Raw genomic sequence first — 57671 nt, forward strand, 5'->3', positions numbered from 1 at the left:
TTATACAGCCAATGAAAACGATCTTATCGACGGTAAGTTTTTACTTCTTCAGAAAGGGAAGAAAAGTTATTTTATCGTAAAGGTTATCTAACGTGAACTCGAAATAAAAACCTGATTAACAGGTCGGAAGAGGTAAGCTGGATGCTGGGAGTTTATTTTGGTCAACTTTAATTCCAAAGGTATTCATTATCAAATGAGATCATTTGTTATTATATAAAAAGGAAATCTACTTGAACCCCTGATTTATCAATCTGAGTTCCAATTGCAATCTCTCACTTCAACAATCGACCGGAAACAAATAAATATATCCAGATTCACGTTAAATCTGATTTAGGCTTTCTGTAACATATAATACGGGCGCGACATTTTACTGTTGCGCCCGTAATTTTTTTAGTCAAAACAAAAAAGCCATCCGTGAAGATGGCCCTGATATAATTTAATAAATGATCTTATAATTCTAAGAAACTGTAGAAAACAGCTGCGCTTTTGTCACCTGTTCCGATTACTTTCTGAGTCTTAGCCACTTCACCGTCTACATAGATGGTAACGATTAATTCTGAATCAGAATAAGGAAGTGTAGCATTTGCTGCTAAATTAAGCTGAGACTGGCTAGAGCTTACATACATATCACCGCTCGACCATGTTGTTCCGGTAGGATTGAATGTAGTACTCTGTCCTGTTCCGATCTGCGTTACTACCGTTTTAAAAGTTCCCAGTACAGCAGGGCTTGGAGCAGGACTCGGGCCGTTGGTATTTATTTTTGCTTCAAACTTGATAATATGGTCCGTGTATCCGTTGTCATCATCTTTTTTACAAGAGTTAACCACAAAAATTACCGAAAATAGTACAGCGAATAAAAAAGAAAGTCTTAATAAACTTTTTGATTTGTAAAATTGCTTCATTTCTCCAAATAGATTTTTAATGGTTCAAATATAGGTTTTTTATCAATATAAAAATAACTTTTATGTAAAATTTCCAACAAAGATTTCCAAAAAATATCAATTCAATAAATATTTGGAACGGAATTTTTTCTTTAACTATTTAAACGGCTAACCACCTGATTTCAGACAGTTTGTCAGAAGATCCTGATTGGTCCCATTTTTACACGATCAGGTTTTAATACATCATTATTAATTATCTTTGCACCATGAATTTAGATTACATCGTAAGAGAGCCGGAACTTATTACCCCCGATACCACCATACTATTTATGCTTCACGGCTACGGAAGCAATGAACAGGACCTCTTCAGCTTCAGGGAAACCCTTCCGGCAGACTGGATCATCATTAGCTTCAGGGCTCCGAGAGAGACTCAATTTGAAGGTTTCTCATGGTATGATATCGACTTTAACAATCCTGAAAAATTTGTAGATGTCCCTCAGGCTAAGGAATCTCTGAACAGTGTGCTTGAAAGCATTCTTAAGATCGTTAACAGCTACGGAATTACCGAGGGTAAAACTCACCTTTGCGGCTTCAGCCAGGGAGGAATTTTATGTTATGCGTTGGCCCTGACCTATCCTGAAATGTTTAATCTGATAGCCTGCCTAAGCAGCTATCCCGAAGAAAAACTACTGACAGATATTGTAAATGATAAGAAAAAGCTGGAAAAACTCCGCTTTTTCATTTCCCACGGTACTGATGATGCCGTTATCCCTCTTGAATGGGGAAGAAAAGCGGCGGAACTGCTGTATGACCTCAGCTGCTATTTTACATTCAGGGAATACATGAGCGGACATGGGGTAAACCAGAAGAATTATATGGACCTGATGGAATTCTTCACCAAATGAGTTTACAGAAAATTCAACATTTCATTTAATTATTTGCAAAACATTCAGACATTCTCCATTTTGGGAATGTTTTTTTATTGGGATAAAGATAAAATGATTAAATTCAGTAGATGAAACTGAAGTATCTTTTTGTGTTGCTATTTTTCAGCATTTTTACGGATGCCCAGAATTCCTTTGAACTTGAAGATACCGAAAAAACAGTTATTCCCTTTAAACTTATTGCCAATTTAATTTTCATCCCCGTTAATATTAATGGTGCGGATCTTACTTTTATGCTGGATACGGGCGTAGCGGAAACCTCTATTTTCAGCCTTGAAAACCAGGAACTGACCCTTCCGAATGTGGAAAAGATTAAATTTTCGGGATTGGGAGGAACGGCAAGCATCGACGGTTTCCGTTCAGACAATAATGTCGCCCGGATCGGAAAAAATTTTATAAACCGCTCTGCCACTCTTTACATTATTACCGAACAGGACTTTAATATTTCCTCTCACGTCGGCATTCCGGTTAATGGCATTATCGGTTATCATTTTTTCAAGAACCATCCGATCGTCATCGATTATTACAACAGGAAAATCACCGTATATCATCATGAAGATATATTCAGAAAAAAAATTAAAAGGTTTGAAGAGATTGACATCACAATTGAAAAAAACAAACCTTATCTGCTTGCCGATGTGGAAATGACCAGAGAAAGAAAGAATTCAAAATTACTGATAGACCTGGGGAATAGTGATCCTATCTGGCTTTTTCCGGCACTCATTAAAGATTTTATATACAACCGTCCGAATATTGACGATTATCTGGGAAGAGGATTCAATGGTGACGTTTATGGGAAACGAAGCCGGATCCATCATTTATACCTGGGAAATTTTGTTTTTGAAAAACCGCTTACCGCAATGCCTGACGAATTTTCGATCCAGCACGTCAATATGGTAGAAAACCGGAAAGGCTCTATCGGAGGGGATATTATGCGACGCTTTACGGTAGCCTTCGATTATCCGAACCAAAAGCTATATTTGAGGAAAAGCAGGAATTTCAACGATCCTTTTCATTTCAATATGAGCGGGCTTGATTTTAAGCAGGACGGTATGGAATGGACAAAAGATCTCATCAGCCTTCCCTCTAAAAGCAAAGGAAGCCCTGCCGGAGGCACGGAAGTTATTAACAATAACCTTCAGTATAATTTTGTTCTGAAACCTATATTTTCCATCGCCGGGGTACGTAAAGATTCACCGGGTGCAAAAGCCGGCCTGCAGAAAGACGACAGGCTGATCACCATAAATGGCAGGAAAACTGCTGATATGACTTTACAGAAAATTATGGAGCTGATGAGATCCGAAGAAGGCAGAACGATAGTAATGCTGATCGAAAGAAAAAATAAACCCTTAACCCTTACCTTTAAACTGGAAGACCCAATACCCTATCAAGAATAATATGAATACTGAAGAAACAACATTAGATAAAATCCGTACCAGACCCAGATTTACCATGTTCACAAATCTCACAAAAGAAGAATATGCCGAAAACCTGAAAAAGTACCTGGCAGAACACCGGGATGAATTTTCGGGAAACATCAATAAGGAAGTTGCAACGATTTGTGTGGAAACGGAATATGAAACCTATTGGAAACCGAGATTATCGCTAAGAATAGAAACCGAAGACGAAAAAACTTCGGTACGGGGCGTGTTCGGTCCCAGTTCCGCCGTATGGACATTCTTTATGTTCCTTTACTTTTCTTTCTCAATACTCTGGATGGTATTTTTTTCCATGTATTATGTGGAAAAACAGATTAAAAGCAATGAATATCCCTGGGCTCTTACAGCATCTTTTATCATGTTGGGCCTCATCGCGCTTACCTATGCCGCCGCCCGTTTCGGACAGCACAAAGGTAAAGATGAAATGCATAAGCTCAGAAAATTTGCAGAAGAATCTACCCTTCCGTTTGAAAAAACGGACGACTAAGGTGCTACGGTTTTAGTGGTTTGCGGCATTTGTTCCAACACAGCTTTTGCCGCTTTGATGGAATCAACCACTTTTTCGCGGTTATCCTGCTCTTTAAGGATTTTTTCGATGTTCGGTTCGATCATTTTAGTCATTTCCTCTACGGAAACACTATTGGCATTAGGATCATTCAGAAGTCTTCTCCATGGTTTTCTTTTGCCCCAACCGTAATCGCCATATACGAGAACCGGTGTTCCTTTGGCTTTTGTGGTGGCCCCTCCCGGATTCAGCACCCAGGTATCAGCATAGTTGTACAGCCATTTTGCATCGTTCATCAATAGGCGTAAACATGAATGTGATGCAGGATAACCCGGAAGGTCATATTGATGCCATCCAATCCCGTCAAGATTAAAGATATTGAAATTATACGGCAGTTTCCATTCGCTGCTTACGGTAGAAATAGCCAGCTGCTTTTTCCAGTTGGCAAAAGTAAGGCCGGTTTTTGTTTTGGCAGCTTTTTTCCCCATACTGGTCGGACCCCATTTTACCAGCGTTCCGTTTGAATAAACACCGAATGCCTGAATAGGGTATGAAAATACGACGAACTTCTTCACCGGGCTCAATACGTCAAGCTGCATTGGGAACGGTGCATATTCCATCAGTGTCGTATCGATTTTTGCCGGAACTACCAAAGTATCTGCATTCCATTTATTTTTAGAATCGAGACGGTTCAGGGCAAAGATGGCATACCGCTCTCCTGCTGAATATTTTTTATTGAAAACAGCGAACAGCGAATCTTTCATTTTTTTATCTTTTGGGAAAATAAACGCATTGTAGAAACCATCCTCCTGCATGGCTGGCGGCATAGATTCTTTCTGAACTACAGAATCTTTTTTTGCAATAACTGAATCCTGCTTTTCATCAGATTGATCCAGTACTGAAGATGATGTGTCTTTGATCTTATCATTGATCTTTTCCATTTCCTTTTTACAGGAAAGCAGCATGAATGCTATGCACAGGGCAGAAAGAAATGATTTTTTCACAGATATGTTTTTCATAAATAAATAACAGTCGAATTGATTTTTCCTACTCAGTGCAAATATCAGACCTAAAAAGGATTGAAAAAATACAAACTGAAAATACTATAAAAATACGGTGGTTAGCATTGCTCAAGCCCTCAATTTTACGCCTGATTTCAGGTTTTGTAACTTATCTCAGAATCATTCAATGCCAAAATAAAAAACTTCAGAATGCAGCTCCAGGGAGTAAAAAACAGAACTTCCTTTCTTATTCAGATTAGCTAAACTTTTTTCCTGGTCCCAAGGTTTTGATAGTAACCCCAAAAAGCCTTTATAATAAGCATTGCGGCTTGCAGAATCTAAATATAGACGCAGCACAAAAAAAATCCTGTAAAAATGATTTACAGGATTTGTGATCCGGACGGGACACTTTTGCATAAAAAGGCAGTTTACTTTGAGACAACTACTTTTTTTATTATCTCTGTTTTTTTCCCTGCTCTATTTGTAGCATAACCTTTCAGTATATTTGTACTTAAAAGTATTAAGTCTTTTTTATCTTGGAGAATTTAACTGCCAGATGAGCTGTTGCTATTATGTCCTCACTTCCGGTTTTCTCTAGTCTAAACTGCTGTGTAGCCCCCATCAATAGTATAGTAACCACCATTGATAAAAGTAGAGGTATCTAAGCTCAAAAACAGAACTAAATTTGCCACTTCTTCCGCTTTTCCTAAACGTCCGATAGGATGTCTGGTCACTAAAGTTTTGTAGGCTTGTTCGTCTAGCGCATTTAATAACGGTGTATCGATGTATCCTGGCCCAACAGCATTAATGCGGATATTATGTGCAGCATACTCCACTCCGAAATTTCGCGTAAGCCCTAATACCCCGTGCTTGGCAGCCGCATAGCCTACCGAACCTGGCACAGCAGTAATACTGTGGATTGAGCCCAAATTAACAATTGCACCGCCACCGTTTTTCAGCATCTGTTGTGTAGCGTATTTGCAGCCGTAAAAAACACCGTTCAGGTTGATATCTATAATAGTTTTCCAATCTTCAATGCTTTGTTCTGCTGCAGGATTGATTTTCCCACCAATCCCCGCATTATTGCACGCAATATCCAACCGGCCATATTTTTCCACCGTTTTTGCAACCAGTGCTTCTACTTCTTCAGGAACTGCGGTATTGGCGTTTACGTAGATGGCATCACCACCTGATTTTAAAATTTCATCTACTACGGATTGGCTATTATCATCATTGATATCTGATACCACTACTTTTGCTCCCTCTTTAGCATATAATAATGCTACTTCTTTTCCGATGCCGGATCCTGCTCCGGTTACAAAGGCTACTTTGTCTTTTAATTTTTCCATTTTGAACGACTTTTTTAAAGTTTATATTTTTATTTTTCTTCAGATTTTGGCTTCTACATTTTATCTGCATATAATGATTTTCATGCTTTTATACTTGAAACGATGTAAAACCCATTTTTCCCATTTCTGAGATGGGATACCAATCAAATCATCATGACAGATTTTGTCGTATTGTGATTATAGATACTTACAAATATATTTTAACAGATCGTGTCTTATTTAAAACAATATCATTATCTTCCGGATACCAGCAAATAATAGGAAATAGCCAGTTGATAATTTATTTTCGAATCTATGAGTTTTTCCTGAGTATCATTTACCTGAGCTTGAGCTTCCAATAAATCAGACATTTGGGATAGTCCGTTTTTATAACTTTGTTGGTTTACTCTGCTATTCTCCGATGCCTGCACAAGCGTTTCCTCATTCAAATGAATGCTTTTGTAAGCTTCCTGAAGATCTCTCCAGGCCTTGTCAATCTGTATTTTCAGTAACTCTGTATTTTCTTTCAAATCATTCTCAGCCATCTTCTCTTTTGTTTTTAGCTGATTGACCTTATGTTTGTCTTCCCACCAGTTAGAAATCGGTACCGTTACTGCGGCAAAAGCCATTCCATTGAAAGCTCTATCTATATTCCTGGTGATGGGATCCAGATAAAATCCGGACAAACCTACATTAACAGAAGGTCTGGCTTCTCCCTTTTTCAGTTCAGTCTGTAATTTGGAAGCCTCCACAGATTTTTCCAGCATCTGGTATTCCAGCCTGTTTTTTACCGCTTCGTCCTCGGAAATATAGTAAGATTCCGGAGGATTAATTACCGCTAACTGATCTTCCAGTACAAGATTATCATTATAAGGAATACCAGTGGTCTGGCATAATTGTTTTTTTGATAATGCAATTCCGTTTTCGAGCTGAGTCCTTTTGAGTTTCAGTTCACTTCTTTTTACGGTTACTTTTAGTAAATCATTTTTGATGACTACACCGCTTTTAACGGCAGTCTGAACTTCTTTTGAGAGTTTATCCAAAAATTCTTCATATCCCGTAAGTGTTTTCTCCTTTTCGCTGAGGCTTATAATCTGAAGAAATTCTTTTTCTGTTTTATAAAGAATTTCTTTATCAGATAATTCCTGCTGTTTCTTTTTAACGTCAAGATTAATATCAGCCAGTTGATTTCCTGTCTTTATCCGGTTTCCTGCATATATGGGCTGAACTAATGTAACAGCTCCTCCTGCAACCTGTTGTAAAAAGTTCATATTAATTCCCGGCATGTACGCAAACTCGGTTGCGGTGAGAAGATTTGCAGGATTGCCATCATAGACAGGGAGATTTCCGCCTTCGATTTTCAGCTTTAAAAGAGGATTGACCGCTTTCATTCCAAAGGCCATTGCACTGACTTTCGGATAATAATTAGTTCGAGTTTCTTTTTTAAATGCCTCAGCCTCCTCAACCTGGAGAGAACTGTTTTTTATGAGGTTGCTATTTTCCAAAGTGCTTTTTTTAGCTTGCTGCAAGGTGATATTTTGTGAAAAAACATCGTTTGCCAGCATTAAAAACAGACTACTTATGATATACTTTTTCATTTTTTAAGCTAATTCTATTATTTCTGAACTTTGATTTTCTTCTTTTCTGTAAGTCATCCAGTAGAGAAGAGGGAGCATTGTAAGGATAAAGCCCATTGAGATCAATGTTCCGAAGAAGATGACAGTTCCCATTGGAGCCCAAAGCGCACTATTGCTGATGATCATGGGTACAACTCCCATTGAAGCTGCAAGACAGGTTAGTAATATAGGACGCATTCTTCTTGCTCCTGCCATTATACAGGCCTCTTTTACCGTTCTGTGTTCTCTGTGACGAAGCTCTTCTATATAATCGTACATAATAATGCCGTTCCTTACGATAATCCCAATAAGACTGACCAATCCCAACACTGAAGTCATACTAAATTCCATATCCATAATCAGCAATCCCAATGCTGCCCCCAGGAAGGAAAATACAGTGGATAAAAATACCAATGATGCCAATTTGATTTTTCTGAAATGGAAAACAAGAATGAAATAGATAATAGCAACAGAAATCAACAGGCCGGCTACGATTTTCGGCAAGGTTTCATCCGTGTTTTCTTTGGTTCCGCCATACGTTAGCATAATGTTTTTGTCGTTGATTTCTTTCAGATTTCTGTCAACAATTGCTTCCACCTTTTTCTGCTCAGAATCTATTCGCGTTCCTCTTTTATAATCAATGTACACAGATAAAGTTCTTAGTCCATTTCTTCTAACGATCTGGCCTTCATTTATTCCTGTAGTCACTTTTGCCACCTGGCGAAGCGGTACAGCAGGAGAAAACAGACCGGTAACATATTCGTTTTGAACGTCTCCTGGCTTTAGACTGTCACCGCTGGTGCTTGATTTAAGAACTACCGGAACATTATAATCTTTTTCCCAGATAGAAGTAATAGGAATTCCCCCGAATCTTGATGCTAAATTTACTCCCAAAGTTCCCTCATTAATTCCTAATCTGTTTGATTCTACAGGATCCAATGCTACTCTCACATCAGGCAAAGGTTCCTGATAATTCGTATAAATTCTAAGTGGAGTATCCATTTTTTTCAATTCATATTCCAGTTTTTGAGCTACCATCTTAAGATCAGCAATATTGTTCCCTGTCAGACGTATTTCGGAATCAGCATCTACATTTGCCTGGTAGTCCAGTTGTTTGAATTTCACAAAAGCATTAGGATAGCGATAGGCCATCTTCGTGGCATTTTCATTCATAATATCAACAGTTGCTTCAGCACTTTCTGTATTTACAATGTACTGGGCAAAGTTGGAACCTCCTATTTTGGGGGCGTACGTGGTCTGAAATCTTGGCGATCCCGATCCCATAAATAAGGTAAGGGAAGTTATCCTTTTGTCTTTCTTTAATTCTTTCTGAAGATCAAGGGCTACTTTTTCAGTCTCATTGATGGAAGTTCCATTAGGCAGAAAAATTTCTATGGCAAACTGATTTCTTTCCGCGAAAGGCATCAGTTTCAAAGGAACCTTTAAAAACAGAGCAACTCCTGATAATCCAACAAGAGTACCCACTGCAAAAGATATTTTCGGAAATTTAAAAATCTTTTCTAATAGGGAATCATAAACAGACTGTATTCTGTCCATCACAGATTTTCCTTTTTTTGAAGGATCCGCATTCGGGTTGTATAGTCCCTTATTAATGAAAATATACATCAAGAAAGGCACAAATAATATGGCAACCGCAAGAGACACTCCTAATGCCAGCAAAACAGTCCAGGGAAATGCACTTACGAAATCCCGCATTTGCCCTGTTAGGGTGAGCAAAAAAGGAAAGAAGGTAATCCCAATAGCTAGGGTTGCAGATAAAACCGCTTTGAAATATTCTCCGGCACTTTGTATTGCTGCCTCTTTTCTGGGAATGCCCTCATCTAATTTTTCAAGATACCCATCCAGAATTACAATGGAGTTGTCTACTATCATTCCTAAAACTACGATGAGTGCAGCTAATGTTACCGTATTAAGCTCGATTCCAAAAACAAACATGAGTGCTAAAGTGATAAATATACTCACCGGAATTGTAGAGCCTGCAACTGCAGCTACTCTCAGAGGCATCAATGCTACGGTTACCAGCACCACCGCAAGAATAGCAATGCCCAATTCTTCCAAAAACGTATGAATGGAATGATCTACCACCTGAGGCTGATCTGCTATCCGGAAAACCTTTACATCATTGGGTAATGTTTTTTCAAATTTTTCCAGAACCTTATTTACCGATTTACCATAATCCACAATATTATATCCTTCTCTCATTTCTGTAGAAAGAATTAGTGATTTATGATTATTGTTTAAGGTATAGGTATTGGCCTTAGGATATTCTCTGACGATCTTCCCCACATCTTTTAAACGGATCTGATTACCCGTCGGATCGGAATAGATGATCTGCTCCTGCAAATCATACTCTGAGGTAAAAGGCCGGTCTATGTGAACAGGTATTGAAAGATTTTGATTATCAATTTTGCCTGCGGGTCCCACAAAACCTTTCGCCACCAAGGTCTGGTACAGACTATAGATATTAAGGCCATAACTTGCAATTTTTTCTTTATCTACATAGATACTGATCTGCTCGTTTTGTTCGCCGTACCTCCTGAGATTGGAAACCGATTCTATACTTCTTAGCCGGCTTTCCAGATCTTCCATGTATAATCTCATCTGACGATACGTCTTAGTGTCAGACTCCAATGCAATAAGCAATGCAGAAGTATCCCCGAAATCATCATTTGCAGCCAACGCAAGAACTCCTGAGGGTAATTTCATCTTAAAATCGGACAAACCCAATTTAATTTTAGACCAGACTTCGGTTTTATTTTTGATATCGTCGTTAAGCTCCACAAAAATATATAACATCCCATCCCTGGACTGAGAATACGTCTTGCTTTTCTTAATCTCCTTGTATGTGAAAAGATAATTCTCCAAAGGCTTTGCCACCTGCTCTTCTACTTCCTCAGAAGTTGCTCCGGGATAAACCGCTACTACGATTCCCTGTCTTATGGTAAAAGCCGGAAATTCCTGCTTCGGCATCTTGAAAAGTGCATAGACTCCATAAATGATCAAGGCTGAGATAAGCAGAAAGACAATTTTATTATATTTCATAGCAACTGCAATGAAATTATTCTTTGTATTCATTATTCAAAAAAGTTAGATCAATTAATAACAGTCACTTTGCTTCCCGGATTGATATTTTGATAACCGTCAGTAATTATCCTATCCCCAATTTGTAATCCTCCAAGTATTTCAACATCGTTGCCCAGCAATTGTCCCAGATTAACCTCTTTTCTCTGGACTTTATTATTTTTATCGGCTATCCAGACAAATCTTTTATCGGGGTAATCGAGAAGAACATACTTCAGAGGAATAATTATTTTATCATTGCTTTTGCGGTTTTGAGAAGGATTATCAAAGTAAGCTTTTACCACCATTCCTGGCATCAGACCGCCTGTATTGGAATTCGAAATTCGTACTTTGATATTATAGGTATGTGAAACAGGGTTGGCAGAAACTCCTTTTATTATAATCTGTCCCCGAAATTTTTTTTGTCCTAATGCCGTTACGACAACATCGCAGTATTGGCCTCTTTCAAATCCTGAAATTTCTCCTTCAGGTATCGGAATATTTACGTCTACCGTATTGATGTTCATAATGGTATAGACCGGTGCTCCTAAAACCACATTCATTCCGTTTTCAAAATATTTCTTGCTGATGGTTCCGGATTCCGGAGCATACAGATAAGAATCATCAAGACTCTTTTTTGCAATCATCTCAGCAGACTGCGCTTTGGCAAGACTGGTTTTAAAATCAATAAGTTTAATTTCAGGCAGACTCTGATTTTTATACATCTCATTCATTCTGCTGTAAGCGTCCTGGGCCTGTTTTAGTGTAGAAACAGAAGCTGTGTGGGCACTTTTAAGCGTTGTGGTATTCAGTTTTGCCATTAACTGCCCTTTTCTTACGCTTTGTCCCTCTTTAAAGTATAATTGCTCAATAGTTCCAGTGCTTATGAAACTTACATCTACAGTATTGCTGCTTTCCACAGTTCCTATATACTCATCACTGGCACTTTCCACATTTTTACCTGCACTTATTACCTTTACCTTGCTTACTTCCAGCATATTATTGCTTGGGGCGTTATCATTACAGGAACTGATAACGAAAGAAAGGTAAAAAATTACCGCATATTTCGGAATACTTCTTTTGTTTCTCATTTTTATCAATAAAAATTTATTAACCGACTGGTTGCAAAGTTCATTCTTAATCACAGAAAATGTTATTTCTTCCTTCCCGGAAAAATGTTCATTTGTCCGCTTTTTGTAACTTTGCTTTCAAAATTATCTGATGGAACAATTATTCAATATAATTTCTACTGACACATTGGGAAAAGATATGGCACTCATTTCTGACATGAACGGTATTGCCATATCTCAAGAGGCTTTCCTTGTTAAAGAATATCTGAAGACTACTAATAGTCCTTATTTCGTTGAAGAAATAGCATTAATCCTGGTTCGAAACGGCAATGCACGGATACGAATTAATCTGGATGAGGTTTCCATATCAAAAAACACGATCGTTATACTTACTCCGAATTACATTGTGGAAATGCTTGAGTATAATGAGATATTAGAAGCAGATCTATTATTGTTCAAGTATGATGTTGTAGCTGATCTTCCTCTGACAAAAGATTTAGGAAGCATTGGAGATATATTTAACAAATCTCCAAGTTTAGCGTTAAATAACCAGGATTTTAAAGAAATATCGGATTTATATGCCGTGCTTGCCTATCATTGCAATAAGCAAAAGATATATAAAAGTGAGGTAGCAAAAAACTTATTATATGCTTTATGTTATATGGTGGTTGAATTTTATCAGGCTAGAATTTCATCCCAAACTCAACCTGTAAATCGTCCGGAAATAATTTATAAAAATTTTTATTCACTTCTCTGCATTCATTATAAAGAAGAGCGAAGCATAAAATTTTATGCTGACAAATTAAATATCACACCTAAATACTTTTCTAAAACCATAAAGCAAATCAGTAAAAAGAACGCTTCGGATCTGATCGATGAAATGGTCATTATGGGAGCAAAAGCTTTACTGAAATGTACCGATCAGTCGGTACAGCAGATTTCAACGGAATTTAACTTTCCTAACCCTTCCTTTTTCGGGACTTTCTTTAAAAGAAAAACGGGCATTACCACTTTGCAATATAGGAAGCAGCATTTATAGTTTTCTGTTTTCAAATTTTAGTGTGGAAAAAAACTTTTTTTGTCTTTGTTTAAATCATTAATGCAACATCCGTAAGACTATCTTAAGACTTTCCCCACGGTGATTTAGGTTCTTTATCCTCAGGTCAACCCTCTACGAACTGAACATTACGGCTTGCAGAATATAAAACATAAACGCAGTACATAAATAAAAAATCCTGTAAAAATGATTTTACAGGATTTGCGATCCGGACGGGACTCGAACCCGCGACCTCCGCCGTGACAGGGCGGCATTCTAACCAGCTGAACTACCGGATCAATTTTTTTAAAGTAAATTGAGAAAACTTTCTGCGATCCGGACGGGACTCGAACCCGCGACCTCCGCCGCGACAGGGCGGCATTCTAACCAACTGAACTACCGGATCAATTTTCTTAAAGTAAATTGAGAAAACTTTCTGCGCTCCGGACGGGACTCGAACCCGCGACCTCCGCCGCGACAGGGCGGCATTCTAACCAACTGAACTACCGGATCAATTTTCTTAAAGTAAATTGAGAAAACTTTCTGCGCTCCGGACGGGACTCGAACCCGCGACCTCCGCCGCGACAGGGCGGCATTCTAACCAACTGAACTACCGGATCAATTTTCTTAAAGTAAATTGAGAAAACTTTCTGCGATCCGGACGGGACTCGAACCCGCGACCTCCGCCGTGACAGGGCGGCATTCTAACCAGCTGAACTACCGGATCAATTTTCTTAAAGTAAATTGAGAAAACTTTCTGCGATCCGGACGGGCCTCGAACCCGCGACCTCCGCCGTGACAGGGCGGCATTCGAACCAGCTGAACTACCGGATCAATTTTTTTAAAGGAAATTGAGAAGATTTTCTGCGATCCGGACGGGACTCGAACCCGCGACCTCCGCCGTGACAGGGCGGCATTCTAACCAGCTGAACTACCGGATCAATTTTATCTTGTTTTTAAAGAACCTCGTTTCTTTTTTGTGATGGCAAAAGTACAACTTTTTTCCTTACCTGCAAATTTATTTAGAAAAAAAAGCCTTCCTGTAACGGAAGGCCTTCATTATCAAAATTATTATTTTTACAAGTGTGCGCTTAATTTTTCAGCGATCACTTCTTTCGGAGCTACTCCTACCAATTTATCTACTACTTCACCGTTCTTGAAAATAAGAACTGTAGGGATATTTCTGATACCATACTGCATAGAAATTTCCTGGTTGTTGTCAACATCCACTTTTCCTACTACCGCTTTCCCTTCGAAGTCTGTTGCCACTTCTTCGATGATGGGTCCTAAAGTTCTACATGGTCCGCACCATACTGCCCAAAAATCGACCAATACCGGCTTATCTGATTTTAAAACCGTTTCCTGAAATGAGCTATCTGTAATTTCTAAAGCCATTTTATTTTTTATTTAAATTAATATTATTCTTTAACTGATTCCTTTAATCGGATATTCAAAATTACGATTTTTAAATCATAAGACTATCTATGCGCAACATTTGTATTTTCTATAACAAAATCTTTTGAAATTTCCTTTAAAGCTTCTGCCAGCGCATCGATATCTTCTCTTGTTGTAAGGTGGCTGAAAGAAATACGCAGCGGCGTACAGTGATCCATTTCATCTTCAGACAATACCATCATCATCACCATGGATGGTTTTGAAGCTCCTGAAGAACATGCACTGCCCTGAGAAATCGCAATTCCTTTCATATCCAACTGAAGACCGATCAACGGATTTTTATAAGGCAGTAAAGCACTTAAAACCGTATAGAGACTGTTTTCCTTCTCAGCACTTCTTCCGTTAAATTTAATGCCCGGAATCTCTTCCGTAAGCCTTTCTGCTGCATAAGCTTTTATTTCCTCCATGTGGGCTACATATTCGTCCATGTGATTCAGGGAAATTTCAAGTGCCTTTCCCAATCCTACAATCCCGGCAACATTTTCGGTACCGGCTCTCAGGCTTCTTTCCTGTGGGCCTCCGGTAATAATTCCTTTTAAACCGCTTGATTTTCTGATAAAGGCGAAACCGATTCCTTTAGGGCCGTGGAATTTATGGGCACTGCATGATGCGAAATCCACCTGAATATCGGAAAAATCCAGGTTCATATGCGCCATCGTCTGTACTGTATCCGAATGGAAAAGCGCATGATGAGCCTTACACAAGTCGGCTACTTTTTTAATATCGATAAGATTTCCGATCTCATTATTGGCATGCATTAAACTTACCAAAGTCTTTTTATCGGAAGCCTTTAAGAGCTCTTCTAATTTTTGAAGATCGATATCCCCCTTTTCATTCGGACGGATATAATTTACCTCTGCGCCTTTTCTGGCCTTCATATCGAGGATGCTTTCGGAAACACATTTATGCTCCAGCGGCGAACTGATGATTCTTTCTACACCAAGATGCTCAACCGCCGACTTGATGATCATATTGTTAGATTCCGTACCGCAGGATGTGAAAATAATTTCGGCTGGCGTTACGTGAAGATAGTCTGCTACCTGTCTTCTCACATTTTCGATCAGGATTTTTGCTTCCTGCCCAAAGCTGTGGGTGGAGGAAGGATTCCCGAAATTCATTTTCATGGTACTTACCATGGCATCGATAACTTCTTCCGAAAGCGGAGTCGTAGCAGCGTTATCAAGGTATATTTTATTCATTTTTACTTTGAAAAGATTAGTTTCCGTACAATAAAAAAAGCAACAAAACCAACTGATTCTTACATGACAGAACTGTTGTCGGTCTGTATATTTTTACCGTTCAAAATTAGTGAAAAAATTGATAATGTCCTTCATTTGCCCACTTTAACATCGGCTTATCTCCTGAAGTGTCACCAAAAGCAAGGATCTTATCATATTTTTTATCTTTGATTTCTTCCTGTATACGGGACAATTTCTCTTTGCCATTGCAGTTTTTTCCGATAAAGTTTCCAGTGAAAACACCGTTTTTAAACTCAGCCTGTGTAGCCAGCAATTTCATATTGAAAGCATCGGCAAACGGTTTAGCCCAAATATCCAGCGATGCCGTTACCATTAAACTCTGCGTGTTTTCGCGGTCTATATTTTTGATAAAGTCCAGTGCGTTTTCTCTTACGATCTTAGGGTAATTGGCTTCAAAAAACTGCCGGGATTTTTTCTCTATTTTTTCCTGGGTCTGCCCTTTAAGAATAGAGCCGATAAAGCTTTTTTTTACTTTTTCGGTTTCGGCAAGCCTGAGTTTTAATAAGACAAAAAGTGGAACATGCTTTAAGAACTGCAGCCTGAATTTTGTAGGATCATAGAATTTCAGATACATGAACATCGTGTCCTTGTAGGTAAGAGTTCCGTCAAAATCAAAGCAATACAGTTTTTTCATTGGTGATTTATCTTATTTTGAATTTTGTCAATACTATCGTAAACGAAAAGACTTCCGGGATATTTTATCTTTTTAATTTATTTAAGCAAATCTTAATTTAAATTAAAAATCCTGTGTAATTTATCGAAGGCTTTTTTGATTTTCAGAGTTTTAATTTTTTAAATATAAATTCCGGAATATTCCGGATGATCATCATGATGATTCCCCAGACAGGAAGGACGTACGCGACATTTTTTTGCTTTTTGTAGGCTTTGAAAATACAATCGGCGGCCTGCTTCGGAGTGGCTGTGAGTTTTGGGTTCAAGGGTAAGCCCTCGGTCATTTTCGTTGCCATAAATCCGGGCTTTACAGTAAGTACATGGACTTTTTTATCGAAAAGATAGTTTCTTAATCCGCTTAAATAGGCGGTAAAGGCTGCTTTTGCACTTCCGTAGATGAAGTTGCTCTGCCGTCCGCGTTCTCCCGCTACGGAAGACAGGCCGATAATCGTTCCCGATCTTCTGTTTTCAAATTTATGAGCAAAATAGTTGATGACAGGAATAAGCTTCGCATAATTGATGTCGATAATCCGTTCCGTATTTTTATTATCGTACAGGCCTTCTTCGGTACCTTCGCCGAGATAACCCGTTGCACAGAACAGCAAGCCTGAACTGATCTGTTCAAATCTGCTATAATCGATATTTTTTGTGAGATCCAGCTCTATAATTTCGGACTGCTGAAGAAATTTTACGTCGATATGCCGTGCAAATCTTTCGGTCGTTTCCCTGTTGGAGGTAAAAAGATAAATTCTTTCAAACTTTTCCCCTTCCTGTAAAGCTTTTTCTACAAAAGCCTGTGCTACTTCCGATGTGCTTCCTAAAACGATCATTCGTGCTATATGTTATTTAAAATTCTTTTATGTTGCAAAGACACGAATTTTGAACTTTGAACATTTCTGAGGTAATTGGTTAGAGACGATCTGCTCATACTGTCTTTGGTAAGATAAATCTTTCCGTTGTACTGCTCCACAATATCATCCAGTTGTTCAATCAGCTTTTTCAGCTTTGAATTCACCTTGAAATCCAGTGCGAGGGAATAGCCTTCAAAAGGAAAGGAATTGTACGCCTGCGGGTTTTCTTTTCCGTAGAGTTTCAATACAGCCAGGAAAGAACCGTTTCCGCTGTTGGCAATGGTTTCCAGGATTTTTTTCATGCCTTCTTTACCGGATTCTTTGGGAATCATCATCTGGTATTGGATGAATCCGGATTTCCCGTAAATTTTATTCCAGTCGTGGACGAAATCCAGAGGATAGAAAAAGGTTTCGTAATCTATAAAGCTTTTAACCTCTTTTTTAGCCTGCTTCTTATAATAGAGAAAATTAAAAATTTTTACTGTCAAAGCATTCAGAACGAATCCCGGGAAATAAAACGGAACCGTTGGCTCAAATTTCTTTTTCAACCGTAAAGGCTTATCTTTTATATTTTGGGGAAGCTCGTGCTGGAAGGCATGTTCGCCCCGCATCAGGATACTTCTTCCGATATTGCTACCTTTCTGAAGACAATCGATCCAGGCTACGGTATACGTCCAGTTTTCACTTTCTTCAAACAGCCTGAAGATCTCATCCAGGTTTTCTGCTTTGATGCTTTCCTGCCGGATGTATGCCGATTCTATATTTTTTAATTTGAATTTTGCCGTAAGAATGATTCCCGTTAGCCCCATTCCGCCGATAGTCGCCCAGAATTTATCCGTATTTTCCTCTCTTGAGCAGGTGATTACATCACCATTTTCAATCATCAGTTTAAACTCAATCACATATTCGGAAAAACAGCCTTCCGCATGGTGATTTTTACCATGAACATCGGATGCAATGGCTCCGCCCACTGAAACGAACTTTGTTCCCGGCGTTACATAAAGAAAATATCCCTGCGGAACAGCTACTTCCAGAACATCGGAAAGCAGGACGCCCGATTCGCATTCGATAATCCCGTTCAGCCGGTCGAAACTAATGAATTTATTTAATTTTTTTGTTGAAAATATATGTTCTCCCAATGAAGAATCTCCGTAGCACCTTCCGTTTCCGCGGGCAATCACTTCATTGTTATTCAGGACAAATTCTTTTATTTTTCTGAAGCTGTCATAAGACCTCACTTCTTTTTCCACTACGGGATAATTTCCCCAGTTGGTAACTTTCTGTGTAAAATTCGGCTTCATTTTTTAAAATAGATTTGGATTAAAAATGCAGCGACCCACAGCAGTAAAGTGATCTGTATGTACCGGTCGCGATAGACGATTTTGGTAGGGGATTCGGTTCTGTTGTAGACAAGTGTCTGCTGCAAATATCTTAAGAAGGCAAAGACCACAAAGATCACGGTATAGAAAACCCGTGAGTGGAATCTTGCCTGGACTTCCGGTGATAAGGTAAACATTAAATAACAAATTATTGCCAGTGTAACCGAAATGGAAAGGGCAATGTCTGCAAACTGTACGTTATAGCCGTCCAAAGCACGTCTTGTTTTCCCGGAAACCTGCGCGTTGATAAGTTCTCCACGTCTTTTTCCGATCGCCAGAACCAAAGCCAGTACGAAGGTCAGCAAAATCGCCCACTGGGAAATGCTGATTCCGGTAATATAGCCTCCGGCAAGTACACGAAGGACAAAACCAACAGCAATGATAGAAATGTCGATAATGGGAACGTGCTTCAGTTTAAAAGTATAGGCCAGATTCATGACAAAATAAAACCCGACAATGGTGGCAAATTTCCAGAGGCTTTCATGAAAATAAGACTGGGCAACAAATACCAGTGCAATATCTGCTATAATCAGTCCGACAAAGATTGCTATGGCCTGAGATTTTGAGACGTCTCCGCTCGCCAGCGGTCTCCTTCTTTTTTCAGGATGTTTCCTGTCAGCCTCGATATCATTGTAATCGTTTAAAATATATACAACGCTGGCCGCCAATGAAAAGATGATAAAAGCAAAAATACTTTTGGTAAGGAGATCAAGGTTTTTTATGTTACCTGAAAAGAATAGAGGAACAAAAACAAAAAGGTTTTTCACCCATTGCTCTATACGGAGCAGCTTTACATATTTCTTCATTTATGTTATTTCAAATGCAAAAATAATGATTTTATAAATATCCTGATAAAAATACAAAAATAACCGCAAAAGCGGTTATTTAGGAAAATATTTATATGTTAATTATTATTGCCCCTGCTGAGCATCCTGAATCATTTTTTGATTGGCCGTAATGGCAAATTCAACTCTTCTGTTTTTAGCTCTTCCGGCATCGGTATCGTTGGAAGCTACCGGCATGCTTTCTCCTTCACCTTTAGCAAAGAGCCTGTTTGAAGCAATCCCTTTGGCTGACAAATATGCTTTTACGGCGTTCGCTCTCCTTTCTGAGAGGGCCATGTTGTAAGCATCCGTTCCTTTGCTGTCCGTATGTCCGTAGATATTAATATTCGTATCAGGATTATTCGTTAAAACCTGAGCCAGTTTATCAAGATTTGTCTGTGCAGTGCTGGTTAATGCAGATGAATTAAAATCGAAATTTACAATACTTTCATTTAATGTAATTTTAATACCGTCTCCTACTCTTTCCACTTCGGCACCCGGTAAAGTTTCTTTAATCTCTCTGGCCTGCTTATCCATCTTATTACCGATAACGTTACCTGCAACACCACCGATGATACCCCCTAATACAGCACCAATGGCTCCGTTTCCTCCTCTTCCTACATTGTTACCAAGGATTCCTCCGATTACAGCTCCGGAGGCAACACCTACCGCGGTACCTCTTTGCTGATGGTTAGAATTCTGTACTGCCTCACAACTGGTAAGCAATAACGCTGATGATAAGAAAAGCCCTCCGATATATGTTTTTGTAAGTTTCATTTTTTACTTATTTTAAAGTTAATTATTTCATTCCCGCTCTTTCGAAGTTGTAAACAACTCTTACATTTTCTCCGTCGAAAGGAATGTTTTGTTCCAATGAGAATTGATCCGTTGACTGGTTAGTTAGTGTCAAAGAATATCCTGCTGTGTTTTGTTTTGCTTTTGTTCCTTCAGCAATTTTTTTAAATTCAAAAGTATTACCGCTTACCACATTTAATTTTATAGGTTGTGTAAAGCCCGTACCACATGTTCCTCCGCCATTAACCGTATAAGCTCCTGTCCAGTTATTCGGGATTAACCTCCAGTGGCTCCCTACAAAACACTGTGCATCTATACCGTCATCAAATGGTTTTATTTTGAAATTTTTATCGTAATTTATACTGACGATCTGCCAGTCACCTTTCATTTTAAGAAATTCGGATCTTTGATTCTGGGCTGTCTGAGCATTTTTTACTCCGGAACATGACGTGGAAAAAAGCGCCGTTCCCAACATCCCTGCAAATAGTAACTTTTTCATTTTGTTGTTTATTATTTTGTTAGAATAAAGTTACAAAAAACCGTGCCAAAAATTAAATAATAGCAATAAAAAAGTCCGAAAATTTCGGACTTTATGTGTTTATACTTAAAAAACAACCAGATAAACTATTTTTTAACCTTCTTTTTTACGGATTTTACAGGCTTATTTGAAGCACTTGTTTTCCCCTTATAAAAATTGTTATATGCATATTCAGCAGCTTTTTCAAGATCGATTACACCTCCTGCCTGCGAATAATCTGCAAACTGGGCTGTACCCGGATTACTGGATTTTACAAGAGATTCAATAATCTGCGCGGGTGTTAACGTAGGCATGTAAGCCAGTAATACAGCCGCAGCTCCCGCTACTACCGGCGATGCCATGGAAGTTCCCTGAAGATATTTGTAATCGTTATGAGGAACAGTAGAATAAATTTCTTCCCCCGGAGCGAAAACATTTACCATTTTCTTATTATAGTTCGAAAAGCCTGCCCTCAATGCATCATTGTTGTTGGTACTTGCCCCTACCACCAATACGTTATTTACAAACGGTTTTTCATCGGTAACTTTTTTAAAGTTGGTAGGATAAGCCAGATGTTCCGCAACATCTTCATTTTCATTACCTGCTGCTTTTACCAAAAGCACGCCTTTGTCCTGAGCATATTTAAAGGCGTCCCAAACAACATTTTTACCGGGAGAAACCGGTTTTCCGAAGCTCATGTTCAATATCTTAGCACCATTGTCTACCGCATACCGGATGGCATTTGCAACGTCTTTATCTCTTTCGTCACCATTAGGGACCGTTCTTACAGACATTATTTTAGCAACTCTTGAAGCTACCCCGTACTGAACTTCTTTTCCGTTCGGAAGGCCTGCAATGATCCCCGCCACGTGTGTACCGTGCATTGCATCAGGTCCTTCATAATGATTATTGCCGTAATTTTTCTCAGAATAATCGTCATAGTTATCACCCACAATTTCTTTTCTTGGATCATAAGCAAGATCGTATTGTTTCGCCTGAGGACCTACTTCATCAAGAGCTTCTTTCATTTGCTCTCTCATTGTCTTTTCAAACTCAGCAGGAGTTTTCCCTTTGAATTCAGGGCTCTGAGCAACCTGGGTTAAAATCTGTGCGGCAATGGCATCTTTCTGCTCTGAAGGTTTGATAGTAGCAACATTTTCAGGTGTTACATTTTTACCATTTAAGAGCTTTACCATATTCGGGATCAGATCATTAATCATAGTATAAGTCTGAGCCCCCTGTTTTGCCTCAATACTTTTTTTAGCAAAAAGATCTTTTGATTTCATATACATCGCAAATTCTTCCGGCATTTTGGCCTGATTTGCTTTGTTCTTTGCAGAATCTTCGCCTTCAAAGATCGGTTTATATTTAGCAACCACTCTGGTTACTTCCATATTATCGATGTCAATATCTCCGTTTTTACCTCCAATAAAATTCCATCCATGTACATCGTCAATATATCCGTTTCCATCATCATCTTTACCATTCCCGGGAACTTCATTCGGGTTAGACCACACATTAGCCACCAAGCCCGGATGGTCTACCTGAACACCGCTGTCCAGCACTCCGACAACAACAGTTTTAGGTTTCAATCCTTTGGATTCTAAAAATTTATATGCATTTTCCGTATTTACCCCATATACTTTGGTTGCAGCAAAATCTTTATGATACCAGGTCATAAGATCTTTGTCTTCTTTCGGGTCAACACCGGATTTTGCATCCTGTGCATTTGAAAAACCGAATCCTGCCAAAAAAACAGCAGCTAATAATACCTTTTTCATGCTAGTATGATTGTTTAATATTTTTAATATAAGTCATCGATTCCGGCCCTTTGTTACAAATAAGGTCTAAAATTGACAAATTTTCTAAAAATCCTAATTTGTCAGAGAACGTCTGATAATACTCATCCAGTCCGGATTCAGAAGGAAGCTTGGCCGAAAACTTTTCCCGGAAATTAATCTCTTCCGGAATTTTGATATATTCGGCATTCAAAGAGTATGCCTTTTCGGTCTTAAGAATCTGCTGGATGACTTCAAGTGCTTTGAGGTTGAAATCCAATACATATTTTTCTTTCAGATCATATATTTTCTTCAGTTTATCTTCATAAAACTCGAAATACGGAGAACTCTGATAAGCGGTTTTAATGGATTTCCAGTGGAGATTCCTCCAGTCTTCACGATGAGCGATTTCAATATCTTTAAAAGCCCGGCTCCCGTTGTGAGCGATAGGAATAATCAGTGAAAGTTTGCCGTTGGCTCCATAGATATTGGCCCGGTTCCTGTAGGTCTGCTTGGGAAAGCTTTCAAACTGTTCAAAAAGGATTTCGTTTTCAGGATCAAGAAATACGGAAAACCATGAAATCGGCGGTAAATAAAATACCGGTAATAATACATTCTTCATATTCATAATGCAAAAATGAAGTATTTTTTCAAATACTTCATTCTATTTATAGTTATTTTAACTTTATTAATCTTCTTCAGTGTTTTTCTTTCTGAATAATTTAACGAAATATTCCCATCCGAAGAATAAGATCAGGATCATTGCTGCAATCCACCAGTAAGAAGTTTTGTTGGCTTCTCCCGTATTTGTAGCTTTGAACATCCTGTCCCAACGGATTTTGAACGGCGCCTGATAGGACGAACTTGCATCTTTAAATGCCCCCTGTAAACTCATCCACGTAAACATAGGCCTTCCAACAATGTTCTCTTCAGGTACGAAACCGAAGAACCTTGCATCTAACGAAGCATCACGATTATCTCCGATCATCATATAATAATCCTGCTGAATGGTATATTGGTTGGTTTCTTTTCCGTTGATAAAGATTTTTCCGTTTTTGTTTTCCAGACTGTTGTGTTCATACTCGGAGATTACCCATTGATACATCGGAAGCGATTCCTGATTGATGGTCACAACATCCCCTTTCTTAGGAATTTTTAGAGGTCCGTACCAATCCTGGTTCCATGGTTTATTAATAGGGAAAATAGATTGGGTAGTATCTATACTCTTGGTATAAGCTGTTTTATCAGCATTTAATTTATAAGAAATGGTTGCGGAATCTTTCGGATAGATATTTTCTTCCATGCTGATAACATTCGGCATGGTTTTGATGTCTTTAGCCGTTTTATCAGTCAATCCCTGGAACATATAGGTAAACCCTCCTTTGTCATTCTGCATTTCCCTTACCGGAAGGAATCCGTAGGTGTTATACATGCCCGGAATATCCAATTGCGTTCCTGTATTTACCGTGTAAGCATGCTGAACTTCCTGGTCACCCAATACCGTTTCCGGTTTTCCGTTTACAAAAAGTCTTCCCGCTCTCATTTCAAAAGTATCACCCGCTACTGCAACGCATCTTTTAACATAAGGATCTTTCCTGTCGATTGCCGTGTGTACGGAATCCTGCGGGTAGTTGAAAACGACAATATCATTTTTCTGAGGCTTACTGAACTGTAAAATCCTTTCATAAGGAAGCTTTACCGCATCAACATAAGATTTCGGATCATCTTTCGGGTTTCCTTTTTCACCGGTATCCATAATCGTTCCCTGAAGGAAAGGAATGGCCAGCGGACGCATCGGCAGCCGGTACCCGTAGCTCCATTTGTTTACGAAAAGGAAATCTCCTACCAATAATGTTCTTTCCATAGATCCTGTCGGGATCCCGAACGGCTGTGTAACGAAAACATGGATGATCGTAGCGAAAACCACGGCAAAAGTTACTGATCCGATGAAAGAATCTTTCTTTTTGGCACTTTTTTCTTCGTCTGTAAGGAACAGGTCATTTTCATCTTCCAGCTTAACGTCTTTCCCATAATTTACCGTTGCCATATAAATGAACGGCAGGATTACCGTAAGAAGTTTATCTTTGAAAGAGGTTTTCCCAAATTTACTCATTAAATACAAATGGAAAACAGACATCATAATAGGCCCTACGATCGGAAGGTATGATAGGATTGCCCACCACTTCGGGTGTTTTGTTTCTTTTAGAATAATAAAGTAATTGTAGAAAGGGATAAAAGCGAATAACGGATTATACCCCAGCTTTTTGAACAGTTTCCAGGTGGAAATTCCCATCAGTACCGATAAAATGAGAACATAAACTGTATACGTTAAAAAATAATTCATAAATTTTTGTGCCTAATCTATAATATGATTCATGAATGATGGGGGCGATAAATGATCTTTGAATAAACAACCCACCCACATTCACTTTTATTTGGTCTGCAATTTAGGGATTTTGTTACAGATTAAAGTCCCAAAACATCCTTCATGGCAAAATTTCCTTTTTTATCTTTAATCCATTCCGCAGCAACTACCGCTCCCAATGCAAAACCGTTCCTGTTGAAGGCCGTATGCTTGATTTCGATTTCATCCACTTCGCTTCTGTAGAAGACGCTATGCGTACCGGGAACCTCATCTTCACGGATTGCGAAAATACCCAATTGGTTATCATGCGTTTCCTCCAGCTTCCATGCATCAAATTTCGGATTGTGCTTAAAGATCCCTTCTGCAATGGAAATAGCCGTTCCGCTCGGCGCATCTTTTTTGTGAACGTGGTGAATTTCTTCCAGCTGACAGGAATATTCATCGACATTCTTCATGAGGTCTGCCAGTTTTTCATTTAAAGCAAAAAACAGGTTAACACCCAGGCTAAAGTTAGAACCGTAAAGAAAAGCCGTTCCGTTTTCTTCGGCCAGTTTTTCAATCTCAGATTTTTTCTCAAGCCATCCGGTGGTTCCGCAGATTACCGGGATTTTATTTTCAAGACATGCTTTGATGTTTTCGTAAGCCACTTCGGGCAGGGAAAATTCAATAACGACGTCGGGGTTATTAAGATTTTCAGCAGTTGGGGTTTCTTTCAGTCGGGCAACGATTTCATGCCCTCTTTTTATAGCGATTTCATCGATGATTTTACCCATTTTACCGTATCCAACCAATGCTATTTTCATGTAATTCTTATTTAAATTTTATCATTTAGTGAAAAGAAGGAAAATGTTTAAACTAATTTTTTACCTGATCAAGATGCTGTTAATTCTTAAAATCTGTAATTTAAACTTATTCCCGTTTTCGGAGGAGCAATTCCGTACTGGTCCTGAACCATTGTGGGATTGAGGGTAAGATCCGGATCACGGCGCGATTCGTATAAGTGAGCATCTACCACTGCATCCACGATATTCAGGATGTAAATCAATCCCGAAATAGCGATGGCATAATCACGCTGTCTTTTGGCCCGGTCCTGTGCATTTCCCAACGCCGTTTTATCGAGGTAAGGAAATTTGTCCACAAATTCATTCGGCGTTCCGTTGAGTTTGGCAATGTAGTATTCCCGGTATTTTTTATACTGATTATCGTTCCAGATAGCAATTCCAACCCCTGTTCCTACTGCTCCCAAAACAATGGGAACTTTCCAGTATTTTTTGTTGTACACCTGTCCTAAACCAGGAAGAACGGCAGAGTACAAACCTGCTTTCGTAGGATTGAGCTTCAGCGTTTTCTGTGTTGGGCCGTTTGCTTTTTCCAGATCAGAAACCACTTTCGCTTCGGTTTTGGTATTATTCTTTTCCACGCCTATACTGTCTTTCGGACGGTAATCCACCCGGATCGTATCATTGGGATTCACCTGCGAAAAGGCAAAGGCAAACAGACACAGAAAAAATGTGAATAGTATTTTCTTCATTTATTTAATGTGGGATAAAATATATTCCAGCTCGTCTTCATTTTTGAAATCCAGAACAATTTTCCCTTTTTTTCCGTTTGGAGCGGCTTTGATTTCGACTTTTACATCCAGGATGTCGGCAATCGTTTTCTGCGCTCTTTTATAATTGTTGGAAAGCTCCGCCTTCGCTTTTTTAGCGGCTGGAGACTTCGGATTTTTAATAGCGGTTGCCGCCTGTTCCGATTGGCGTACGTTCAGCCTTTCCCTGATGATCAGCTCAAACAGAATCTGCTGATGCTCTTCGCTTTCCAGGCTGATGATCGCCCTTCCGTGACCTGCAGAAATCTCTCCGCTGCGGATGGCATTCTGGATATCCGGATTCAGCCTCAATAGCCTGATGGAATTGGTAATCGTACTTCTATCTTTTCCAACCCGATGGCTCAGGTTTTCCTGGGTAAGGCCGATCTCTTCCATCAACCGCTGATACGTTAATGCAATTTCAATCGCATCAAGATCTTCCCTCTGGATGTTTTCCACAAGGGCCATTTCCAGAAGCTCCTGATCGTTTACCAGACGGATGTAAGCCGGAATAGACTCCAGCCCTGCAATTTTGCTCGCACGGTACCGTCTTTCCCCGGATATAATTTCAAACTTCTCCCCATCTTTCCTTAGCGTAATCGGCTGGATTACTCCCAGATTTTTAATGGACAGCGCAAGTTCATTCAATGCTTTTTCGTCAAAATAAGTTCTCGGCTGGGTCGAATTGGGATAAATATCTTCCAGTGCAATTTCTACAATATTTCCCACAAATTTATCTGCTCCTTCATCAGTTGCAGAGTTGATCGTTGCTTTGGATTCGGCACTCAGAATGGCACCCAAACCACGTCCCATCGCTCTTTTTTTATCCTTCATATTTGTTTTATCGTTTAGCGCTGCGAGCTGCTTTTAATTCCTTACTAATTTTTCGTTTTTCAGTAAAACTTCTTCCGCCAGCTGAATATACTGGATGGCTCCTTTGCTTTCGGCATCGTAATTCAGGATGCTTTCCCCGAAGCTTGGAGCTTCGCTCAGTCTTACGTTTCTGCTGATAATGGTTTCAAAAACCATTTCCGGGAAATGTGAGTTTACTTCTTCCACTACCTGATTGGATAATCGGAGACGGCTATCATACATCGTAAGCAGCAGGCCTTCGATATCCAGGTCTTTGTTATGGATTTTCTGAACGTTCTTGATGGTATTTAATAATTTACCAAGCCCTTCCAACGCAAAATATTCACACTGGATCGGGATGATCACGGAGTCTGCAGCCGTAAGGGCATTTACCGTAATTAATCCCAGACTCGGCGCACAGTCGATGATGATGTAATCGTAATCTCCCCTTACACTTTCCAGTGCTTTTTTCAGCATGTATTCACGTTCTTCCTTATCCACCAGCTCTATTTCAGCGGCTACCAGATCAATGTGAGACGGAACGATATCCAGGTTTGGTGTCGCGGTCTGCTTGATACATTTTGATGTTTCCATGCTGTGCTCCAAAAGATTGTACGTAGAATACTTTACATCTTCCACTCCTAACCCTGAAGTTGCGTTAGCTTGGGGATCAGCATCGATAATTAATATCTTTTTTTCCAATACCCCTAATGCCGCAGCCAGATTTACAGCGGTTGTAGTTTTCCCGACTCCTCCTTTCTGATTAGCGATCCCTATGATTTTTGCCATTATTCGAACTTTAGATTTCAAAAATACACATTTTTCCGTGCTCTTACTGAACGGTTAAAACGAAATCTGAGTTAAAATATTGTTAATAAGCCATTTAGCTATAAAAAAAATTATCCACAAAAAAAATTCTTTGTGGATAAGTGTACAGGATTTGTTTTTATGTTAATTATCAAGCTTCATTGAAATCGGAAACTTGAAATAGCTTCGTACGGATTCGCCTTTTTTATTTTTTCCCGGAATCCATTTTCCTTTAATGGATTTGATCGTTCTGATGGCTTCCTCATTAAAGTCGGCATTGGATCCATTTGCTTTGATGGCGGAAATAGTTCCGTCCTTTTCAACAATAAATGTAACCGTTGTTTTCATGACCTCATCAGAAGTAAGACCTGAACTGTCAAAATTATTGATCACTTTATTTCTGAAAGCATCAATTCCTCCGATGAATCCGGCTTCCTGACCTAGTTCGTCTCCCGTTGTTATTTTATTCGGATCTTCTTTAGTTACGATCACTGGTGGAGCTGTACTAATTACCGGTCCTGTTCCGATGTTAGGAGTTGTTGGGACATAGGTCGGAGTGGTAACTTCTTTTCCATTTGATGTTTGAGTGCTCACCACTGCATTCTGTTCATCCTTAGGCGTCGTCTCCTTTTTTTCATTTCTTACAATCGCTTTCGGTTCCGGAACGGTCTTATCTATTGTTTTGATTTTTTCCGGAGCTGGCTGTGGTTTAACAGTTGCGGGTGGATCTTTTTCAGGGGTAGTTACTTGTTTGAAAATATGAGTTTTCTCATAAATCTTAGGATCTTTCACAGGTTCAGACTGAAAAGCTTTAATCACTAAAGGAGTTAAAGAAAATGCCGCCAGCAAGCTTACACCAATAAAAAGGGCTTTGGTTAAGATCCGGTCGGATTCATTTCTTAAGACATAGGCACCGTATTCTTTGTTGCGGTGTTCGAAAAGAATTTCATTGAAACGAAATTCCTGATTCTGATGCATGTTTTTCATTGTTTTAAAATTTAAGCATTAATTATAGATTATTAGTTCCTTACCATTTATCGGTAAATAATAACTTAGGAGCAAAATATCTGCCACTATATTATCAAAAACGCATATTTATTTAAAATCGTATGAGAATGAAGTAATTTTAATTATGTTACGAATAGAATTTGGAAAGATAGAGGCTGGATGCTAGGTGATGGATGTTGAAAGGATGGTTGTTTGAAAATGATAACGGATTATTTAACACGATACTGCTATCGATGTTTTGGGATAAGTTGTTAGGAAAGACTCCGCCCTAGTTCTGATTGCAGCGGCATCCTTTTTCCGAATGGGCTACAGCAAGGCGAAAAAGATACAGCGGAAAGCAGGTTCCCGACTTCAAATGGCTGCTGGCTAATAGCTGCTGGCTGTTGTAAATAATTGCTGCTACGGATAAAAACTTGCTGATCGCAAATAGCTTTTAGCTAATAGCGACTTACTGCCATACGAAAAGGAGATTGTCTTGCTTCAGGCTTAAAGTGAACCATAAAATAAAAAGAGACCGTCGCAATGACAGTCTCTTTTATTTATTTTAAAATTCTTCGGTTAGAATAATTCTTTTCTGATGATGTTCTGGCTTCTTTCAGGGCCAACAGAAACCAGGTATACGTTGATTCCTAAATATTTCTCGATGAACTCGATGTATTTCTGAGCGGTATCCGGAAGTTCGTCGTAGCTTCTTGCTTTGGTGATGTCTTCGTTCCAGCCCGGCAAATCCTGATAGATCGGCTCGTAGTTGTATAGCTTTTCGGTGGAAGAAGTGAAATAATCGATGATTTTTCCGTCTTCCGTTTTGTAATGGGTAACGACTTTCAGGTTTTCGATGCCGGTAAGGACGTCCAGTTTTGTAATTACCAGGTTGTTGATCCCATTGATCATACAGGCATGTTTCAGAGAAACAAGGTCTAACCAGCCTGTTCTTCTCGGTCTTCCGGTTGTTGCTCCGAATTCACCACCGATCTGTCTGATGCTCTCTCCTAATTCGTTATCCAATTCAGATGGGAACGGTCCGTTTCCTACTCTTGTACAGTAAGCTTTGGCCACCCCGATCAGGTTCTGAAGGGAAGTCGGTGGCACTCCTGCTCCGGTACAAACTCCTCCGGTAGAAGGTGAAGAGGATGTTACGTACGGATAGGTTCCGAAATCGATGTCCAGCATCAAAGCCTGAGCCCCTTCAAACAAAACGTTTTTCCCGTCTCTGATGGCTTCGTTCAGTTCAAGCTCGGTATCTACGATCCTGTCCTGAAGCTGTTTTCCGATTTCCAGGTATTCGTTGTAGATTTCCTCAACGTCCAGGGTCGGTTTCCCGTAGTATTTCTCGAAAAGAGAATTTTTGATTTTTAAGTTTTTCTCGATTTTGTCTCTTAAGATTTCCGGGTTCAGAAGGTCGATCATTCTGATGCCCACTCTGGCGATCTTGTCTTCGTAGCAAGGTCCGATCCCTTTTTTGGTCGTTCCGATCTGCGTTCCGCCGTGCTCTTCCTCACGGTAGGTATCCAACAGGATGTGATACGGCATGATGACATGCGCTCTTCTGCTGATGAAAATATGATCCGTTCTCAAGCCTTTGCTTTCGATCTGGTTCACCTCCTTAATGAAAGATTTAGGGTTTACCACCACGCCGTTGGCAATGATGCACTTCCCTTTGCACTGAAGAACTCCCGACGGAAGAAGGTGCAATACGAACTTCTCTTCACCCACATACACCGTATGACCTGCGTTGTCGCCCCCCTGGAAGCGCACCACATAGTCCGATTTTGCCGATAAAACATCCGTGATTTTTCCTTTCCCTTCATCTCCGTACTGAAGACCTACAACTACGTAAGTTGACATATTTTACTTTTATTTTAGATTCATGCAAAATTACTTTTAAAAAATTGGGTGGGCAAATTTGAGGGGGAATTTATTTTGGGGATGGGTGGGAAATCATATATTTAATAAATTTTACTCACAATTCTATATATTTACAAAAACAAAAACCAATTAGCAGGAGTATTTTAAAATGAACCATGAAATAATTAACCAAATCAATTCCCAGGTTGATAACTTCAGATTGTATTTTAAGGGTGATTATCTGTTTTTACCCACCGCTAACCTAAAAGAAATAGAAAGATTTGAAAAGAGGTTTTCAATTAAAATTCCTGATGATTTCAAATGGTTCTTGTTAAATATTGCGAATGGAATTATAAATACCGAGTCGCATGACTTTAATGTTCTGGATAAAATAAACTTTTCAAATTATTACTATGAAGAAAATGAATTCAATCCATCATTACCTTTCAGACTCAATAATGAATTTAACTTCAATACTGATGAATATGAAGATTTTATTAATGGAACAATCCATTTAGCCGGATATGGCTGTGGCTGTTATTCCTTTCTTGTTGTAAATGGCAAAGAATATGGAAACGTGTGGATTGACAATTATGCATCGAATTCTGAAGTTACTCCAGAAAAAAATGAAAAAAAAGACAGGCTTCATTTTCATGACTGGCTTGCAAAAGAAATAAATTTTATGATTTCCCAAAAAGAAGAATCAAAAAAATTCAGACAAAAACAATATCAGAAACAAAAAGAGGAAGTGCAGAAACACTATTTAAATATGAAAAATGTATTTGAGGCAATTTCTCCTCAACCATCACTGTCTGTTTTAGAAAGAATTAAAAAGATTTTCAAATAATATATTTACAAAATTTGACCGGAAATTTACTGTTTTACCACCTTCAGAGTTTACGGAGAATTTCTATTGTCAAACCACCCCAAATAATTTTAATAAATAACACTTCAAATAAATAAAATGCAGGAAAATTCTAAAGATCAATTTCTAAAAATAGCTAAAGAATATGTTTTAAATAATGCTGGAGATCATGTTGAAGTTGCTTACACAGAAGACTATGACGAGCTGTTTGTTTTCGGTTATCAGGCAAAGGATAAAAAAATAAGACTGGTAGGACAAGGTCCGATAGTTTTAGTAAAAAAAGACGGAAGAATATTTGAATACGGAAGTGGGACAAGTGAAATACGGGCTCTTATTGAAGTTACCAATAAACTCAGTAAAGAAAGACTAATTAGAATCTTCTATAAAGATTATAATATCCAAAACGACAAATACAACCTTATAATTAATGATATTTATAAAGAAGATGAAGGTGAAAATTTCAACGAATTGATAACTGTCTTATTAAAAAACAGAATTCAATATTTTACCCTAAATGATAATAATGAAGAAGAACGTCATTATTATACGAAAGAACAATTAGAAGAAACTTTGAAACACACGCCTATTAACCTGGGAAGATATTTTTGCTATAATAATTTAGCTAGTGTTCTTGTTGATCTTATTAATACAGATATCTGTTTTGACTGGACATTATCAGAAGTTAAATATAATCCGGAACGATTATAAGAAATCAGAATTAATCCCCGAATTGAGAAAGGTGAAAAATCAGGTTTCGTTAAGAATTTCGATCGTAAAGAATTTCTGAAGACTCTTCATCAAAAATATTCGGTTAGCTCAGTATAAAGTTTGTCATTCCGTAGGAATCCAAACACGAATCTTTTAATAAGTTCTCTAATACTATCTTTAGATTCCTCCGGAATGACAATTAGAATGGGTATTTTTATTATTCTCATTTCAACAAAATCTCACGCCTTACCCCAATCTCCTCCAGAAACACCGCATCATGCGAAATCACCAACAAAGTTCCGTGATAATCTTTAATGGAATCCGTAAGAATCTCTACATTCTGAAGGTCTAAATTATTCGTCGGTTCATCGAGGATGATCAGGTCGGGAGCTTTTTGACTGATGGAGAGCCCGCACAGCAGGAGACGCAGACGTTCCCCGCCGCTCAGCACGCCGCACTTTTTATCCCAGGTATCCTTTCCGAAAAGAAATCTTGCCAGTAAGGTCTTTATTTCAGACTCCGGCATTGCCAGGTCGTTGAACTGCTGGACAAACTCATAGACCATCATTGTCCTATCGATTAGAGAATATTCCTGGTCGATGCAGATCCATTGAAAATCTGATCTTGCCATTTTTCCGGCTGAAGGCTGAAGATCACCTAGCAACAGCTTAATCAATGTCGTTTTCCCCGAACCGTTCCGGCCTGTAATAGCGATCCGGTCACCACTCCGGATTTCCAGACTGAGGTTTTCTTTCCAAAGATTGATTTCATCATATGCATAATTAATCTCCTCTGCCGAAATCAGGAGTTTTCCCGAATGAATACCCGAATCATTAAAATTTACTTTCATCTGATCCGAATTTCTCACAGATGAACGCAGCTCCCGTAAATCACCGGAAATGGTATTGATCTTTTCTGCATGCACGGCTTTCAGCTTAGAAGAATTATTCTCCGCTTTGTTCCGCATCGTATTCATCATGATCCGGGCCACGCCCGATTTTTCCTGCTTGCTCTTCCCTCTCGCGTCGAGTTTCTGCTTCCTTTCCAACGTTTCGCGTTCTTTTTCCCTTGCTTTTTTCAGGGTCCGTTCTTTAGAATGGATGTCGTTTTGCAACGCCTCATTTTCAATTTCCTTTTGTGCGGCATAAAAATCATAATTCCCGCCGTAAGTTGAAATTCCCTGATTGCTCAGTTCATAAGTCGTATCCGCCAGATTCAGCAAAGTGCGGTCGTGGCTGACGATCAACACGGTTGCTTTTGTTTTTCCGATAAAATCATACAGCAGGTTCCGCCCTTCAAGATCCAGATGGTTGGTCGGTTCGTCGAGCAGGATAACCTCCGGCTGGTGAATCATCATTCCGGCGAGGAAGACTTTCGTTTTCTGTCCGCCGCTCAGACTGGCGAGTTTTTGGGTGAATTCCAGGCTGTTGAGTTTCCAGTATTGCAAAGCCTGCCGGGAACGTTCTTCGATGTCCCAATCGTCATTCAATGTTTCAAAATAATTATCATCCACTTCCCCATTGGTAATTTTGTGAAGAGCTTCAAGTTTCTGATCGATTTTCAGGCATTCGGCGACGGTAAGGTCATCAAAATTCCCGAACATCTGCGGAACATAAAACAACCCGCCGTGAACGGTTATGTTTCCTGCCTGAGGTTCAATTTGTTTCGCCAATATTCTGAGCAGAGTAGATTTTCCCGTGCCGTTGCTGCCGACCAGGGCTGACTTCGAGTTTGAAGGGATCGTTAAATCAATAGAATTAAAAAGCAGGTCTCCCGCCGGAAACCCAAAGGATATATGGTGTAGAAAAATCATGATTTCTTTCTTTAAAAAGTTAAAACTGCAACAACCTATCCGGTTATTGTCGATTACATCGGAAAGAAATTAAATTCTACATGCTGATATTGATTGGTTTACGAACAACAAAGTTAGGAATTTTTATTTATTTGAAAAATATCTGATTTTCATTATAAATTGGCCATTGACCATTCACTTGCGAAGCAAAATTAACTATTCACTCTAAGAGCCTGTGATAATTTACCTTTTATATTTTAACATTAAGAATTTAAGGTATTTTAGCTAAAAAATTCAATATGTCGGTTGCCTGGCGATATTCAATTAAATACATTGAAATCATCGTATTAAAGTGAAGAATAAACAAAGTTTATTTGATTCAGAAAATTAAGAGAAATGACGGAAAGTTTGATGAATTAAAATTTAAACGAACTCTAAGACCACCCCGTCAAAAATTCTTTGAATTTTCGCCACCCCTCCAACTTTCGGAAGGGAATTTCGGTTAAGGATATTGCTTCAGACTTTTGAAGGATATTTTTTTGTTGGAACGCACAAAGTCGCAAATTAAATAAACATGATGCTTTAAGGCGCGAAGAATTCGACTGAGCCGAATTTTCATACCGCTAATTTCAACTAAAATCTGTGAGAGATTATATCTCCAGTCAGAAACAAACAATCCTGAGCATCCACAATTTTATCAAAGATGAGATCCTTGCAACTTATTACACGAAGCATTAAAAATATTTGCTGCTTTGCACTTGCCAACGATTACCCGCAATATAACTAATCAACTTACATTGCTCTTATAAGTGTAACGGCTTTGTGAAACTTACAGCAGTAAGCATCAAAAAATCTCTGCGCCCTTTGTGTTCATAGAAGCTTTATGAATTTCACTATTCGCTTGCAGAGCAAAATTCATCTTTCACTATTCATCATTCACCTTTCATCAAAAATCCTTAACTTTGCTGCCTACTAAAAATTTTTATGGAGAGTATTAAAGTTCACGACAAAACTTTTGTTCCTTATCTGGAGGATGCCGAAATTCAGGAGATTGTAAAAGCTACGGCTCTAAAGATTTATGAAGATTATAAGGATGAAGTTCCCGTTTTCATCGGGGTTCTGAACGGGGTGATCATGTTTTTTTCAGATCTTCTGAAGCACTATCCGGGAGAGTGTGAGATTGCTTTCATCCAGATGAGTTCTTACGCAGGTACGGAATCTACGGGAATCGTTTACCAGAAAATGGAACTAACGAAAGATGTCAAAGACCGCCACATCATTCTGGTAGAAGATATCGTAGATACGGGGAATACAGTAGAAAGCCTTTTCAAATATTTCAACGAAACTCAGCGTCCGAGATCTGTGAAGATCGCTTCTTTCTTGCTTAAACCTGAAGTGTATAAGAAGGATTTTAAACTGGATTATATTGGGAAGGAAATCCCGAATAAGTTTGTACTAGGCTACGGACTGGATTACGATGAACTGGGAAGAAACCTGCCGAACCTATACCAGTTGGAAGACGGACAGATCAACCATTAAAAGGCTGTTGGCTAATAGCTAATGGCTTTTAGCTTAAAAAAGGTAAAATAAAGAAATAAATTTAATAATAACTTAAAAATGCTAAAGGCAAAAGCAAGTACGCTGACGGTAAAAGCCAGAAGCCAGTCGCCAGTCGCCGGAAGCCCTAAACCATTATGATAAACATTGTTCTGTTTGGCCCTCCGGGAAGCGGAAAAGGTACGCAAGCGCAAAACTTGATCGAGAAATTCAATTTGAAGCAGATCTCAACCGGTGACCTTTTCAGATTCAACATGAAAAATGATACGGAACTTGGGAAACTTGCCAAATCGTACATCGATAAAGGAGAACTGGTTCCGGATCAGGTAACGACAGATATGCTGATCGACGAGATCAGAAAGCCGACCGATGCCGCAGGATTTATTTTCGACGGGTATCCGAGAACGGCGGTTCAGACAGAAGCTCTTGAGAAAATCGTAAAAGAAGAGCTGAACGACGAGATCGACGTTTGCCTTTCTTTAGTGGTTGAAGATTCGATCCTGGAGGAAAGACTTCTGAAAAGAGGAGAAATCAGCGGAAGATCAGATGACAGCAATGTAGAGATCATCCGCAACAGAATAAAAGAATACTACGCGAAAACAGCAGAAGTTGCCGAGCTGTACAAGCAGCAGGGCAAATATGTAGAGATCAACGGTGTCGGAGACATTAACGAAATCTCTGAAAAGCTTTTCGCAGAAGTAGAAAAGTTTCAAAAATAAATTTTTGATTCAAGGTTCAAAGTTCCAAATTCAAGGTTAAAACTTTGAACCTTAAACATAAAACCTTGAATTAAAATCATGTCAAATTTTGTAGATTACGTAAAAATCCATTGTAAAAGCGGACACGGAGGAGCAGGTTCTGCGCATCTCCGCCGTGAAAAATATATTCCCAAGGGCGGACCGGACGGAGGTGACGGAGGCCGTGGCGGCCACGTTATCATGAAAGGGAATGCCAACGAATGGACTTTACTTCCCCTGCGTTATACGCGTCACGTAAAAGCGGAACGCGGGGAGAACGGAGGAAAAAACCAGCTTACCGGAGCTTACGGAGCAGATGTATACATCGAAGTTCCGATCGGGACCATTGCCAAAAATGAAGACGGCGAAATTATCGGGGAAATCCTTGAAGACGGCCAGGAAATTATCCTGATGGAAGGCGGAATGGGCGGAAAAGGAAATGAGCATTTCAAATCGTCCACCAACCAGACCCCAAGATTTGCACAACCGGGAATGGACGGACAGGAAGGCTATGTGGTTTTCGAGCTTAAAATCCTTGCCGATGTAGGATTGGTAGGATTCCCGAATGCAGGAAAATCCACGCTCCTATCTTCAGTTTCTGCGGCAAAACCGAAAATTGCAGATTACGCATTTACCACTTTAACGCCAAACTTAGGAATTGTGGATTACCGGAATTACAAATCTTTCGTAATGGCCGATATTCCGGGAATCATCGAAGGAGCTGCGGAAGGTAAAGGCTTAGGTCACCGTTTCTTAAGACACATCGAAAGAAATTCCATCCTGTTGTTTTTAATTCCTGCCGATTCCGAGGATCATTTTCAGGAGTTTAAAATTCTGGAAAACGAATTGAAGGAATACAATCCTGAACTTCTGGATAAAGATTTCATTGTTTCGGTTTCAAAATCCGATCTTCTGGATGAGGAACTGAAAAAAGAAATCGCCGCTGAATTCCCTGAAAACAAACAGCCGTTGTTTTTCTCCGGTGTTACCGGCGAAGGACTGATGGAACTGAAAGATGCGATCTGGAAGCAATTGCATGAATAAGAAGATATTTCTTTTAACAATTATTTTGATCAGCCAGCTGTGCTTTTCGCAAGGCAAAGCTTTATCAAAAATAGACAGCCTCAGAACAGATTCTGAGGTTGAGTCTTTTGTAAGAAACGGTAAATTCAATATATCCGACCGTTATTCCAGGTTTATTTTAAAAACAATTCAAAGTTTTACAGGAGGTTTTACCGGTATAAACAATAGATTAAAGAAAGCCGCCGACAGTTTAGGCATAACGGAAAGCTTTTACAAAGGAGATTTTGATCACAATGGCCTAACCGATCTGATATTTATCGGAGACGATCAAAGCTGCCAGAGCACATCTTCGGATGCAAAAGAAACTTACTCGTGTTATTCGAGCATTAACCTTCTTCTGGACTTTGGAAAACACTATAAACTTACCTCTGTAAAACCGACCCGTTTTGATTTTGCTGTTCCTGTGGTCCTGAATATTGACGGAAAGGATTATCTTAAAGTCATTACAGAAGCAAACGAAGAAGGCCCATATTCTGACCATTATGAAACTGCCCATAAGCTGGTTTCAAAAATTCTGGATTATCAATTTGATGGGCTTGTAGAATATAATCCCGATCCCTCTCATCATTCCATACAGAAAATAGAATTCAGAACCGATATGTGTTATGGTACCTGCCCGGTATTTACTTTGGAACTTTATAAATCAGGATTATCAAAATTTATTGCGGAGAATTATAATTTTTTTAAACGTGACGATCCGGACTTTGAAAAAAAATCGCACAAAGCCTTTAAAAAAGGAGAAGGCAACTTTGAAACAAAGATGAAAGAAGCTGACTTCCAAAATCTGGAAAATTTACTGAATTACATCAATTTCTCTGAACTTGAGAACAATTACGCTGTAAACTGGACGGATAGTCAAACGGCAACTTTAATCATCACTTATAATGATGGAAAAATTAAGAAAATTGAGGACTACGGTTTGTCCGGCACGTATGGTTTAAAAATATTATATCAAATACTGTTTGATCTCAGGTTTAATCAGAACTGGAAAAAATTAAAATAAACTATTTCATGCAGATCAGCACTTTTTCATTCTGAGAATACCCATGATAAAGATCTTCTGAAAATGTTCTTGCACTTACCTGGAAACCTTCGTTTTTCAGGCGGGATTCCAACCCTTTAACAGAATAAATGCGCACGTGGTCATCCTGCCCGAAATGCTTCAGCCGATCTTCGTCAGTCGTTATTGAATAATCTTCATACATTTCCCCTTCTTTAAAAGGAGTCTGAATTAAAGCAGTGCCGCCCTTTTTCAGAACGCGGTATAATTCACTCATCGCTTTCTGATCTTCGGTAATATGCTCCAGAATATGGTAACAGACAATCAGGTCAAATTTTTCGTCTTCCGCATCAATCTTCGTAATATCATAATGGTAGTCGGACAGAAATTCGTTTTCAAAATCGGTGGGATAATAGGAAATATCCTTTCTTCTCTTCCATTTTTTATACAGCATTCTGGATGGGGAAAAATCAAGGAAGGAGAAGTGTGGTTTCAGAAATTCATATTCCAGCAGCATATTCAGCCTGCGCGTTCGGGGTAAGCTGCCACAGACAGGACAGATCAATTGTCCGTTGTCAAGTCGAACAAATTTCTTGAGTTTTGTTTTACAGATATTACATTCATGATTTTCCCCATGATAAAAAGGCTTTAAAAGTTTTCTCAATTGATCCTCGTTCCGGATCAGTATTTCTTTAGGAAGGATGTTTTTAACGACAGATTTGAGGAAAGTATACATGCGTAATTTTTCTGACTTCAAAATAACAAAAATTTATCTGAAGTCCATTTTAAAATTTAGTTTATCCTTAAACAAACCATAATCACCTTTTAACATCATTCGTCGAAATCGCTTTAATATGGCCTCAATCGGAGACTTTGGAATAATTATTGAGCGATTCCGGGAAAAATCAACCTATGAAATATATCCTGGGCCTTTGTGCCATTATCCTCATGTTTTCATGCAGTTCTCAAAAAGCCAAATCCAAGTATTCCAAGATTGAATACGAAGCGGGTGCGTGTTTCGGCTCCTGTCCTATTTTCAAGATCACCATCAACCCGGACCGTACTGCGGTACTTGAAGCTGAACATTTCAACTTTTCCAAAAATTTTTCCAAAAGCGAATTCGATAAGCCGCGGGAAGGGACTTTTAAAGGAACCATTAAAGAAGCGGATTACAAAAGTTTAATTGCCTTACTTGATAATTTGAATGTTAAAAGCCTCAACGAAAAATATGGTGAAAGAAACATAACTGATCTTCCGACCTCACATCTTAGAGTTAATTTTACGGACGGAACCTCAAAACATATCGAAGATTACGGCAAAAGAGGCACTGAAAAACTAGCCCAATTGTACAAATTCTTTGAAGATCTGAGACATAACCAACAATGGACAAAAGTGAACTGATCCATTAAAAATATTTAAACTACCTTTGCAAAATATAATTCCTTCATTTTGAAGGAATTTTTATGTTAATTATAAAAACAATTCATTTGAATTTTACAGACTTACATTTAATAGAACCTATTGCAAAGGCGATTGAGGAACAAGGATATACTAACCCTACCCCGATCCAGGAAAAATCGATTCCCGAGATTACCAAGGGCAGAGACTTTTTGGGATGCGCACAGACAGGTACCGGAAAAACGGCTGCTTTTGCCATCCCGATCCTACAGAATCTTTCTAAAAATAAATTTCAGAATAATCATATCAAGGCACTGATCCTGACGCCGACCAGAGAGCTGGCGATCCAGATCGAGGAAAACATCAAAGCGTATGGAAAATACCTGCCGTTAAAACACCTGGTAATCTTCGGAGGGGTAAAGCAGGGAAATCAGGAAGCTGCCCTGAAAAAAGGAGTTGACATCCTGGTTGCAACACCGGGAAGACTTTTGGATTTTATCGCGCAAGGAATTATCAGCCTTAAAAATCTTGAAATCTTTGTACTGGACGAAGCCGACCGGATGCTGGATATGGGATTTGTGCATGACGTCAAAAGAGTCATTAAACTTTTACCTCCAAAAAGACAGACTTTGTTCTTCTCGGCGACCATGCCGGCGGAAATCCAGAAACTGGCAGACTCTATCCTGAATAATCCGGTAAAGGTGGAAGTTACTCCCGTTTCATCAACGGCAGAAACCATCAAGCAGTCGGTATATTTTGTGGAAAAAGACAATAAACTGGATCTTTTGACGCATATCTTAAAGAACGATATTTCCGATTCCGTTCTGGTTTTTGCCAGGACGAAGCACGGTGCCGATAAAATTGCAAGAAAGCTGCAGAAAGATAACATCACCACGGAGGCCATCCATGGGAATAAGTCGCAGAATGCCCGTCAGAATGCACTGAACAATTTCAAATCCGGTAAAACAAGGGTTCTTGTGGCCACTGATATTGCTGCGAGAGGAATTGATATCGACGAACTGAAATACGTTGTTAATTTCGAGCTTTCCGACGTCTCCGAAACGTATGTTCACCGGATCGGAAGAACCGGAAGAGCCGGTGCGGAAGGAACTTCCATCTCATTTGTTGACGGACTGGATTTATTAAACTTAAAAAATACGGAGAAACTGATTGGCATGAAGATCCCTATCGTTAAGGATCATCCATTTCATACAGATAATTTGGTTGCCCAGAAAAGGGATTCCAACAATAAGCCGATGGCGGGAGGTGGAGAAAGACCAAAATCTTCAAGACCTAACTATTCCAGGCCAAATAATAATAAAAATAAACCTGCTGATGGCACATCTGCCAATGTGGGTTTCAAAAAGCCTAAGAATAAGAACTTCACGAGAAAAAAATAATGTAAAAGCCTTCCCATTTGGAAGGCTTTTTTACGTTCTGGCTAAAGTCAATCTGATACTCTTGCTAAAAAATCGGTTTTAGTATTTAAATAATTTCTTTGCATTCTCCGTCGTCACCCTGTCAATCTCCGAAAAATCGGCTTTATAAATATCCACTAATTTACCGGCCACAAGATCGAGATAAGCACTTTCATTGCGCTTGCCTCTGTGCGGAACCGGCGCAAGATAAGGAGAATCCGTCTCCAGCACTATTTTATCCAATGGAATTTCGCTCAGAAACTGGTCTATTTTACCATTTTTAAAGGTGACTACTCCGCCAATTCCTAAAATAAAATTAAGATCGACAGCATGTTTTGCCTGTTCCAGATTTCCTGAAAAACAATGGAAAATCCCGCGGAGTTTTGGATGCTTTTTTCTTTCCAGCACTTCAAACGTTTCGTCGAAACTTTCCCGGGTGTGGATCACGATTGGCAGGTCTCTTTCAATAGCCCAGTCGATCTGCTGCTCAAAGGCTTTCACCTGAATATCCAAAGTTGTTTTATCCCAATACAGATCGATCCCGATTTCCCCGACAGCCGGAAAAGCCCTTTGATCGAGATATTTTTTAACAATCTCCAGCTCTTTTTCCCAGGTTTCCGGTTTTACGTAGCACGGATGCAGCCCCATCATGGAGAAAATATGTTCCGGGTACTCTGCTTCCAGCTGCAACATTTTTTCGTGGGATTCCGAATCGATAGCCGGAAGGTAAAATTCGGTTATCCCTTTATCTAAAGCTCTCTGAATGGCTTCTTTCCGGTCTTCATCAAATTCTTCTGCGTATAAATGGGTATGGGTATCAATCATTTTCTTTAAAATTTTAATAGGTCTTCGTAAGGATTTTTCAGTCCCAGCAATAATCCGAAAGCGGGTTCTGTTTTTATTCCCTGTTTTTTCAATGCAATAATTTTTTTTTTAAAATTTTCTCCTTTTTCCTGTAATATGCTATATTCGGCGATCATGTGACGATAGGCATTCTGCTTGGCAGCCGGTTTATTCTGCCCGAAAATTTCGACAGGAAATTCTTCCAGGATAAAGTTGCCGACAACAGCTTCATCCCCGTTTATTTCAAGGCTCTCGACCTTGATATTAAATTCTGAGAAAGTATCTGTTAACAAACTCTCAAACTCCATGTGACACTTCATTTCACAGATGATATCCAGATCACTTCCTTCAATATCTATTTCTATCGGAATGGTTCCCGCCAGAATAGGCGAATGGTCTTTCAGTTTTTCAAAAATCCTGTAGGCTGTCAATAGTTCGTAAGCTCGTTGCTGCTTTTTATTTCCGGTTTTAAGATAATCAATTGTTGTAAAATCAATCATCGGAAAATATCTTATGTATCACTTTTTTCTGTTGATTTTCAATCCTTTCGTTCAGTTTTTCTTTAAACTGAATGTATTTCGGATCTTTTTCATCGCTGCTCCGGTGTTCCAGTGCTTTTGAAATTTTAAAGTTTTCCCTGATAAATTCTTTGGTTTCATCCGAAAAATAAGCGTTGCCGAATTTCTCAAAGATATAGTTGACCGCCTGTTCCGTAGGATGGATCATATCTTCCTTATAAAAACGGTAGTCCCGGAGGTCGTCCATCAGTATTTCATAAACGGGAAGATAATGGCAGTAATCCAGCTCTTCTGTCATTTCATGGATGGAAGTAATGAGTTTGGATTTGCTCAGCTGGTTTTCCACCATGCCGTCTTTGGTGTGCCGGACCGGGGAAACAGTAAATAAAATCTGCACGTCGTCTTTACAGATGTCTTTCAGGTTTAAAATGGTATCATAAGTAGCATCCGTAAGTTCCTGATGGGTCAATATCCTTTTTTCAAAAAACTTCTGGGGAATCCGGTGGCAATTGGCTACCAGCTTCTTTTTAGGGACAAATTCGTAAATAAAAGAAGTTCCATAAGTGATGATAACCCAATTACTCTCCTGAAGAAACTGGTTTCCTTCCGTAATCCTGCTATTGATCTTATCCAGTGTCTGATGAATATACCGGGTATCGAAGCTGGTATGATGGTCCAGTGAAATAAAAGTTTCATCAAAAGTAATGAGTTCCTCTTCTTCGTAAAATTCCGAATCGTGCAGCCTTTTAACGGCATTGCTGATCGAGAACGGATTGAAGATCGTTCCGAACGGATTATTCACCGTCTGCAGCTGTCCCTGATGAAACAGATCCGACATTTCCGAGGCAAAGCAAGACCCTATTGAAAATATTTTATCTTCAACCCCGATCTTCTTTTTCGATTCCTGAATATCTACTTCTGTCCTGAACTTCATACTCATTTTGAAAATTTGAGAATTTGAAAATGAAATAATTTAGAATTTTCAAATTGACCCCATTTTCAAATTAACACATTAACTTTCTCTTCTCAATAAATAATTGGCCAATTCAGCAAACGGTTTTTTCTTCTCCTCCGGAATATCGATCTTCTGAAGGTAGCTCTGGCCTATTTCGTTGTGTTTTTCAATTAAACGCAATGCCTTCTCATCAACTTTCGTTCTTCTGAAAATCTTTTCAACACCGTACACTTTATCGATGTTATCCGTTTTTTTAGAATACCAGTAATCCAGTTCCTTTCTTTCTTCTTCCGTTGCGTGTTCTCTCGCCATCAGATAAAGTACGGTCTTTTTATTTTCATAAATATCCCCGGCATGTTTCTTACCGAACTGTGCCTGATCACCGAATACATCAAGATAATCATCCATAATCTGGAATGCAATCCCGATATGCTTCCCGAAGTTGAAAATCGCTTTTGCATCTTTGAAGTTTGCTTTTGCAATCAGGGCTCCGATCTCAAATGAAGACGCGCTCAAAACCCCGGTTTTATAGGTAATCATCCTGATGTAATCATCAAAGGTCACGTTTTCCTGGGTCTCGAAATTGATGTCATACTGCTGCCCTTCACACAGCAACAGACCGGTATGGGTGAATATTCTGATGCAGGCTTTGAAAATTTCAGGTTCCAGATCTTCAAAAAACTTATAGGCTTTCAGCATTAGTCCGTCCCCTGAAAGAATTCCTACGTTAATTCCGTGCAGGGTGTGAATCGTCGGTTTATTTCTTCTCAGCGGAGCCTCATCCATGATATCGTCGTGGATCAGGGTGAAATTATGAAAAAATTCGATCGCCAGCGCAGGTTTTATCGCCTCTTTCAAATCACCGCCAAATAAATCGCAGGCCATCAGAACCATGATCGGACGAAGACGCTTGCCACCGTGAGAAATAATGTAGTTCATCGGTTCATACAATTCCACCGGCTTATCTTTAAAGGTATATTTGGCAATGGCATCCGCAACAATCTGCTGGTATCGGTCTAAAAATTCCATAAATTCTAATAGTTTAAACAAAAATACAATTTTTCGGGGCTTTATAAAGTAAAATCCTCACTGTTTTAATAGAGAGGATTCAATTTTAATTAATTATTTTAGTTGTAATATTTCAGGATTCTTATTTCCATGACGAATTGTTAAAATATAAATTGTATCATTATTCATTTCATAATAAAGAAGATACTTCTGAATGATTTTCACGTAGATATTTGGTGATACCCATAACTTTTGATTTAATGATCTGAATTAGAAAAATTTTCTCAATTAAATAAAAAAAAACTTTGCCCGATATGAGCAAAGTTGATGATATTTTTAAAATTATAGTTTTAAGATAAAAATGCCACTAAGAGATAAGTAATCCCGGCAACAATCGCTGAGATTGGGATCGTTAGTACCCAGGCCCAAAGAAGGCTTACAGTAATCCCCCATCTTACAGCCGAAACCCTTTTCGTCAGTCCTACCCCGATAATGGAACCGGTGATGGTATGTGTGGTAGAAACAGGAATTGAAAGGTGTTCTGTAATAAATAAAGTAATGGCACCTGCAGTTTCTGCACTTACTCCTTCTAAAGGCGTTACTTTCGTGATTTTTGTTCCCATTGTTTTAATGATCTTCCAGCCTCCGCTCATGGTACCTAAAGCAATGGCCAAGAACGATACCAGAGGAACCCACAAATAATGCTGCGCAAAATAGTTGAAACGCTCTCCGGAAGCAATATTCATATATAATGGATCGTGAATCATATCTACGTGATAGAAAATTATTGCCGCTCCAATAATCCCCATTACTTTCTGAGCATCATTAAGACCATGTGTCAAGCTGAATAATGCCGATGAAGCCAATTGTAATCTTTTGAATGACTGATCTGCCTTATGTGGATTTGATCTTTTATAAAGATGAACAATAATAAGGGTAATGATTATCGAAATTAACATCCCGATGAAAGGAGCCAAGAAAATGAACAGGAAAATAGGAATTACCTTATCAAATTTCACCACCTTCTGATGTGTGACCTGGCTAAAAGCTTCTTTAAGGGTATCCCATACTCCCAACTCGGAATGTGCTGCTGCTACCGTATGATAATCCATCATAAAAGCATGCATTAAAGCAGCCCCTAGAAAGCCTCCGATCAAAGTATGCGAGGAGGAGGAAGGAATACCGAACCACCACGTCAAAAGATTCCATGCGATGGCAGCAATCAATCCTGAAAATATAACTTCAAGGTTAATAAAATTTTCATTTACGGTTTTGGCAATCGTATTACCAATTTTAAATTCTCCAATAACATAGGCCGCTAAGAAAAAAGCGGCAAAATTCCAGAGCGCAGCCCAAAGAACGGCCTGGAAAGGAGTTAAAACTTTTGTAGAAACAATAGTCGCAATTGAGTTGGCCGCATCATGGAAACCATTGATGTAATCGAATATGAGGGCCAATGCAATAATAACTATAAGTAAAATCGGAAATTCCATTGTTTAATTATAATTATTAATTAAGCGTATTTAATCATGATGTTCTCGATCGTGTTGGCAACATCTTCTGCTTTGTCTGTTACTACTTCAAGATAATTAAGTACGGATGAAACCTTGATAATGTTGATCGCGTCATTCGTTTCAAATAACTCTACCATAGAGTTCGATAACAGATCATCAGCAATATTTTCAATAGAATTTACTTTGATGCAGGCTTCTTTTACCTGCTCCATATTTTTGAAACCTTTCAGGTTCTTCATTGCGTTCTGGATCTCAAGACATGCCTTGTGGATCAGCAATGAGAAATCGGAATACGCTTTCATTTCTGGAGATTTGTACAGGAAAATATACTTCGTGGAAGCGTAAATGTAATCGGCGATATCATCCAGTCCGGTAGCCAGCGTGTGGATATCTTCCCTGTCAAACGGCGTAATGAAGTTTTTACCCAATTCTACGAAGATTTCGTGGGTAAGCTCATCATTTTTGTGCTCGTAGTCGCTCATCTTTTTCAGCATGGAATCGTCATTCAGATCGAAATCCTTGATTCCGTGGTTGAATTCTTCAGACATTGCTACAAGGTTTTCTGTTACTTTTTCGAAAAGCACAAAGAAGATTTTATCTTTCGGTTGGAAAGCGTGGAAAATATTACCAATTCCCATTGTAAAGTTTTTATAATTTCGTGTGCAAATTTCTTAAAAAACCCCCTTACCTGAAACAATACAACATTAAGTTTTGTTAACATTGGCTTACCGCCTGGCTATCAAACAAAAAAACCGGCAAAAATGCCGGTTTATATGGTTTTGGAAGGGATTAATTTGCCTCTTCGGCACGCATTTCCTTTCCTCTGAATTTCATTGTGGAAATATTGCTCAGAAGATCTCCCTTGTAGGATTTTTCGATCTCGAAGAAAGAGAATTTCTCCAGGATCTCGATATCTCCGATTTCCGCTCTTTTTTTGCTTTTCCCGTTAGACGTAGCTTTATTGATAATGTCTAATACGTCAAGCTTTTTCAGCTGGTCTTTTTTACCAAGGTTGAAGAAGAATCTTACCATGTCTTCATTCTTTCTTCTTGGTTTTCCGCCACGCTCTCTTCTTTCTCCTCTCTCGCTTCGTTCTCCCCTGTCGCGGTCTCTGCCTCTGTCACGGTCTCTTCTGGAACCTCTGTCGTCATCCCTGCTGCTCAGCTTCTGTTCCATCAGGTCATGTCTGTCTTTATAATACAGCGCAAGATCTTTCAGTTGGAACTGAAGAAGCTTGTGTGCCAGTTCTTCTTTCGTAAAGGCTGATAAATCCGGAATTAAAGAATCATCGAACTCGAAGAAATCTTCGTGGATCTCGAAAAGGCTTTCGAAAACACCGCCTACCTGGGCTTTGATAATATCTTCACCGGTAGGGATTTTGCCTTCCGTCATCTCGATTTTCGTTACCGATTTGATCTGCTTCAGCTTTCTGCTTTCTTCAGGCTTGATCAAAGCAATGGAAATACCGTCTTTTCCGGCTCTACCCGTTCTTCCGCTTCGGTGAACGAATACTTCAGGATCATCAGGCAGAGAATAGTGGATTACGTGCGTCAGTGAATTTACATCCAATCCTCTTGCCGCAACGTCCGTCGCCACAAGGATATCAATATTTTTCAGTCTGAACTTTTTCATTACCGTATCCCTCTGTGCCTGAGAAAGGTCTCCGTGAAGCGCGTCGGCTGCATATCCGTTCTGCATCAGGAAATCGGCAACCTCTTGGGTTTCCATTCTCGTTCTGCAGAAAATAATGGAATATTGGTTCGGGTTTGAATCGATCAGTCTCTTCAAAGCCTCTTTTTTCTGACGGTAACCGGTTACATAATATTCGTGCTTGATGTTCTTCTTAACTTCGTTAATGGAACCCACGGAAATTCTGTGAGGCTTGGTCAGGTAATTTTTAGAAATACGTTCTACTTCCTTGTTCATCGTTGCAGAGAACAGGAAAGTCTGTTTTGTTTCAGGCGTTTCGCTGAGGATGGTTTCCAGTTCGTCTTTGAAACCCATGGAAAGCATTTCGTCAGCCTCGTCCAGTACCAGCCAGTGGATAGCTGAAAAATCGAGTGCCTTTCTGTTGATAAGGTCGATCACCCTTCCCGGAGTTCCCACAATGATCTGCGGTTTATCCTTTAGCGATCTCATTTGGTCCATAATACTGCTTCCACCGTAAACTGCCGTAGTTTTGATGTCTTTCATGTATTTGGAATAGTTTTTTATGTCTTTAGCAATCTGAAGACATAATTCCCGTGTCGGACAAAGCACCAATAGCTGGATTTTGCGACTCGTTTCGTCAATCATATCCAAAATCGGAAGCGAAAATGCTGCTGTTTTGCCTGTCCCCGTCTGCGCAAGTGCGATCAAATCGCGAATATCTGAAAGAATGAAAGGGATAGTCTGTTTTTGGATTTCTGTCGGGCTTTCGTAACCCAGTTCGCCAATTGCCTTAAGAATATCAGGACTTAAATTGGTCTCCGTAAATAAATTCATTAAATATTATAAAATTTCTGCAAAGATACAATAAATATTGATTTGTTTTTGAATTAATTACGAAATATACAAACTTAAATTCAGAATCATTTAAGATTTTTTTAATTTTTAAAAAATTTACCGCAAAAAAACGATGCCTGCGTTAAAAACATGTTAAAAATTATTTTTTTTTTGTTAAATTGGATTGATTTTTTCTGTTTGATTTATGAATTTTCAGAAATTAACTATGAAACGCCTGTTCTTTTTTTTGATATTCTTTTTCAGAACATTAGAAATTTCTGCCCAAACCAATAGCTATCCACCTAGCTGAACCCTGGAGAATTGTATAGAATATGCAAAGCAGCACAACATCTCCATCAATTCTTTGCGCCTTTCCAGAAACGCTGCGGAACAGGATCTGCTCCAGGCGAAAAAAGCCAAATACCCCAACCTGAATGCCTCCGTATCATAAGGCATTTTGGCCGTAAACGGAAATAACGGACTGATCGTAAACGGGATACATTCACAAAACATAGCAGCAAGTTCGTCCATGACTTTATACCGCGCAGGCTACATCCGAAACAATGAGGCTTCCAAAAATCTTCTGGTACAGATGGCGGATCTGTCGGTGCAGGAAGCCCAGAACAACATCACGTTGAATATCACCCAGGCCTACCTAAATATTTTAACGACAGAAGAAAATATTGTTGCTCTTCAGGAAATTTTAACCACTACAAAAACACAACTTAAGCAGGGCGACCAGCTCTATAAAGCAGGCAGTATCTCCAAGCTGAACTATCTCCAGATTCAGGCACAGGTCGCCCAGGACGAATACAATCTTGTTGCCGCACAGAATAACCTCAGAACCTATATTGTCAATCTGAAACAGATCTTACAGCTTCCTACCGATTACGATTTTTCAGATCGTAAAGCCGGAAAGCATTACTGTCGATGAAAACTTTAAAACCCTGTCCGAAGTTCAGAACATGGCCCAGAATCAGCGGCCGGAAGTGAAATACGGGGAACTTAACATCGAAAACTCCAAAACCAATCTGAAAATGGCCCAGCCTTCCATTCTTCCGACCTTAAGCCTTACCGGCAGTATTTCCAGTAATTATGCTTACAACAACGGAAATTATTTTAACCAGCTGGGAAACAACTTTTTCTTGCCGATAGGCCTCAGCTTAGGAATTCCGATTTACAACAACAGGATTTACCGGACAGCCATTGAAAAATCAAAGATCGAGATCCAGCAGGCTAATTTAGATTTACTAAATACCAAAACCGTACTTAACCAGCAAATCGAGCAAGCTTATATCAGCCTTCAGAACTCGTTTTCGCAATACGAATCGGCTTCCCGGCAGATGGATCTCAATAAACAGAGCTATGATATCGTAACCGCCCAGATGAAACTGGGAAGCATTGATTATGTGCAGCTTCAGCAGCAACGGCTTACCTATATCCAATCGATACAGAATTTTCTTCAGGCAAAATATTCGCCCGTTCTTAATGAGCAGATCTACGAATTTTATGCGGGAAATCCAATAAACATCAGATAAACCATGAAAGGAAAAAATAAAAAATGGCTGTACTGGATGATCGGCGGCATCATTGTATTGAGCGCTGTCTGGTACTTTTTTATCCGCGAAAAAGAAGTTAAAATCCAGCTGGAAACGGTAAAGCCTGAAATGGGAGAGATTTCCAATTCCATTACGGCTACGGGTAAGGTTCAGCCTGTGGATACGGTGGCCGTAGGTACTCAGATTTCCGGGATCATTAAAAAAACCTATGTAGATTTTAATTCTACGGTGAAAAAAAGGACAGCTCCTTGCGACCCTTGATCCCGATCTGTTTCAATACCAGACCGAACAAATCAACGCCAATTTACAGAATGCGAAAAGCAACCTGGCCTATAATGAAATCAATTTCAACCGGCAACAGCAGCTTTATAAAGTAGGCGCCATCAGCAAAGCGGATTTTGATGTAGCGACCAACCAGTTCAATGCTGCAAGGGCACAGGTAAATTCCGTAAGCGCACAGCTTTCCACGGCCAGAAAAAATTTATCCTTGACGAATATCTATTCACCGATCGACGGAACGGTTCTGAACCGGAATGTGAGCGAAGGCCAGACCGTAGCCTCCAGTTTCAGTACCCCTACCCTTTTCAGCATTGCGAAAGATTTAACGAAAATGCAGATCCGCGCCTCGGTGGATGAAGCGGATATCGGAAATATCGTAAAAGGCCCGAAAGCTACCTTTACCGTTGATGCCTTTCCGGACGAAACCTTTAACGGAAGCGTATCGGAGGTGCGGCTGCAACCTACCGTTTCCTCCAATGTCGTGAATTATACCACCATCATCAACGCAGATAATTCAAGCTTAAAATTAAAACCCGGAATGACGGCCAACATCACAATTTACACCCAAGTCCTGAAAAACGTTATGAAAATCCCGGTTGCAGCCACCAGCTTCAGACCCGACAGCCTGGTCATGAAAAAATATAAAGTGGATTCACCTTTCGCTAATGGAAAAGGGAAAAGAAAAGGCACCGGGCCGAAAAAAGAAAAATCCGGCGGGGAAAATAAAAGTGAAGCCGCAGGGGTATGGGTAATCGGAAAAGACAGCATCATTACCCGGAAGAGGATCAGAACCGGAATGAACAACGACACGGAAATCCAGGTTATTTCGGGACTTGACAGAAATGACAATATCTTCACAGGATATAAAAATTTATCTAAAAAACCCTCCGGGAATGCCGCTAAAAGCCCTTTTATGCCTCAGCGAAGAGATGGAGGAAGTGGCGGAGGAAACCGTGGCGGCGGTGGCGGACCGAGATAAAAAAGCAATAGTCAACAACAAATCACTATCAATAAAAAAACCACCATGCCGGAAAGTCTGCCTCCTTGGACAGACCGTGGTCGCCAATCTTTTCCCAAATGGTGAAGATCCGGTCGGCAGCATTATCCGGTTCAACAAAGTTCCGATGAAGGTAATCGGCGTCCTTGCGGCGAAAGGCTCCAACGCATTCGGGCAGGATCAGGATGATGTGATTATCGCTCCGTTCAGTACGGTACAGCGAAGATTCCTGGGAATTACCTATGTACAGACGATCTACGCTTCCTCTACCAACGAAAATACTTCCCAGCAGGCCACGGATGAAATTTCGGAAATTTTAAGGAAACAGCATAAGCTTGCTGAAGACGGCAGCAATGACGATTTTTCCGTAAGAACCCAGGCCGAACTGATTTCCATCATGAGTTCAACCAGCCAGCTTTTAACAGTGCTTTTATCGGCGATTGCAGGGATTTCTCTGATTGTCGGAGGAATCGGGATTATGAGCATCATGTATGTTTCCGTTACCGAAAGAACCAAGGAGATTGGCCTGCGAATGTCGATTGGAGCGAGAGGAAAAGACATCCTGTATCAGTTTTTGATTGAAGCGATCATGATCAGCATTACCGGCGGGATCATCGGTGTACTACTGGGTGTTTTAACCTCGAAACTTGTCACGCTTTTCCTTTCGTGGCCGACGTATATTACGGAATCATCCATTATTATTTCATTCATCGTCTGTGCCATCACCGGTGTATTTTTCGGATATTACCCGGCTTTGAAAGCTTCAAAACTGGATCCTATCGAGGCATTGCGGTATGAATAGTTTTCGTAATTTTAAAGAAATTAAGATCAATAAAAAACAAATCGTATGTCGTCAGTACTTTCTCCTGAAGTGTTCGGATTTTTAAAAAAGCTCAGTCAAAATAACAACCGCGAATGGTTTAGCGAACATAAAAACCTGTATGTTGAATCCCAGCAGAACGTCATTGCATTCCTGGAAAGCCTCATTACAAAAATGTCAGGATTCGATGAAGAACTGGCGAAAATCGATGCAAAAAAGGCATTGTTCAGGATTTACCGCGATACCCGGTTTTCCAAAGATAAAATTCCGTACAAAACGAATTTCGGTGCGTCGCTGGGGATGGGAAAGGGAAGTCAGAAAGGTGGCTATTATCTGCACCTGGAGCCAGGCAAATCGTTTATCGCCGGAGGAATTTATATGCCGGAATCATCTGTCTTAAAAGAATTGATAAAAGAGATTTCATTGTATTCTGAAGAGTTTTTAGCTATTATCAACAATAACGATTTTAAAAAGCATTTCCCTGAAATGGATCAGGAAGACAAGCTGAAGAAAATTCCCCAGGGATTTGAAAAAGATGATCCCATGGCCGAATACCTCAAACTGAAAAATTTCATTGTTGTTTATGATCTAAAAGACGAAGAAGTGCTGGATAAAAATGCCGTTAAAAACCTTACCAACATCTTCAAATTGATGAAACCGCTGAACGATTTTCTGAATGCGCCGCTGATGTGAGGGAAATGGTCAATGGTGAATTTTGCTTGGCAAGTCAATTTTTAAAAAGTGAATGGTGAATTTTGTTTCACAAGTGAATTTTGCTCTGCAAATGAATTTTAATAAACATGAATTGACTATTGACTCGAAGAAATTGACCATTTACAAGAAACTGAATTTTGCTGCTGAAGTCAATTTTAAAAGTGAATGGTGAAAGGTGAATTTAATAAGGCTTTTCTGGACACCATGCACACCGAGTTCTTCTTATCCTTGCTGTTTTGAAGTTTCTTAAAGCCGTTTCACTTATCATAAAAACACGGAGGTTTATTGAAAGTATTTGATTTTATCGGGAAGCATGAAGATACAAAAGATTAAAAGTGTGTGATAAAGATGCAAGATTATCTTTAATAGAATTGAATACCACTAATTAATTTTTGGTATTTTTAATTTGAAATTGGTTTTAAAAAACTTTGAAATTGAATACTTTGCAGTTTTTAATTTTTGTAGAAAGCGACCGCATCTATCTTAGTGTAACAATTCCTAATTTTAATATAGATTTTTAGCCCTGCTATTATCAACGGTATAAAAATTTGGCATTGTCAAATCCCTTGTGTCTTTCAACGTTACCTCTGCACCAATTTTCGCGTCTTTGCGCATTCCAAAAGCAATTGAATATCAAAATATAACATCCCGGTAACGGCTTAAAGGATCCTACATTTTCCACTTTACGATAATTAATTAAACCCTGAATTTCAACCAGTTATATTTTAATATTTTTAACAATAGTTTAACATTTTTGCTTATATTTGCGGATTAGTCAAATAGCCCCCCATGTCCCTGTATCAACGAATCGCTGAAAAACTGCAATATATCAGTCCGAACTTTTATAAAGAAAGGTATTTTAAAAGTTTACGCAATCTTACCAAAGAGAATTTTTCTGCCCGGAATGTAGAGCCGGAATTGGTCTGGATCAAGGATTATTTATCTGAAAATGCCGTGATTCTGGACATCGGTGCTAATGTCGGAACCTTTCTCTACCAGCTCGAAAACAGGCTGGATCACCGCTCCATCTATGCTTTTGAACCCAATAAAAAACTGTATCGCCGTCTTAAAAGGCTATTTCCGACAATGCGGGTACTTCCACTGGCACTTTCCGATGAAAATACGACTGCCGAATTTAAAGTTCCGGTCATCAACGGGAAAACGGTAGCCTCCAGAGGAACCCTCAACACGGAGTACAAGGAAAAAGGTGAAGAAAAAAGCTACACCGAAAAGGTAAAAGTGATAAAGCTCGATGACTGGGCAGCAACTGAACATTTCCACAGACTGGATTTCATTAAGATCGATGTTGAGGGCAATGAGATGAAAACCCTCTTCGGAGCCAAAGAAACCATCCGGAAGTTTGCACCGACGCTGATGGTGGAAATGGAACAGAGGCATCATGAAACACCAATCTGGAAAGAGATTTCTGAAGTAGAGTCCTGGGGATACGATGCCCATTATTTAAACAGGAATCATTTTGAGCTTGAGAAATTGACGGAGGAAATCCTTCTGAAAAATACAAGCGATGAAAAAAACAAAACGGAATACATCAACAATATTATTTTTATTCCTAAAAGCCAATAAACATGAGTGTAGTAGCGAGACAGGGATTCAAATATTCGATCATTGGCTATCTAGGTTTTCTGCTGGGAACAGTCTCGGCTATTTTTATTTTTCCAAACGATTTCGAGTTTTACGGCAAGCTGCGGTACAGCATGCAGACCGCGGAAATGCTGGTTCCTTTTGTAGTGTTCGGAATTTCTTATGCCAACGTAAAATTCTTCCACAGTGTGCAGAAAGACGGAAAAAATCAGAATATGCTGTCGCTGTCGCTCCTTACGGTGGTTACTAATTTCCTGATTTTCTGCGGGATATTTTTCGTACTCCCCTATGTATATCCCAAGTTCCTGAAAACACAGGCCTGGAATATCAAAGAAATCATCCTGCCTCTGATTCTGGTGCTCTCGCTCTGTGCGATTTTTAACAAGTATACTTCCAACTATAAACGGATCGTTGTTTCCAATATTTTCGATAATCTTTTTCCTAAAATAGCCAATCTGGGAGCTTTCTGCCTGTTTTTTTACTTTACAATGTCACAGCAGATCGCTCTGTCATTTTTCTTCGGCATTTTTACCCTGATGCTATTCGGGTATATTTATTACACAAATAAGCTGGAAAAGATCAACCTGGATTTTAATACGGAATATTTTAAGAAAGACAATTTCTGGAAGGAGTTTACCAGCTACAGCTTTTTCGGTTTTCTGGGGACTTTCGGGAATTACCTGGCGATCAACAGCTTTATGATCGGCGAATATATGGGGATGGAAGAAAACGGGATTTATTCCACATTGTATGCACTAATTTCCCTGATTTCCATTCCGCAGCTTGGGCTGTTTAATATTTCCGCACCGATCATCAGCCAACATCTGGCTGACGGCGATATGGAAGGGCTTGACCGGTTTCATAAAAAGACTTCTCTTTCGCTGTATTTTCTGGGGGCCATTTTGTTTTCATGCATCATGGTTGGATTTCCTTACCTGACGTATTTTATGCCGAAAAACGGGATGATGCTGCGCGAATATGAACCGGTAGTCTGGATCTGGGGATCGGCTGTTTTAATTGATCTGGCCACAGGATTCAACGGAAATATTATTTCCCTTTCAAAATATTATAAATTCAACATCCTCGTGATGCTTATGCTGGCCGGTCTTACCATTGCACTGAATTTCTATTTCCTGAAAAATACAGACCTGAAGCTGATCGGGATTGCCCTTTCCACCGCTATTTCCCTGACTACTTACAATGTGGTAAAGATTGTTTTTAATTATTTCATGTTTAAGGTTTCGCCGCTGTCGATTGAAATGATTTTCGTTTCCATCATCTGCACACTGGCCATTACCGTAGCGATTGTCCTTCCGAATTTCAGCAATAATTTCATCAACCTTGTGTACAAACCGGCAGTGGTATTGTTACTGATTTTTATCGGGAATTATTTCACCAAGATCTTTCCTATAGAAAATTACCTGAACAGGAATTTCATCAAGAGTATTTTTAAGTTTAAATAAGAATGGGTTAGCAGGCTGGATGAAGAAAGCTGGATGCTGGAAGTTTTTGTATACATATTTGGTTTATTAGGCTAAAGCCAATCATCATACATATTTTTATAGCATGAATAAGCTAAAGCCCATTCCTATTGATATTCATATCTGTTTTTATATAAAACTGACGTTATGTTAAACAGCAATCAGCCCATTTAAAAGTTTTTGAAGTTTTAGCTGAACAGCTTGTCTGCTATAGTCTTTCTGAAAATCAAATGAGGTCTTTTTAAGCATTTCAAACTGACTGATGATATCCTTTTGTTCCGGAACGATAAAGTCCAGTCGAGATTGATAATTTTCAGGAAACACCGCCCATTTTCCGAATTTGATGGCATCCCCGAGGTTGCCCGTCATTTTGGTTGTACCATAGGTTTCTTTCAGGCTGAAAAATGCCGTTTCCTGCTGAATCGGGCACCACAAAACATCGGCTTTCTGCATCCATCCTTCAAAAACCGCAGGAGAAACACGCTCTGAAAAGTACTTCAGTATAATATTCTTCGGTACATTCTGAGATAATTCGTCAAGCTGTTGCAGTTCCCCATCTTTTGCTTTTCCAAGAAAGACAAAGGTTATTTCTTTCTGTATATTTAAATTTTTAACCGTATTAAAAACGTGTTTATAATCCCTTCTCTGCTGGGAAACTCCACCCGGAATCACGACGGTCAGTGCTTTGTTGTCCGGTGCATTAAAAGGTTTTCTGTAAAAAAGAGGCAGGAACCTGAATAGATCAGAGCTTAACGCTTCATCCAGCACCAAAAGATGTTTTGCTTTCCTGTACACTTCGGAAGATTTCAGTAAATCTTCTTTCCACCAGAGTTTTAGCCGATAGATGTTATCTTTTTTGAAGATGCTTTTTATCAGCTTCATTTTGGAAGCTTTGATAAAATTCATGTTGTGTACAATTACCGCTGTATTATATTTTGCCGTGATGCCCAAAAATGTATTGAAATACCGGTGAACGGTTCCGATGATGATCAGATCATAATCTTTTTCCTTCAGCTGATCCCGGATCACAGAGCTGTTGGATAAGAAAATTGATCCTCCATGGTCAACAATCTGATTTCTGATCTTTTTTGAAAAATAATAATCCACCGAAAATGATGGCGATCCTTCCATAATTTCCATAAAAGACTGCGCTATTTCCGCATGGGTATCAATTTCGATGTAGGCTATTTTTTTCACCATGAGTAAGTTTTGGCTAAAGCCGGTTTGAATTTATTTTTGGGAAAGCGAACTAAAACTCCTATTGATGTTTGCCACAATTCAACATGATCACATCTTCAGCCATTTTTTCTTCAGCATATTCCAACGCTGGCTGTTGATGATTTTCTGCTCTTCTTTTGAAATCTTTAACTCCAGTTTTTGGGAACGGCAGCGTTCATATGATCTTATGATCTTTATCAAAAAGGAAACCGATCTGCTTTTCAT

The 57671-nt window shown here is 39.3% G+C and carries 53 protein-coding genes, 7 tRNA genes and 2 pseudogenes (2 of these 62 cut by a window edge); 21 read left to right on the forward strand and 41 right to left on the reverse strand.

Features of this window, described 5'->3' with window-relative positions:
- A protein-coding gene (tyrS, locus tag ACED20_RS09190; RefSeq protein ID WP_294199881.1) for a tyrosine--tRNA ligase crosses the window boundary here: on the forward strand, positions 1-91 show its 3' portion. It extends 1205 nt beyond the left edge of the window; 91 of the gene's 1296 nt are visible here — the last part of the coding sequence; the start codon falls outside the window, past its left edge; it ends in the stop codon at positions 89-91.
- 358 nt (positions 92-449) lie between these two features.
- Here the strand turns inward: tyrS and ACED20_RS09195 are convergent, their stop codons facing one another.
- Positions 450-902, reverse strand: a complete 453-nt coding sequence (locus tag ACED20_RS09195; protein ID WP_294225716.1) for a hypothetical protein — start codon at positions 900-902, stop codon at positions 450-452.
- A gap of 245 nt (positions 903-1147) precedes the next feature.
- Between ACED20_RS09195 and ACED20_RS09200 the strand changes: the two genes are divergently transcribed.
- The 3 genes from ACED20_RS09200 (at position 1148) to ACED20_RS09210 (ending at position 3751) form a co-directional block, all read left to right on the forward strand.
- On the forward strand, positions 1148-1786 hold the full coding sequence (locus tag ACED20_RS09200) for an alpha/beta hydrolase (protein ID WP_294238376.1): 639 nt from the start codon (positions 1148-1150) through the stop codon (positions 1784-1786).
- Positions 1787-1896: 110 nt separating this feature from the next.
- The gene (locus ACED20_RS09205) at positions 1897-3222 is read left to right on the forward strand and encodes a PDZ domain-containing protein (protein WP_378104245.1); all 1326 of its coding nucleotides are present in this window, start codon (positions 1897-1899) and stop codon (positions 3220-3222) included.
- Between the two features lies 1 nt (position 3223).
- Positions 3224-3751, forward strand: a complete 528-nt coding sequence (locus tag ACED20_RS09210) for a hypothetical protein (protein WP_294232029.1) — start codon at positions 3224-3226, stop codon at positions 3749-3751.
- Here the strand turns inward: ACED20_RS09210 and ACED20_RS09215 are convergent.
- The 5 genes from ACED20_RS09215 to ACED20_RS09235 form a co-directional block, all read right to left on the reverse strand.
- Positions 3748-4773 (reverse strand): L,D-transpeptidase, encoded by a 1026-nt coding sequence (locus tag ACED20_RS09215; RefSeq protein WP_294225722.1) that lies wholly within the window; start codon positions 4771-4773, stop codon positions 3748-3750. The genes ACED20_RS09210 and ACED20_RS09215 overlap by 4 nt on opposite strands.
- Positions 4774-5369: 596 nt before the next feature.
- Positions 5370-6119 (reverse strand): SDR family NAD(P)-dependent oxidoreductase, encoded by a 750-nt coding sequence (locus tag ACED20_RS09220; protein ID WP_294199886.1) that lies wholly within the window; start codon positions 6117-6119, stop codon positions 5370-5372.
- A 233-nt stretch (positions 6120-6352) separates the two neighbouring features.
- Positions 6353-7696, reverse strand: a complete 1344-nt coding sequence (locus ACED20_RS09225) for a TolC family protein (protein ID WP_294225725.1) — start codon at positions 7694-7696, stop codon at positions 6353-6355.
- A gap of 3 nt (positions 7697-7699) precedes the next feature.
- Positions 7700-10777, reverse strand: coding sequence for an efflux RND transporter permease subunit (locus tag ACED20_RS09230; protein WP_378104247.1), 3078 nt, complete (start codon positions 10775-10777; stop codon positions 7700-7702).
- 50 nt (positions 10778-10827) lie between these two features.
- Positions 10828-11886 (reverse strand): efflux RND transporter periplasmic adaptor subunit, encoded by a 1059-nt coding sequence (locus ACED20_RS09235; protein WP_294238362.1) that lies wholly within the window; start codon positions 11884-11886, stop codon positions 10828-10830.
- A 130-nt stretch (positions 11887-12016) separates the two neighbouring features.
- Here ACED20_RS09235 and ACED20_RS09240 point away from each other — a divergent pair, with 130 nt between their 5' ends.
- On the forward strand, positions 12017-12904 hold the full coding sequence (locus ACED20_RS09240) for an AraC family transcriptional regulator (protein ID WP_294199890.1): 888 nt from the start codon (positions 12017-12019) through the stop codon (positions 12902-12904).
- A 222-nt stretch (positions 12905-13126) separates the two neighbouring features.
- On the opposite strand, the gene ACED20_RS09245 is transcribed toward ACED20_RS09240, so the two are convergent.
- The 24 genes from ACED20_RS09245 to ACED20_RS09360 form a co-directional block, all read right to left on the reverse strand.
- Positions 13127-13200, reverse strand: a tRNA-Asp gene (locus ACED20_RS09245).
- 33 nt (positions 13201-13233) lie between these two features.
- Positions 13234-13307: transfer RNA gene (locus ACED20_RS09250), tRNA-Asp, on the reverse strand.
- Between the two features lie 33 nt (positions 13308-13340).
- Positions 13341-13412: transfer RNA gene (locus tag ACED20_RS09255), tRNA-Asp, on the reverse strand.
- Positions 13413-13447: 35 nt separating this feature from the next.
- Positions 13448-13519: transfer RNA gene (locus ACED20_RS09260), tRNA-Asp, on the reverse strand.
- Between the two features lie 35 nt (positions 13520-13554).
- A tRNA-Asp gene (locus ACED20_RS09265) sits at positions 13555-13628 on the reverse strand.
- 33 nt (positions 13629-13661) lie between these two features.
- Positions 13662-13735, reverse strand: a tRNA-Asp gene (locus ACED20_RS09270).
- 33 nt (positions 13736-13768) lie between these two features.
- Positions 13769-13842 (reverse strand) — tRNA-Asp (locus tag ACED20_RS09275).
- Between the two features lie 136 nt (positions 13843-13978).
- The gene (trxA, locus tag ACED20_RS09280) at positions 13979-14296 is read right to left on the reverse strand and encodes a thioredoxin (RefSeq protein ID WP_027379107.1); all 318 of its coding nucleotides are present in this window, start codon (positions 14294-14296) and stop codon (positions 13979-13981) included.
- 83 nt (positions 14297-14379) lie between these two features.
- The gene (locus ACED20_RS09285) at positions 14380-15555 is read right to left on the reverse strand and encodes a cysteine desulfurase family protein (protein WP_294237364.1); all 1176 of its coding nucleotides are present in this window, start codon (positions 15553-15555) and stop codon (positions 14380-14382) included.
- Between the two features lie 106 nt (positions 15556-15661).
- Positions 15662-16249 carry an HAD family hydrolase gene (locus ACED20_RS09290; protein WP_294199894.1) on the reverse strand — a complete coding sequence of 196 codons (588 nt, stop codon included), beginning with the start codon at positions 16247-16249 and terminating at the stop codon, positions 15662-15664.
- Between the two features lie 142 nt (positions 16250-16391).
- Positions 16392-17117 carry an SDR family NAD(P)-dependent oxidoreductase gene (locus ACED20_RS09295; RefSeq protein ID WP_294232021.1) on the reverse strand — a complete coding sequence of 242 codons (726 nt, stop codon included), beginning with the start codon at positions 17115-17117 and terminating at the stop codon, positions 16392-16394.
- Positions 17118-17122: 5 nt separating this feature from the next.
- Entirely contained in the window at positions 17123-18439 is a 1317-nt protein-coding gene (locus ACED20_RS09300) for an FAD-binding oxidoreductase (protein ID WP_294220447.1), read from the reverse strand.
- Positions 18436-19323 (reverse strand): decaprenyl-phosphate phosphoribosyltransferase, encoded by an 888-nt coding sequence (locus tag ACED20_RS09305; RefSeq protein ID WP_378104251.1) that lies wholly within the window; start codon positions 19321-19323, stop codon positions 18436-18438. The genes ACED20_RS09300 and ACED20_RS09305 overlap by 4 nt, the downstream gene beginning before the upstream one ends.
- Before the next feature lie 105 nt (positions 19324-19428).
- Positions 19429-20118: an OmpA family protein gene (locus tag ACED20_RS09310; protein ID WP_294199898.1), complete on the reverse strand. Its 690-nt coding sequence runs from the start codon at positions 20116-20118 to the stop codon at positions 19429-19431.
- A 22-nt stretch (positions 20119-20140) separates the two neighbouring features.
- Positions 20141-20635 carry a lipocalin family protein gene (locus tag ACED20_RS09315; RefSeq protein ID WP_294199900.1) on the reverse strand — a complete coding sequence of 165 codons (495 nt, stop codon included), beginning with the start codon at positions 20633-20635 and terminating at the stop codon, positions 20141-20143.
- Positions 20636-20760: 125 nt separating this feature from the next.
- A complete protein-coding gene (locus ACED20_RS09320; protein WP_294199901.1) occupies positions 20761-22434 on the reverse strand; it encodes a S8 family serine peptidase in 1674 nt (557 codons plus the stop codon).
- A 1-nt stretch (position 22435) separates the two neighbouring features.
- Positions 22436-23059 carry a WbqC family protein gene (locus ACED20_RS09325; RefSeq protein WP_378104253.1) on the reverse strand — a complete coding sequence of 208 codons (624 nt, stop codon included), beginning with the start codon at positions 23057-23059 and terminating at the stop codon, positions 22436-22438.
- Positions 23060-23119: 60 nt separating this feature from the next.
- Positions 23120-24775 (reverse strand): signal peptidase I, encoded by a 1656-nt coding sequence (lepB, locus tag ACED20_RS09330; protein WP_294221794.1) that lies wholly within the window; start codon positions 24773-24775, stop codon positions 23120-23122.
- 122 nt (positions 24776-24897) lie between these two features.
- Positions 24898-25599 (reverse strand): 4-hydroxy-tetrahydrodipicolinate reductase, encoded by a 702-nt coding sequence (gene dapB, locus ACED20_RS09335; protein ID WP_294237353.1) that lies wholly within the window; start codon positions 25597-25599, stop codon positions 24898-24900.
- Between the two features lie 86 nt (positions 25600-25685).
- A complete protein-coding gene (locus ACED20_RS09340) occupies positions 25686-26327 on the reverse strand; it encodes a DUF5683 domain-containing protein (RefSeq protein WP_294199909.1) in 642 nt (213 codons plus the stop codon).
- The gene (locus tag ACED20_RS09345) at positions 26328-27218 is read right to left on the reverse strand and encodes a ParB/RepB/Spo0J family partition protein (RefSeq protein ID WP_294199911.1); all 891 of its coding nucleotides are present in this window, start codon (positions 27216-27218) and stop codon (positions 26328-26330) included.
- A gap of 33 nt (positions 27219-27251) precedes the next feature.
- Positions 27252-28025: a ParA family protein gene (locus ACED20_RS09350; RefSeq protein WP_294199913.1), complete on the reverse strand. Its 774-nt coding sequence runs from the start codon at positions 28023-28025 to the stop codon at positions 27252-27254.
- Between the two features lie 162 nt (positions 28026-28187).
- Entirely contained in the window at positions 28188-29030 is an 843-nt protein-coding gene (locus ACED20_RS09355) for an energy transducer TonB (RefSeq protein WP_378104255.1), read from the reverse strand.
- Positions 29031-29609: 579 nt separating this feature from the next.
- Entirely contained in the window at positions 29610-30896 is a 1287-nt protein-coding gene (locus tag ACED20_RS09360; RefSeq protein ID WP_294221774.1) for an adenylosuccinate synthase, read from the reverse strand.
- Positions 30897-31065: 169 nt separating this feature from the next.
- On the opposite strand from ACED20_RS09360, the gene ACED20_RS09365 reads away from it, so the two are divergent.
- Entirely contained in the window at positions 31066-31743 is a 678-nt protein-coding gene (locus ACED20_RS09365) for an SMI1/KNR4 family protein (RefSeq protein WP_378104257.1), read from the forward strand.
- Positions 31744-31860: 117 nt separating this feature from the next.
- Positions 31861-32469 carry a hypothetical protein gene (locus ACED20_RS09370; RefSeq protein WP_378104258.1) on the forward strand — a complete coding sequence of 203 codons (609 nt, stop codon included), beginning with the start codon at positions 31861-31863 and terminating at the stop codon, positions 32467-32469.
- A gap of 223 nt (positions 32470-32692) precedes the next feature.
- Here ACED20_RS09370 and ACED20_RS09375 read toward each other — a convergent pair whose 3' ends face one another.
- Positions 32693-34282: an ABC-F family ATP-binding cassette domain-containing protein gene (locus ACED20_RS09375; RefSeq protein ID WP_378104260.1), complete on the reverse strand. Its 1590-nt coding sequence runs from the start codon at positions 34280-34282 to the stop codon at positions 32693-32695.
- A gap of 963 nt (positions 34283-35245) precedes the next feature.
- On the opposite strand from ACED20_RS09375, the gene ACED20_RS09380 reads away from it, so the two are divergent.
- The 4 genes from ACED20_RS09380 (at position 35246) to ACED20_RS09395 (ending at position 38641) form a co-directional block, all read left to right on the forward strand.
- Positions 35246-35800 carry a phosphoribosyltransferase gene (locus ACED20_RS09380; RefSeq protein ID WP_294199922.1) on the forward strand — a complete coding sequence of 185 codons (555 nt, stop codon included), beginning with the start codon at positions 35246-35248 and terminating at the stop codon, positions 35798-35800.
- A gap of 155 nt (positions 35801-35955) precedes the next feature.
- On the forward strand, positions 35956-36537 hold the full coding sequence (locus ACED20_RS09385) for an adenylate kinase (protein WP_294199923.1): 582 nt from the start codon (positions 35956-35958) through the stop codon (positions 36535-36537).
- A gap of 78 nt (positions 36538-36615) precedes the next feature.
- A complete protein-coding gene (gene obgE / locus ACED20_RS09390; RefSeq protein ID WP_294241300.1) occupies positions 36616-37599 on the forward strand; it encodes a GTPase ObgE in 984 nt (327 codons plus the stop codon).
- Entirely contained in the window at positions 37592-38641 is a 1050-nt protein-coding gene (locus tag ACED20_RS09395; RefSeq protein WP_378104262.1) for a DUF6438 domain-containing protein, read from the forward strand. The genes obgE and ACED20_RS09395 overlap by 8 nt, the downstream gene beginning before the upstream one ends.
- A gap of 1 nt (position 38642) precedes the next feature.
- Here ACED20_RS09395 and ACED20_RS09400 read toward each other — a convergent pair whose 3' ends face one another.
- Positions 38643-39374, reverse strand: coding sequence for a bifunctional 2-polyprenyl-6-hydroxyphenol methylase/3-demethylubiquinol 3-O-methyltransferase UbiG (locus tag ACED20_RS09400; protein ID WP_294241298.1), 732 nt, complete (start codon positions 39372-39374; stop codon positions 38643-38645).
- A 176-nt stretch (positions 39375-39550) separates the two neighbouring features.
- On the opposite strand from ACED20_RS09400, the gene ACED20_RS09405 reads away from it, so the two are divergent.
- Together ACED20_RS09405 and ACED20_RS09410 are read left to right on the forward strand one after the other, a co-directional pair.
- Entirely contained in the window at positions 39551-40039 is a 489-nt protein-coding gene (locus ACED20_RS09405; protein WP_294224564.1) for a DUF6438 domain-containing protein, read from the forward strand.
- 86 nt (positions 40040-40125) lie between these two features.
- Entirely contained in the window at positions 40126-41436 is a 1311-nt protein-coding gene (locus ACED20_RS09410) for a DEAD/DEAH box helicase (protein ID WP_378104263.1), read from the forward strand.
- A 78-nt stretch (positions 41437-41514) separates the two neighbouring features.
- On the opposite strand, the gene ACED20_RS09415 is transcribed toward ACED20_RS09410, so the two are convergent.
- The 7 genes from ACED20_RS09415 to ACED20_RS09445 all read right to left on the reverse strand — a co-directional run bounded on the left by ACED20_RS09415 (position 41515) and on the right by ACED20_RS09445 (position 48776).
- Complete coding sequence (locus ACED20_RS09415) at positions 41515-42279, reverse strand: TatD family hydrolase (RefSeq protein WP_294291105.1); 765 nt, start codon at positions 42277-42279, stop codon at positions 41515-41517.
- A 5-nt stretch (positions 42280-42284) separates the two neighbouring features.
- The gene (locus ACED20_RS09420) at positions 42285-42797 is read right to left on the reverse strand and encodes a DUF4269 domain-containing protein (RefSeq protein WP_378104264.1); all 513 of its coding nucleotides are present in this window, start codon (positions 42795-42797) and stop codon (positions 42285-42287) included.
- Positions 42790-43749, reverse strand: coding sequence for a GSCFA domain-containing protein (locus tag ACED20_RS09425; protein WP_378104265.1), 960 nt, complete (start codon positions 43747-43749; stop codon positions 42790-42792). The genes ACED20_RS09420 and ACED20_RS09425 overlap by 8 nt, the downstream gene beginning before the upstream one ends.
- A 78-nt stretch (positions 43750-43827) precedes the next feature.
- Positions 43828-44799: a polyprenyl synthetase family protein gene (locus ACED20_RS09430; protein WP_294203195.1), complete on the reverse strand. Its 972-nt coding sequence runs from the start codon at positions 44797-44799 to the stop codon at positions 43828-43830.
- Positions 44800-45128: 329 nt separating this feature from the next.
- Positions 45129-46271: an inorganic phosphate transporter gene (locus ACED20_RS09435; protein WP_294203193.1), complete on the reverse strand. Its 1143-nt coding sequence runs from the start codon at positions 46269-46271 to the stop codon at positions 45129-45131.
- A gap of 20 nt (positions 46272-46291) precedes the next feature.
- Positions 46292-46930, reverse strand: coding sequence for a DUF47 domain-containing protein (locus tag ACED20_RS09440; protein ID WP_076392175.1), 639 nt, complete (start codon positions 46928-46930; stop codon positions 46292-46294).
- A 151-nt stretch (positions 46931-47081) separates the two neighbouring features.
- Positions 47082-48776 (reverse strand): DEAD/DEAH box helicase, encoded by a 1695-nt coding sequence (locus ACED20_RS09445; RefSeq protein WP_294203182.1) that lies wholly within the window; start codon positions 48774-48776, stop codon positions 47082-47084.
- Positions 48777-49101: 325 nt separating this feature from the next.
- On the opposite strand from ACED20_RS09445, the pseudogene ACED20_RS09450 reads away from it, so the two are divergent.
- The 8 genes and pseudogenes from ACED20_RS09450 to ACED20_RS09485 all read left to right on the forward strand — a co-directional run bounded on the left by ACED20_RS09450 (position 49102) and on the right by ACED20_RS09485 (position 56210).
- A pseudogene (locus ACED20_RS09450) lies at positions 49102-49710 on the forward strand (TolC family protein).
- Between the two features lie 13 nt (positions 49711-49723).
- Positions 49724-50314, forward strand: a complete 591-nt coding sequence (locus ACED20_RS09455; RefSeq protein ID WP_294203214.1) for a TolC family protein — start codon at positions 49724-49726, stop codon at positions 50312-50314.
- Between the two features lie 3 nt (positions 50315-50317).
- On the forward strand, positions 50318-50596 hold the full coding sequence (locus tag ACED20_RS09460; protein ID WP_378104270.1) for a hypothetical protein: 279 nt from the start codon (positions 50318-50320) through the stop codon (positions 50594-50596).
- A 31-nt stretch (positions 50597-50627) separates the two neighbouring features.
- Positions 50628-51593 carry an efflux RND transporter periplasmic adaptor subunit gene (locus tag ACED20_RS09465; protein ID WP_378104360.1) on the forward strand — a complete coding sequence of 322 codons (966 nt, stop codon included), beginning with the start codon at positions 50628-50630 and terminating at the stop codon, positions 51591-51593.
- A 52-nt stretch (positions 51594-51645) separates the two neighbouring features.
- Positions 51646-52413 (forward strand): annotated as a pseudogene (locus ACED20_RS09470) (ABC transporter permease); the annotation flags it as partial.
- Between the two features lie 45 nt (positions 52414-52458).
- Positions 52459-53124 (forward strand): DUF2461 domain-containing protein, encoded by a 666-nt coding sequence (locus ACED20_RS09475; protein ID WP_378104272.1) that lies wholly within the window; start codon positions 52459-52461, stop codon positions 53122-53124.
- Between the two features lie 810 nt (positions 53125-53934).
- The gene (locus ACED20_RS09480; protein WP_378104274.1) at positions 53935-54729 is read left to right on the forward strand and encodes an FkbM family methyltransferase; all 795 of its coding nucleotides are present in this window, start codon (positions 53935-53937) and stop codon (positions 54727-54729) included.
- Positions 54730-54731: 2 nt separating this feature from the next.
- Positions 54732-56210: a lipopolysaccharide biosynthesis protein gene (locus ACED20_RS09485; RefSeq protein ID WP_294198064.1), complete on the forward strand. Its 1479-nt coding sequence runs from the start codon at positions 54732-54734 to the stop codon at positions 56208-56210.
- A gap of 168 nt (positions 56211-56378) precedes the next feature.
- Here ACED20_RS09485 and ACED20_RS09490 read toward each other — a convergent pair whose 3' ends face one another.
- Both ACED20_RS09490 and ACED20_RS09495 read right to left on the reverse strand, forming a co-directional pair.
- Complete coding sequence (locus tag ACED20_RS09490; RefSeq protein WP_378104278.1) at positions 56379-57428, reverse strand: hypothetical protein; 1050 nt, start codon at positions 57426-57428, stop codon at positions 56379-56381.
- A gap of 87 nt (positions 57429-57515) precedes the next feature.
- On the reverse strand, positions 57516-57671 hold the final stretch of the coding sequence (locus ACED20_RS09495) for a glycosyltransferase family 2 protein (RefSeq protein WP_378104281.1). Its footprint extends 699 nt past the window's final position; only the last 156 of its 855 coding nucleotides appear in the window; the start codon falls outside the window, past its right edge; its stop codon occupies positions 57516-57518.

The organism is Chryseobacterium sp. sg2396, assembly GCF_042610505.1.
Classification (GTDB): domain Bacteria; phylum Bacteroidota; class Bacteroidia; order Flavobacteriales; family Weeksellaceae; genus Chryseobacterium.

Coding starts and splice junctions, on each gene's coding strand:
- ACED20_RS09195 (WP_294225716.1), bottom strand. CDS start 902: ATGAAGCAATTTTACAAATCAAAAAGTTTATTAAGACTTTCTTTTTTA.
- ACED20_RS09200 (WP_294238376.1), top strand. CDS start 1,148: ATGAATTTAGATTACATCGTAAGAGAGCCGGAACTTATTACCCCCGAT.
- ACED20_RS09205 (WP_378104245.1), top strand. CDS start 1,897: ATGAAACTGAAGTATCTTTTTGTGTTGCTATTTTTCAGCATTTTTACG.
- ACED20_RS09210 (WP_294232029.1), top strand. CDS start 3,224: ATGAATACTGAAGAAACAACATTAGATAAAATCCGTACCAGACCCAGA.
- ACED20_RS09220 (WP_294199886.1), bottom strand. CDS start 6,119: ATGGAAAAATTAAAAGACAAAGTAGCCTTTGTAACCGGAGCAGGATCC.
- ACED20_RS09225 (WP_294225725.1), bottom strand. CDS start 7,696: ATGAAAAAGTATATCATAAGTAGTCTGTTTTTAATGCTGGCAAACGAT.
- ACED20_RS09230 (WP_378104247.1), bottom strand. CDS start 10,777: ATGAAATATAATAAAATTGTCTTTCTGCTTATCTCAGCCTTGATCATT.
- ACED20_RS09235 (WP_294238362.1), bottom strand. CDS start 11,886: ATGAGAAACAAAAGAAGTATTCCGAAATATGCGGTAATTTTTTACCTT.
- ACED20_RS09240 (WP_294199890.1), top strand. CDS start 12,017: ATGGAACAATTATTCAATATAATTTCTACTGACACATTGGGAAAAGAT.
- trxA (WP_027379107.1), bottom strand. CDS start 14,296: ATGGCTTTAGAAATTACAGATAGCTCATTTCAGGAAACGGTTTTAAAA.
- ACED20_RS09285 (WP_294237364.1), bottom strand. CDS start 15,555: ATGAATAAAATATACCTTGATAACGCTGCTACGACTCCGCTTTCGGAA.
- ACED20_RS09290 (WP_294199894.1), bottom strand. CDS start 16,249: ATGAAAAAACTGTATTGCTTTGATTTTGACGGAACTCTTACCTACAAG.
- ACED20_RS09295 (WP_294232021.1), bottom strand. CDS start 17,117: ATGATCGTTTTAGGAAGCACATCGGAAGTAGCACAGGCTTTTGTAGAA.
- ACED20_RS09300 (WP_294220447.1), bottom strand. CDS start 18,439: ATGAAGCCGAATTTTACACAGAAAGTTACCAACTGGGGAAATTATCCC.
- ACED20_RS09305 (WP_378104251.1), bottom strand. CDS start 19,323: ATGAAGAAATATGTAAAGCTGCTCCGTATAGAGCAATGGGTGAAAAAC.
- ACED20_RS09310 (WP_294199898.1), bottom strand. CDS start 20,118: ATGAAACTTACAAAAACATATATCGGAGGGCTTTTCTTATCATCAGCG.
- ACED20_RS09315 (WP_294199900.1), bottom strand. CDS start 20,635: ATGAAAAAGTTACTATTTGCAGGGATGTTGGGAACGGCGCTTTTTTCC.
- ACED20_RS09320 (WP_294199901.1), bottom strand. CDS start 22,434: ATGAAAAAGGTATTATTAGCTGCTGTTTTTTTGGCAGGATTCGGTTTT.
- ACED20_RS09325 (WP_378104253.1), bottom strand. CDS start 23,059: ATGAATATGAAGAATGTATTATTACCGGTATTTTATTTACCGCCGATT.
- lepB (WP_294221794.1), bottom strand. CDS start 24,775: ATGAATTATTTTTTAACGTATACAGTTTATGTTCTCATTTTATCGGTA.
- dapB (WP_294237353.1), bottom strand. CDS start 25,599: ATGAAAATAGCATTGGTTGGATACGGTAAAATGGGTAAAATCATCGAT.
- ACED20_RS09340 (WP_294199909.1), bottom strand. CDS start 26,327: ATGAAGAAAATACTATTCACATTTTTTCTGTGTCTGTTTGCCTTTGCC.
- ACED20_RS09345 (WP_294199911.1), bottom strand. CDS start 27,218: ATGAAGGATAAAAAAAGAGCGATGGGACGTGGTTTGGGTGCCATTCTG.
- ACED20_RS09350 (WP_294199913.1), bottom strand. CDS start 28,025: ATGGCAAAAATCATAGGGATCGCTAATCAGAAAGGAGGAGTCGGGAAA.
- ACED20_RS09355 (WP_378104255.1), bottom strand. CDS start 29,030: ATGAAAAACATGCATCAGAATCAGGAATTTCGTTTCAATGAAATTCTT.
- ACED20_RS09360 (WP_294221774.1), bottom strand. CDS start 30,896: ATGTCAACTTACGTAGTTGTAGGTCTTCAGTACGGAGATGAAGGGAAA.
- ACED20_RS09365 (WP_378104257.1), top strand. CDS start 31,066: ATGAACCATGAAATAATTAACCAAATCAATTCCCAGGTTGATAACTTC.
- ACED20_RS09370 (WP_378104258.1), top strand. CDS start 31,861: ATGCAGGAAAATTCTAAAGATCAATTTCTAAAAATAGCTAAAGAATAT.
- ACED20_RS09375 (WP_378104260.1), bottom strand. CDS start 34,282: ATGATTTTTCTACACCATATATCCTTTGGGTTTCCGGCGGGAGACCTG.
- ACED20_RS09380 (WP_294199922.1), top strand. CDS start 35,246: ATGGAGAGTATTAAAGTTCACGACAAAACTTTTGTTCCTTATCTGGAG.
- ACED20_RS09385 (WP_294199923.1), top strand. CDS start 35,956: ATGATAAACATTGTTCTGTTTGGCCCTCCGGGAAGCGGAAAAGGTACG.
- obgE (WP_294241300.1), top strand. CDS start 36,616: ATGTCAAATTTTGTAGATTACGTAAAAATCCATTGTAAAAGCGGACAC.
- ACED20_RS09395 (WP_378104262.1), top strand. CDS start 37,592: ATGAATAAGAAGATATTTCTTTTAACAATTATTTTGATCAGCCAGCTG.
- ACED20_RS09400 (WP_294241298.1), bottom strand. CDS start 39,374: ATGTATACTTTCCTCAAATCTGTCGTTAAAAACATCCTTCCTAAAGAA.
- ACED20_RS09405 (WP_294224564.1), top strand. CDS start 39,551: ATGAAATATATCCTGGGCCTTTGTGCCATTATCCTCATGTTTTCATGC.
- ACED20_RS09415 (WP_294291105.1), bottom strand. CDS start 42,279: ATGATTGATACCCATACCCATTTATACGCAGAAGAATTTGATGAAGAC.
- ACED20_RS09420 (WP_378104264.1), bottom strand. CDS start 42,797: ATGATTGATTTTACAACAATTGATTATCTTAAAACCGGAAATAAAAAG.
- ACED20_RS09425 (WP_378104265.1), bottom strand. CDS start 43,749: ATGAAGTTCAGGACAGAAGTAGATATTCAGGAATCGAAAAAGAAGATC.
- ACED20_RS09430 (WP_294203195.1), bottom strand. CDS start 44,799: ATGGAATTTTTAGACCGATACCAGCAGATTGTTGCGGATGCCATTGCC.
- ACED20_RS09435 (WP_294203193.1), bottom strand. CDS start 46,271: ATGGAATTTCCGATTTTACTTATAGTTATTATTGCATTGGCCCTCATA.
- ACED20_RS09440 (WP_076392175.1), bottom strand. CDS start 46,930: ATGGGAATTGGTAATATTTTCCACGCTTTCCAACCGAAAGATAAAATC.
- ACED20_RS09445 (WP_294203182.1), bottom strand. CDS start 48,776: ATGAATTTATTTACGGAGACCAATTTAAGTCCTGATATTCTTAAGGCA.
- ACED20_RS09460 (WP_378104270.1), top strand. CDS start 50,318: ATGAAAGGAAAAAATAAAAAATGGCTGTACTGGATGATCGGCGGCATC.
- ACED20_RS09475 (WP_378104272.1), top strand. CDS start 52,459: ATGTCGTCAGTACTTTCTCCTGAAGTGTTCGGATTTTTAAAAAAGCTC.
- ACED20_RS09480 (WP_378104274.1), top strand. CDS start 53,935: ATGTCCCTGTATCAACGAATCGCTGAAAAACTGCAATATATCAGTCCG.
- ACED20_RS09485 (WP_294198064.1), top strand. CDS start 54,732: ATGAGTGTAGTAGCGAGACAGGGATTCAAATATTCGATCATTGGCTAT.
- ACED20_RS09490 (WP_378104278.1), bottom strand. CDS start 57,428: ATGGTGAAAAAAATAGCCTACATCGAAATTGATACCCATGCGGAAATA.